Annotated in this window: 52 protein-coding genes and 1 pseudogene (2 of these 53 cut by a window edge); 25 read left to right on the plus strand and 28 right to left on the minus strand. The window is 60.3% G+C overall.

Annotation, left to right across the window (positions count from 1 at the left end):
- Positions 1-231 carry the 5' portion of a helix-hairpin-helix domain-containing protein gene (locus tag FAZ30_RS18600; RefSeq protein ID WP_124643709.1) on the minus strand. Its footprint begins 93 nt before the window's first position, so 231 of the gene's 324 nt are visible here — the first part of the coding sequence; its start codon is at positions 229-231; the stop codon falls past the left edge of the window.
- A gap of 150 nt (positions 232-381) precedes the next feature.
- Here FAZ30_RS18600 and FAZ30_RS18605 point away from each other — a divergent pair, with 150 nt between their 5' ends.
- Entirely contained in the window at positions 382-714 is a 333-nt protein-coding gene (locus FAZ30_RS18605) for a DUF2249 domain-containing protein (RefSeq protein ID WP_124643708.1), read from the plus strand.
- A gap of 281 nt (positions 715-995) precedes the next feature.
- Entirely contained in the window at positions 996-1301 is a 306-nt protein-coding gene (locus tag FAZ30_RS18610) for a glycine zipper domain-containing protein (protein ID WP_124643707.1), read from the plus strand.
- Between the two features lie 69 nt (positions 1302-1370).
- On the opposite strand, the gene FAZ30_RS18615 is transcribed toward FAZ30_RS18610, so the two are convergent.
- Positions 1371-2147 carry a sulfite exporter TauE/SafE family protein gene (locus FAZ30_RS18615; RefSeq protein ID WP_199731002.1) on the minus strand — a complete coding sequence of 259 codons (777 nt, stop codon included), beginning with the start codon at positions 2145-2147 and terminating at the stop codon, positions 1371-1373.
- A 93-nt stretch (positions 2148-2240) separates the two neighbouring features.
- On the opposite strand from FAZ30_RS18615, the gene FAZ30_RS18620 reads away from it, so the two are divergent.
- Positions 2241-3173, plus strand: a complete 933-nt coding sequence (locus FAZ30_RS18620; RefSeq protein WP_124643706.1) for a LysR family transcriptional regulator — start codon at positions 2241-2243, stop codon at positions 3171-3173.
- 50 nt (positions 3174-3223) lie between these two features.
- Here the strand turns inward: FAZ30_RS18620 and yiaY are convergent, their stop codons facing one another.
- Positions 3224-4354 (minus strand): L-threonine dehydrogenase, encoded by a 1131-nt coding sequence (gene yiaY, locus FAZ30_RS18625; RefSeq protein WP_124643705.1) that lies wholly within the window; start codon positions 4352-4354, stop codon positions 3224-3226.
- Positions 4355-4563: 209 nt separating this feature from the next.
- Here yiaY and FAZ30_RS18630 point away from each other — a divergent pair, with 209 nt between their 5' ends.
- A complete protein-coding gene (locus FAZ30_RS18630; protein WP_158613582.1) occupies positions 4564-5154 on the plus strand; it encodes a HutD/Ves family protein in 591 nt (196 codons plus the stop codon).
- Positions 5151-5798: an acyl carrier protein phosphodiesterase gene (locus FAZ30_RS18635; RefSeq protein WP_124643703.1), complete on the plus strand. Its 648-nt coding sequence runs from the start codon at positions 5151-5153 to the stop codon at positions 5796-5798. Before FAZ30_RS18630 ends, FAZ30_RS18635 begins: the two co-directional genes overlap by 4 nt.
- Here FAZ30_RS18635 and FAZ30_RS18640 read toward each other — a convergent pair.
- Both FAZ30_RS18640 and FAZ30_RS18645 read right to left on the minus strand, forming a co-directional pair.
- Complete coding sequence (locus FAZ30_RS18640; protein ID WP_233578433.1) at positions 5728-6423, minus strand: MarC family protein; 696 nt, start codon at positions 6421-6423, stop codon at positions 5728-5730. The two genes, FAZ30_RS18635 and FAZ30_RS18640, sit on opposite strands and share 71 nt — an antisense overlap.
- 195 nt (positions 6424-6618) lie before the next feature.
- Entirely contained in the window at positions 6619-8142 is a 1524-nt protein-coding gene (locus FAZ30_RS18645) for an amino acid permease (protein ID WP_124643701.1), read from the minus strand.
- 732 nt (positions 8143-8874) lie between these two features.
- Between FAZ30_RS18645 and infA the strand changes: the two genes are divergently transcribed.
- Together infA and FAZ30_RS18655 are read left to right on the plus strand one after the other, a co-directional pair.
- Entirely contained in the window at positions 8875-9138 is a 264-nt protein-coding gene (gene infA / locus FAZ30_RS18650; RefSeq protein WP_059286936.1) for a translation initiation factor IF-1, read from the plus strand.
- 370 nt (positions 9139-9508) lie between these two features.
- Positions 9509-10708 (plus strand): EAL domain-containing response regulator, encoded by a 1200-nt coding sequence (locus FAZ30_RS18655; RefSeq protein ID WP_124643700.1) that lies wholly within the window; start codon positions 9509-9511, stop codon positions 10706-10708.
- 21 nt (positions 10709-10729) lie between these two features.
- Here the strand turns inward: FAZ30_RS18655 and arfB are convergent, their stop codons facing one another.
- The 4 genes from arfB to FAZ30_RS18675 form a co-directional block, all read right to left on the minus strand.
- On the minus strand, positions 10730-11137 hold the full coding sequence (arfB, locus tag FAZ30_RS18660; RefSeq protein ID WP_124643699.1) for an alternative ribosome rescue aminoacyl-tRNA hydrolase ArfB: 408 nt from the start codon (positions 11135-11137) through the stop codon (positions 10730-10732).
- Positions 11138-11141: 4 nt separating this feature from the next.
- A complete protein-coding gene (locus FAZ30_RS18665; RefSeq protein WP_137010013.1) occupies positions 11142-11717 on the minus strand; it encodes a hydrolase in 576 nt (191 codons plus the stop codon).
- 137 nt (positions 11718-11854) lie between these two features.
- Positions 11855-13099 (minus strand): nitronate monooxygenase, encoded by a 1245-nt coding sequence (locus FAZ30_RS18670; RefSeq protein ID WP_124643697.1) that lies wholly within the window; start codon positions 13097-13099, stop codon positions 11855-11857.
- A 165-nt stretch (positions 13100-13264) separates the two neighbouring features.
- Entirely contained in the window at positions 13265-13735 is a 471-nt protein-coding gene (locus FAZ30_RS18675; protein WP_124643696.1) for an Lrp/AsnC family transcriptional regulator, read from the minus strand.
- 132 nt (positions 13736-13867) lie between these two features.
- Here FAZ30_RS18675 and kynB point away from each other — a divergent pair, with 132 nt between their 5' ends.
- From kynB to FAZ30_RS18690, 3 genes are all read left to right on the plus strand, one after another.
- The gene (kynB, locus tag FAZ30_RS18680) at positions 13868-14506 is read left to right on the plus strand and encodes an arylformamidase (protein WP_124643695.1); all 639 of its coding nucleotides are present in this window, start codon (positions 13868-13870) and stop codon (positions 14504-14506) included.
- Between the two features lie 28 nt (positions 14507-14534).
- Complete coding sequence (kynU, locus tag FAZ30_RS18685) at positions 14535-15785, plus strand: kynureninase (protein WP_124643694.1); 1251 nt, start codon at positions 14535-14537, stop codon at positions 15783-15785.
- A 131-nt stretch (positions 15786-15916) separates the two neighbouring features.
- Entirely contained in the window at positions 15917-17293 is a 1377-nt protein-coding gene (locus tag FAZ30_RS18690) for an amino acid permease (RefSeq protein WP_124643693.1), read from the plus strand.
- A 148-nt stretch (positions 17294-17441) separates the two neighbouring features.
- Here FAZ30_RS18690 and gltX read toward each other — a convergent pair whose 3' ends face one another.
- Together gltX and FAZ30_RS18700 are read right to left on the minus strand one after the other, a co-directional pair.
- Positions 17442-18827 carry a glutamate--tRNA ligase gene (gene gltX, locus FAZ30_RS18695; protein ID WP_124643692.1) on the minus strand — a complete coding sequence of 462 codons (1386 nt, stop codon included), beginning with the start codon at positions 18825-18827 and terminating at the stop codon, positions 17442-17444.
- Between the two features lie 109 nt (positions 18828-18936).
- The gene (locus tag FAZ30_RS18700) at positions 18937-19569 is read right to left on the minus strand and encodes a LysE family translocator (RefSeq protein ID WP_124643691.1); all 633 of its coding nucleotides are present in this window, start codon (positions 19567-19569) and stop codon (positions 18937-18939) included.
- A gap of 241 nt (positions 19570-19810) precedes the next feature.
- Here FAZ30_RS18700 and FAZ30_RS18705 point away from each other — a divergent pair, with 241 nt between their 5' ends.
- Positions 19811-21256 (plus strand): aminotransferase-like domain-containing protein, encoded by a 1446-nt coding sequence (locus FAZ30_RS18705; RefSeq protein ID WP_124643690.1) that lies wholly within the window; start codon positions 19811-19813, stop codon positions 21254-21256.
- Here FAZ30_RS18705 and pgaD read toward each other — a convergent pair.
- The 4 genes from pgaD to pgaA all read right to left on the minus strand — a co-directional run bounded on the left by pgaD (position 21230) and on the right by pgaA (position 27488).
- Positions 21230-21775, minus strand: coding sequence for a poly-beta-1,6-N-acetyl-D-glucosamine biosynthesis protein PgaD (pgaD, locus tag FAZ30_RS18710; RefSeq protein WP_124643689.1), 546 nt, complete (start codon positions 21773-21775; stop codon positions 21230-21232). The two genes, FAZ30_RS18705 and pgaD, sit on opposite strands and share 27 nt — an antisense overlap.
- Positions 21772-23019: a poly-beta-1,6-N-acetyl-D-glucosamine synthase gene (gene pgaC / locus FAZ30_RS18715; protein ID WP_137010014.1), complete on the minus strand. Its 1248-nt coding sequence runs from the start codon at positions 23017-23019 to the stop codon at positions 21772-21774. The genes pgaD and pgaC overlap by 4 nt, the downstream gene beginning before the upstream one ends.
- 90 nt (positions 23020-23109) lie before the next feature.
- Positions 23110-25071, minus strand: coding sequence for a poly-beta-1,6-N-acetyl-D-glucosamine N-deacetylase PgaB (pgaB, locus tag FAZ30_RS18720; RefSeq protein WP_137010015.1), 1962 nt, complete (start codon positions 25069-25071; stop codon positions 23110-23112).
- A complete protein-coding gene (pgaA, locus tag FAZ30_RS18725; protein WP_168190881.1) occupies positions 25071-27488 on the minus strand; it encodes a poly-beta-1,6 N-acetyl-D-glucosamine export porin PgaA in 2418 nt (805 codons plus the stop codon). Before pgaA ends, pgaB begins: the two co-directional genes overlap by 1 nt.
- Positions 27489-27744: 256 nt before the next feature.
- Here pgaA and FAZ30_RS18730 point away from each other — a divergent pair.
- The 3 genes and pseudogenes from FAZ30_RS18730 to FAZ30_RS18740 form a co-directional block, all read left to right on the plus strand.
- Positions 27745-28497: pseudogene (locus tag FAZ30_RS18730) on the plus strand (class II glutamine amidotransferase); the annotation flags it as partial.
- A 178-nt stretch (positions 28498-28675) separates the two neighbouring features.
- Positions 28676-30481 carry a putative nucleotidyltransferase substrate binding domain-containing protein gene (locus tag FAZ30_RS18735; protein ID WP_137010018.1) on the plus strand — a complete coding sequence of 602 codons (1806 nt, stop codon included), beginning with the start codon at positions 28676-28678 and terminating at the stop codon, positions 30479-30481.
- Positions 30481-31089: a 3'-5' exonuclease gene (locus FAZ30_RS18740; protein ID WP_124643683.1), complete on the plus strand. Its 609-nt coding sequence runs from the start codon at positions 30481-30483 to the stop codon at positions 31087-31089. The genes FAZ30_RS18735 and FAZ30_RS18740 overlap by 1 nt, the downstream gene beginning before the upstream one ends.
- Positions 31090-31278: 189 nt before the next feature.
- Here FAZ30_RS18740 and FAZ30_RS18745 read toward each other — a convergent pair whose 3' ends face one another.
- The 3 genes from FAZ30_RS18745 to radC all read right to left on the minus strand — a co-directional run bounded on the left by FAZ30_RS18745 (position 31279) and on the right by radC (position 32906).
- Entirely contained in the window at positions 31279-31653 is a 375-nt protein-coding gene (locus FAZ30_RS18745) for a Gfo/Idh/MocA family oxidoreductase (protein WP_124643682.1), read from the minus strand.
- Between the two features lie 208 nt (positions 31654-31861).
- The gene (locus FAZ30_RS18750) at positions 31862-32113 is read right to left on the minus strand and encodes a hypothetical protein (RefSeq protein ID WP_103526209.1); all 252 of its coding nucleotides are present in this window, start codon (positions 32111-32113) and stop codon (positions 31862-31864) included.
- Between the two features lie 118 nt (positions 32114-32231).
- Positions 32232-32906 carry a RadC family protein gene (gene radC / locus FAZ30_RS18755; RefSeq protein WP_124643681.1) on the minus strand — a complete coding sequence of 225 codons (675 nt, stop codon included), beginning with the start codon at positions 32904-32906 and terminating at the stop codon, positions 32232-32234.
- Positions 32907-33078: 172 nt separating this feature from the next.
- Here radC and coaBC point away from each other — a divergent pair, with 172 nt between their 5' ends.
- From coaBC to FAZ30_RS18770, 3 genes are all read left to right on the plus strand, one after another.
- Positions 33079-34257: a bifunctional phosphopantothenoylcysteine decarboxylase/phosphopantothenate--cysteine ligase CoaBC gene (gene coaBC, locus FAZ30_RS18760; RefSeq protein WP_137010019.1), complete on the plus strand. Its 1179-nt coding sequence runs from the start codon at positions 33079-33081 to the stop codon at positions 34255-34257.
- 80 nt (positions 34258-34337) lie between these two features.
- Positions 34338-34790 carry a dUTP diphosphatase gene (gene dut / locus FAZ30_RS18765; RefSeq protein ID WP_059286425.1) on the plus strand — a complete coding sequence of 151 codons (453 nt, stop codon included), beginning with the start codon at positions 34338-34340 and terminating at the stop codon, positions 34788-34790.
- Positions 34791-34880: 90 nt separating this feature from the next.
- Complete coding sequence (locus FAZ30_RS18770; RefSeq protein WP_137010020.1) at positions 34881-35927, plus strand: GGDEF domain-containing protein; 1047 nt, start codon at positions 34881-34883, stop codon at positions 35925-35927.
- Positions 35928-35942: 15 nt separating this feature from the next.
- On the opposite strand, the gene FAZ30_RS18775 is transcribed toward FAZ30_RS18770, so the two are convergent.
- Positions 35943-37247 (minus strand): ferredoxin reductase family protein, encoded by a 1305-nt coding sequence (locus FAZ30_RS18775; RefSeq protein WP_124643678.1) that lies wholly within the window; start codon positions 37245-37247, stop codon positions 35943-35945.
- A 253-nt stretch (positions 37248-37500) separates the two neighbouring features.
- On the opposite strand from FAZ30_RS18775, the gene FAZ30_RS18780 reads away from it, so the two are divergent.
- Together FAZ30_RS18780 and FAZ30_RS18785 are read left to right on the plus strand one after the other, a co-directional pair.
- Complete coding sequence (locus FAZ30_RS18780) at positions 37501-38235, plus strand: peptidylprolyl isomerase (protein ID WP_124643677.1); 735 nt, start codon at positions 37501-37503, stop codon at positions 38233-38235.
- 168 nt (positions 38236-38403) lie between these two features.
- Positions 38404-38649 (plus strand): GlsB/YeaQ/YmgE family stress response membrane protein, encoded by a 246-nt coding sequence (locus FAZ30_RS18785; RefSeq protein ID WP_124643676.1) that lies wholly within the window; start codon positions 38404-38406, stop codon positions 38647-38649.
- A 105-nt stretch (positions 38650-38754) separates the two neighbouring features.
- Here FAZ30_RS18785 and FAZ30_RS18790 read toward each other — a convergent pair whose 3' ends face one another.
- From FAZ30_RS18790 to FAZ30_RS18805, 4 genes are all read right to left on the minus strand, one after another.
- The gene (locus tag FAZ30_RS18790; RefSeq protein WP_124643675.1) at positions 38755-39435 is read right to left on the minus strand and encodes a hypothetical protein; all 681 of its coding nucleotides are present in this window, start codon (positions 39433-39435) and stop codon (positions 38755-38757) included.
- 95 nt (positions 39436-39530) lie between these two features.
- Positions 39531-40235, minus strand: coding sequence for a glutathione S-transferase N-terminal domain-containing protein (locus FAZ30_RS18795; RefSeq protein ID WP_124643674.1), 705 nt, complete (start codon positions 40233-40235; stop codon positions 39531-39533).
- 1034 nt (positions 40236-41269) lie between these two features.
- A complete protein-coding gene (locus FAZ30_RS18800) occupies positions 41270-42772 on the minus strand; it encodes a reverse transcriptase domain-containing protein (RefSeq protein ID WP_137010021.1) in 1503 nt (500 codons plus the stop codon).
- Positions 42773-43005: 233 nt separating this feature from the next.
- Positions 43006-45837: a valine--tRNA ligase gene (locus tag FAZ30_RS18805; RefSeq protein WP_137010022.1), complete on the minus strand. Its 2832-nt coding sequence runs from the start codon at positions 45835-45837 to the stop codon at positions 43006-43008.
- Positions 45838-46012: 175 nt separating this feature from the next.
- Between FAZ30_RS18805 and FAZ30_RS18810 the strand changes: the two genes are divergently transcribed.
- A complete protein-coding gene (locus FAZ30_RS18810) occupies positions 46013-47284 on the plus strand; it encodes a diguanylate cyclase (protein WP_137010023.1) in 1272 nt (423 codons plus the stop codon).
- A gap of 70 nt (positions 47285-47354) precedes the next feature.
- Here FAZ30_RS18810 and FAZ30_RS18815 read toward each other — a convergent pair whose 3' ends face one another.
- A complete protein-coding gene (locus tag FAZ30_RS18815; RefSeq protein ID WP_124643670.1) occupies positions 47355-47690 on the minus strand; it encodes a DMT family transporter in 336 nt (111 codons plus the stop codon).
- Positions 47691-47692: 2 nt separating this feature from the next.
- On the minus strand, positions 47693-48163 hold the full coding sequence (locus FAZ30_RS18820; protein WP_124643669.1) for a multidrug/biocide efflux PACE transporter: 471 nt from the start codon (positions 48161-48163) through the stop codon (positions 47693-47695).
- 100 nt (positions 48164-48263) lie between these two features.
- On the opposite strand from FAZ30_RS18820, the gene FAZ30_RS18825 reads away from it, so the two are divergent.
- Positions 48264-49130, plus strand: coding sequence for a LysR family transcriptional regulator (locus FAZ30_RS18825; RefSeq protein WP_124643668.1), 867 nt, complete (start codon positions 48264-48266; stop codon positions 49128-49130).
- A gap of 165 nt (positions 49131-49295) precedes the next feature.
- Here the strand turns inward: FAZ30_RS18825 and FAZ30_RS18830 are convergent, their stop codons facing one another.
- Together FAZ30_RS18830 and FAZ30_RS18835 are read right to left on the minus strand one after the other, a co-directional pair.
- Entirely contained in the window at positions 49296-49760 is a 465-nt protein-coding gene (locus FAZ30_RS18830; RefSeq protein WP_124643667.1) for a DUF2846 domain-containing protein, read from the minus strand.
- A gap of 352 nt (positions 49761-50112) precedes the next feature.
- Positions 50113-50946 carry an SDR family oxidoreductase gene (locus tag FAZ30_RS18835; protein ID WP_124643666.1) on the minus strand — a complete coding sequence of 278 codons (834 nt, stop codon included), beginning with the start codon at positions 50944-50946 and terminating at the stop codon, positions 50113-50115.
- Positions 50947-51109: 163 nt separating this feature from the next.
- Between FAZ30_RS18835 and FAZ30_RS18840 the strand changes: the two genes are divergently transcribed.
- The 4 genes from FAZ30_RS18840 to FAZ30_RS18855 all read left to right on the plus strand — a co-directional run bounded on the left by FAZ30_RS18840 (position 51110) and on the right by FAZ30_RS18855 (position 55529).
- Positions 51110-51343, plus strand: a complete 234-nt coding sequence (locus FAZ30_RS18840; protein ID WP_059284794.1) for an exodeoxyribonuclease VII small subunit — start codon at positions 51110-51112, stop codon at positions 51341-51343.
- Positions 51333-52229: a polyprenyl synthetase family protein gene (locus tag FAZ30_RS18845; RefSeq protein ID WP_124643665.1), complete on the plus strand. Its 897-nt coding sequence runs from the start codon at positions 51333-51335 to the stop codon at positions 52227-52229. The genes FAZ30_RS18840 and FAZ30_RS18845 overlap by 11 nt, the downstream gene beginning before the upstream one ends.
- Positions 52230-52245: 16 nt before the next feature.
- Entirely contained in the window at positions 52246-54096 is a 1851-nt protein-coding gene (dxs, locus tag FAZ30_RS18850; protein ID WP_124643664.1) for a 1-deoxy-D-xylulose-5-phosphate synthase, read from the plus strand.
- 140 nt (positions 54097-54236) lie between these two features.
- Positions 54237-55529 (plus strand): MgtC/SapB family protein, encoded by a 1293-nt coding sequence (locus FAZ30_RS18855; protein WP_124643663.1) that lies wholly within the window; start codon positions 54237-54239, stop codon positions 55527-55529.
- Here FAZ30_RS18855 and FAZ30_RS18860 read toward each other — a convergent pair.
- Positions 55526-55719 carry the 3' portion of a class I SAM-dependent methyltransferase gene (locus tag FAZ30_RS18860; RefSeq protein ID WP_124643662.1) on the minus strand. Its footprint extends 472 nt past the window's final position, so the window shows 194 of its 666 coding nt (coding positions 473-666); the start codon falls outside the window, past its right edge; it ends in the stop codon at positions 55526-55528. The genes FAZ30_RS18855 and FAZ30_RS18860 overlap by 4 nt on opposite strands.

Here is a 55719-nt window from a genome sequence, read left to right on the forward strand (position 1 = left end):
CTGCTGCAGGTAATGGGTGACCGCGATGAAAACATCCAGCACGCAAGGATCATGCCGCTTACCGCTTTGCTGGCACAGGGCCTGGTAAAGCAAATAGGGGTCTGCCTGACGCAACGACTGCGGGTTGTCGTGCCCCAGCAAGTGAAAATCCGCTGCCATGGCTGGTCCGACATTCGGCAGCTGCAACAAATCAACGGCCTCGCTGGCTGGCGGGCAGCGTGCAGGGTGCATGTCGGTTCTCCTCGCGCAATGCTTTCATCTTAAATCGACAGCGGCGGGGCGTGGGCCTTGCCGAGTGGAATTTCTTATCCTGCCTCAAGGAGCGCCCCCCTTGAGCTGCGACAAAATCCTGGCTTCACCCCCTCAAGCAGGAAGATCACCATGACTACGCTCTCCCCCCAACTGAATACCAGCTATCTGTTTGATGCGCGCGGTATTGCCAAACGCTTTCGCCACGCCGCCATTTTTGCGGCACTGGAATCCTTGCACGATGGCGAAACCATGCGTTTCGTCAACGATCACGACCCGCTGCCGCTGCTGGAGCAGGTTAGCCAGCGCTATGGTCAGCAGATCAGCTATCGCTATGTAGACCGCTTGCCGGAGATGATTGTGATCGAATTCCAGATCCGCCTGGGCCAGCAGCAGGAAGCCGCTCCAGCCAGCGCGGGTGGCTGCGGTGGCGGCGGCGGTGGTTGCGGCTGCTCCGGTCAGTAACACCGCTGCCGGCAAGCTGTGTCCAGGCAGCATGACAATGGCTGTTGCAGGGTTTGCGCATTTACCCGGGCCGACTCTGTAACAGATTGTTATAAAACCACCCTCGCAATGTGGGATATAAAACACATTAGAAACAGATAATTAGCGAAATTTCTGCGCACAGAAATACCATGATCATTATCAGTCAAACGCTTTTCAATACTTGCTAACATTTCACTGCTTGTCCGTTTTACCCCGCCCTTACTAGACTGCCACCACTTACTCAGTGAAAGCAGCAAATCATGCAAATGAACAAGTGGATTTCGATTATTGCCATCACGCTGGCGGCTGGTGCAGCCCAGGCTGGCTCGACAACAGATGCGATTCTTGGTGGTGCAGTAGGTGGTGCGGCCGGTGCGGCAGTGGGTAATGCGGTAGGTGGCCGCAATGGTGCCATCATCGGCAGCGCAGTTGGCGGTGCGACAGGCGTGGCCATCACCACCAAGGATCAGCGCGAAGACAGACCGGCACGCGATGAAGGACGTCGCCACCACCGTCATCACCACCACGACAATGGTCGTCACCGCGGCTGGGACAAGCACGACTGAGCTTGCCCACCAACAAAAAAGACCACGCGATTATGCGTGGTCTTTTTTCATTCAGCCGGCACGCCTGGCTCAGCCTTGCAACCAGGGCTGCAGCATGTCCCAGGCCAGCTTGCCAATCAGCACCGTGGTCAGCAGCAGGAACAACATCCGCACAAAGCCAGCCCCCTTTTTCATCGCCACCCAGGAGCCCGTCATCGCCCCCAGTACATTAAAACCGGCCATGGGAATGGCGTACTGGAACAGCACATTACCGGTGGGAATGAAAAACGCCAGCGCCGCCACATTGGTGGTGAGATTGACCACCTTGGCTGCAGCCGAGGCATGCAGGAAATCAAAGGCAAAAAAGCGGATGAACAGGAAAATCAGGAAGCTGCCGGTGCCAGGACCGAACAAGCCATCATAAAAACCGATGGCCCCACCAATGGCCATGCCCACCATCATTTCGCGCCGCCCTATCGTCACCGGCTTGTGCAATTTGCCGAAGTCCTTTTTCCACAAGGTGTACATCGCCATCAGCACCAGCAGTACCAGCACCAGCGGCCGGATGACCGACTTGGGTATGGCATTCACCGTGGCGGCACCGGCAAAGGACATGACAAAGGCGGTGATCGCCGCAGGAATCACCAGCTTCCACGGCAGGCGCACCCGCTGCAGATAGGAACGGGTGGCCGACAGCGTCCCCACTGCCGATGACATCTTGTTGGTGCCAAACAGCGTGGCTGCCGAGTATTGCGGCAAGAAGTTGAACAGCGCCGGCGTCTGGATCAGCCCGCCGCCGCCAACCGCCGCGTCAATCAAACCCGCCATGAAAGAAAAGAAACACAAGAACCCCAAAGTCAACAACATGGCCGCCTCCTGATGATGTCGCCATTGTAGGGCTTGCCCTTGCCGCATGCTTGCAATACCGTATTGCAGTTTCTGCAATCAAGGCCAGCATCAATGAAACTGTTATGGGAGTTGCAGGTGTTCTGCACCGTGGTGGAGCGCAAGAGCTTCGTCTCGGCCGCCCGTCAGCTGGGCACCTCGCCCAGCACGGCCACCCGGGCCATTCAGGCGCTGGAAGAAAACCTGGGCACCAGCCTGCTGGCGCGCTCGCAAAAGCAGGTCAGCCTGACCATGGCCGGCGAAGCCTATTACGATACCGCGCGCCAGATGCTGCAATTGCAGCAGGAGGTTGAGGATGATCTGGCCATGCTGGCCAGCTCGCCACGCGGCTGGCTGCGTTTTTCTGCACCAGAGGTGATGGCCAGCCACTTTTTGCCGCCGCTGCTGCAAGAGCTGACCAGCCTCCACCCGCAGCTGCGCTTCGACATCCTGTACAGCGACACTATTCTGGAGCCCATCCGCGAGAAGCTGGATTTCAGCATCCGTGGCGCTTACCCCACCTCCAGCGAGCTGATCGGCTTTCCGCTATGGCCTTATCAACGCCGGCTGTATGCCAGCCCGGCCTATGTCGCCAGCCATGGTCTGCCGCTGCAGCCGGAAGAACTGACCGAACACGCCATTCTCATCCATGCTGCCCCGCGTATCCTGAAAGCCTGGAATTTTGTCTCGGACAGTCATCAGGTCAGCCTCAACCTGAATGCCAGCCACCGGGTGAGTTCCGGCAATGCGGTATTGCAAGCCGCCCTGGCCGGCTGGGGCGTGGCGCGCATGGGCGACTGGCTGGCCGAACCACTGGTGGCCAGTGGCCGGCTGCTGCGGCTGTGTCCGGACTACCGCATCGTGTCCAGCCGTGGCGAAGATGCGCAAATGCATGCGGTGTTTGCCAGCCGGCGCATTCCGCGCAAGGCCAGGCTGGTGCTCGACGCCATCCGCAGCGCGGCCCAGGCTGCCGGCTTTGGCAGCAGCCACCAACCTCATAAACCATGACAAAGGGCCGGCATAGCCGGCCCTGTTCACTGCATCAGACTACACCCTGCTTACATGGCTGCGCGGTAGATGGCACAGATTTCTTCGTGACTGGCCTGCAGCGGATTGGTAAAGCCACAGGCGTCTTTCAGCGCGTTGGTGGCCAGCACCGGAATATCTTCGTCCTTCACGCCCAGCAGCTTCAGACCGGCCGGAATACCCACGGTGGCAGCCAGCTGACGAATGGCTTCAATCGCCGCTTCGGCCGTGGCTTTCACCCCCAGCGCCTGGCCCACATCAGCCAGACGGGTGGCAGCCACCTTGCTGTTGAACACCTGCACATGCGGCAACAACACCGCATTGCACACGCCGTGCGGCAAGTCGTAGAAGCCACCCAGCTGGTGCGCCATGGCGTGGACATAGCCCAGCGAAGCATTGTTGAAGGCCATGCCAGCCAAAAACTGCGCATAGGCCATCTGTTCGCGTGCTTCCATGTCCTGGCCGTTTTCCACGGCGCGCGGCAGGAAGGCCACGATCAGGCTGATGGCCTTGAGCGCGCAGGCATCGGTAATCGGCGTGGCGATGGTGGAGACATAGGCCTCGATGGCATGGGTCAAGGCATCCATGCCGGTGGCGGCCGTCAGCGAAGGCGGCATGCCGGCCATGGTTTCCGGGTCGTTGACCGACAGAATCGGCGTGGTGTGCTTGTCGACGATGGCCATTTTGATATGGCGCGACTCATCAGTGATGATGCAGAAGCGGGTCATTTCACTGGCGGTGCCAGCCGTCGTATTGATGGCCACCAGCGGCAGCTGCGGCTTGGCCGACTTGTCCACGCCCTCGTAGTCCTGGATCTTGCCGCCATTCACCGCCACCAGCGCAATGCCCTTGGCGCAGTCGTGCGGCGAACCGCCGCCCAGCGAAATGACTAGGTCGCAGTGTTTTTCCTGCAGCAGGGCCAGGCCGGCATTGACGTTGGCGCAGGTCGGATTGGGATGCACCCCGTCAAATACCACGGACTGGATATCTGCACTCGCCAGCAGCGCGCTGACTTTGTCCGCCAGACCGGTCTTGACCAGGCCGGCATCGGTCACGATAAGGGCGCGTTTGAAACCCTGAGCCTGCATGCTGTCGACTGCCTGTTGCAGACAGCCGGCTCCCATCAGATTGACGGAAGGAATGAAGAATGCGCTGATGGCCATGATGATCTCCTCGTGGTGGGTTCAAGCTTTGTCTTTATCTTGGCACGACAGTGGAATGGCATATTGCGACAGATCAAGCGCCCCAACTTGTAGTTTCGCCACTACAAATTCGCAGCATAACAAGGGCTTGCCGGCCCGATGCCGCAGTGAAGATGCACGCTGGCGACCATCGGTGGATAATCGCTTTTTTTACCCCGCCCGAGCTTGCCATGCAGATCCTGCCCGCCCGCGACTACCCTGCCACGCCCTGGAAAAACGGCGGCGGCATTACCCGCCAGGTATTGATTTCACCGCCGGATGCCACGCTGGACAACTTCGATTACCGCATCAGCATCGCCAGTGTGGCCAGTGACGGTGATTTCTCCCGCTTCCCCGGCATCGACCGCCAGCTATTGCTGCTGCAGGGAGCTGCCTTGCTGTTGCAACGCGAAGACGGTAGCGAAGTGCGGCTGGATGCCTTCAGCCTGCCGCTGGCCTTTGCCGGCGAGGAGAATATCAGCAGCCGGCTGACGGAAGGCCCGGTGACCGATTTCAATGTGATGACCCGGCGTGGCCGCTATCTGCAGCAAGTGGAAGACTTCACCCTGAACGGTGAACGCCAGCTGCAAAGCGATGATGAAATCTTGCTGGTCTTGCTGGCTGCCGGCACCGAGCTGGAAATCAGCCGCGAAGATGGCCGCAGCTGTCGCCTGCAGCCACAGGACGCGCTGCTGCAACAACTGGCCATCGGCCTGACCCTGCGTAGCAGCACGGCGGTACGGGTGATTGTGGTGAGACTGAACCGGCTGTCGGCCGGATGAATTACCTGGCACATCTGCACCTGGCCCCGGACGATGCCAGCGCCCGCGTCGGCAACCTGCTGGGTGATTTCATCAAGCCGGCACATGCCGGCCATCTGCCGCTGGTGCTGCAACAAGGCATGGCCCTGCACCGCTGGATCGACAGCTATACCGACAGTCACCCGCTGGTATTACAAAGCAAGGCACGCATTGCCGCAGCACGGCGACGCTATGCCGGCATCCTGGTGGATATTTTTTACGATCATTTTCTGGCGCGGCACTGGCAGCAATTTTCTGCCATGCCGCTGGCCACATTTACCCGCCGCAGTTATGCCGAGCTACAGCAACACCGCCAATGGCTGCCGCCACGCCTGCTCGAGATACTGCCGCGCATGCAGGCCGAAGACTGGCTGCTGTCCTATGCCAGCCACAGCGGCATTGCGGCGGTGCTGGATGGTTTCTCCCGCCACCGCATTCAGCGTGCCAATCCGGTCGCGGCCGGCATCGAGGACCTACAGCAGCACCATGCAGCGCTGGAGCAGGACTTCCTCGCCTTCTACCCGCAATTGCAGCAGGCACTGCGCGACATGCAGGCTAGCGATGCAGCAGATTGGCATTACTCTGAATCAGCTCGACAAACAGCTGCTCCACCCCTTCCCACATGATCTGCACCCCCAGACACATCAGGATGAAGGCTGACAGGCGCAGGAACACCACCGAGCCGGTCTGCCCCAGATAGCCCAGCAGCTTGTCGGCATGGCGGTAGCACATATACACCAGCACCGACAGCGACAGCACGGCCGCCAGGCTGGCCATGGGCACCAGCATGTACTTGATCATCGGCTTGCCGGTTACCGTCAGCGATGCGCCCACGGTGATCGAGACCGAAATCGAACCCGGCCCCACCGTCAGCGGAAAGGTCAGCGGGTAAAACGCCCGCTGCTTGAGTTCATCGCGGTTTTCCTGCCGCACCGGCTCGCTGGAGGGCTGGGTACTCTCGGCCGGGTTGTCATTCAGCATGCGCCACGCCGCCAGCGAAATCAGCAGGCCGCCGGACAACTGCACCACCGGCAACGACACCCCGAAAAATTCCAGCACAAAACTGCCCACATACATGCTGCCCAGCAGCAACAGGAAGCAGTACATGGCAATACGCCGCGCCAGGAAGGCACGCTGCTGCTTGCTGTTGCGCGCCGTCATGGAAATGAAAATGGGCACCAGTCCGGGGGGATTGATGATGGGCAGCAAGGCTGCCAGCACAAATAGATACTTGCTGAAAAAAAGCGACATCAAGGCCATATTATTGTTCTCCGGGTATGCACCCGCAATGCGGTGGTGGGGTCTGCCAACGTCGGCTGAGTGCGGCGATTGTAGCCTGCCGGCGGCACAGATACACCATTGCTGAACAGCACGTGATCGCGCTGTCAGCACACACGACAACGGCCCGGTCAAACCGGGCCGTTGCATGGCAGTTCAGACGAGCAATCAGCCGGTGGTTTGCTGCGCCAGTTGGCCGTCAGCCAGCTCATCGCGCTTGAGCTGGGCGTGCGCCTCGGCCAGTGCGATCTTGTCCAGCGCAATCAGCTTGCTGCCGTGCTTCCATTTGTAGCCCAGCCACAGCAACAGGAACAGCGGAATGCCAATATAGGTGGCAATGATGCCGTTCCAGTCCACCTTGGCACTGGTGAAGGCGGCATAGTTCTGACCCAGCATGATCAGCATGCACAGCGCGAAGGCAAACAGCGGCCCCAGCGGGAACCAGCGCGCCTTGTAGGGCAGATCGGCCAGATCATATCCCTGCTTCACATAGGCACGGCGGAAGCGGTAATGGCAGATGGCAATCCCCAGCCAGGCGATGAAACCGGTCATGCCGGAAGAATTCAGCAGCCACAGATAGACGGCATTGCTCTCGAACAGCGAAGTCAGGAAGCACAGCGCGGCAATCACCGTGGTGGCATACAGTGCATTGCGCGGTACGCCACTGCTCGACAGCTGGCCGAACCAGGCCGGTGCCATCTTGTTCTTGGCCATCACATACAGCATGCGGGTAGAGGCATACATGCCGGAATTACCGGCCGACAGGATGGCCGACAGGATAACCGCGTTCATCAGGCTGGCCGACAGCGCCAGACCGGCGCGACTGAACACCAGGGTGAAGGGACTGGCCCCCACATCCTGCACGTCGTTCTTCAGCAGCATCGGATCGTTATACGGCAGGATGAAGCCGATGATCAGGATGGACAGCATGTAGAACATCAGGATGCGCCAGAAAATCTGCTTCACCGCGCGCGGAATGGTCTTGGCCGGATGACTGGACTCGCCTGCCGCCACACCGATCAGCTCAGTGCCCTGGAAAGAGAAACCGACAATCATCGACACGCTGACAAAGGCCGCCATACCGCCGACAAAGGGGCCGTCACCATGCGTGAATACGCTCAAGCCCGGCGCATAACGACTGTTGTCCGGATGGAACATGATGCCCCAGATCATCATGAAACCGATGATGATGAAGGCGATGATGGTGATGACCTTGAGCATGGAACACCAGAACTCCGCCTCGCCAAAACCCTTCACCGAGAAATAATTGAGGGCAAAGATGATGGCCAGGAACACAGCACTCCACACCACGCCAGGCACATGCGGAAACCAGTAATGCATCACGATGGAGGCTGCCGCCAGTTCCACGGCAATGGTTACCGCCCAGTTATACCAATAGTTCCAGCCCTGGGCGAAACCAAAGGAGTGATCAACGAAACGCGAACCATATACCTGAAAAGAACCGGACACCGGCATGAAAGCCGCCATCTCGCCCAGGCTGGTCATCAGGAAATACACCATCAGCCCGATCAGGGCATAGGACAGCAAGGCACCGCCCGGTCCGGAAGTGGCTACCGTGGCCCCCGAGGCCAGAAACAAGCCGGTGCCGATGGAGCCGCCAATGGCGATCATGGACAGGTGACGCGCCTGCAGGCTGCGCCGTAGTCCTTCGCCTTCTCTATTATTTTCCATAGTCTGTCCCACTGCAGAGTTTCCAACTGTTACCCCCCTTGCCGGTAATAAACATCAGCAAAGGGTAATGATCGAAACCGTACAGGATGTCAGCAGGCCACGGAATAATCCAGCCAAATTTTGTATTGAATTGTAAGAATATGAATGATGAATTTTCTTTTAATGACAAAAATCAAGCAATTGTCACTTGTGGCCCGCGCCACAGGGCGGCGCACAAGGCAAATGGGCCATGCCGGCACCCACACCCAGCTCATCACCAAGAGCCCGAACACTGCCCCCCCGCCTGACTTGCCGATGACTCAGGCCGCAGCACCCGGAGTAGCCGGCACGCGCAAGCGAGCATCCACCACGGCCGGCACGGGCAATCCAGCGCCAATCGCGTGCCGGACTGCGCGTCTTGCAACAGATGGCACCTTCGCTAAGCTGCGGATGCATAAGTGTTTTTAGCCATTGCAACAGCACGGCAAGGGACCAAGCCAATTCCGCCTACATTTCTACTGACAAATCAGCCATTTAGCCGTATAATGCGCCCTGCCTCCTTCCGGACCGTTCCCCAGCACGGGGTTCAATCCGTCTGCCTTGCCTTGGTAACGGCACATTTTTACTGTGTGCTACCTGTCTTACCTGCTTGGTTATCGATAGAAGCAATCTGTTATCACAGATCGTGCGGCGCTCCGTGAGGGACTGCCGCATGGGCTATTGGCCCACCCGTTACACTGAAAGGAATCGTTAATGTCCAAAGAAGACATGATCGAGCTGCAAGGCGTTGTCATTGAAATGCTGCCGGAATCGCGCTTCCGCGTGCGTCTGGACAACAACGTGGAAATCCTGGCCTATGGCTCGGGCAAGATGAAGATGCACCGCATCCGCGTCCTGGTTGGCGACCGCGTTACCGTGGAAATGTCTCCCTACGACCTGACCAAGGGTCGCATCAACTTCCGTCACCCGACCGCACCGGTTGGCGGCGGCGCACCGCACCACTTCAAGCGTCGTTGATAAGCTGAGTCCCCTCGCGGCCACTCAGCCCACCTGTGGGTCGCGTAGTCAGTTCCTGCCTTGCCCGCCGGCTATTCTGCCCGGCATCATATCGCAGCACACTGCCCCGGAAGTGATGACCATATGGTCCATCGCTTTGCGGCAGGTGACCGCTTGACGGCTGCCCGGCCGCCGGACCCTAGTCCCGGCCTTCAGCCGCCTGCTTTTGCCCTTGCGCCATTCTGCCGTCGAATCGCAATCTCTTCACCGTGAAATCCGGTAAAATTTCTAGCAAAAATTTACAAATCACTGATTTATCGATTTTTCTACTGGCAAGAAGGCATGACACCTGCTTAGATTGAGACATACTCTTCTGAACAGTGCGTCAGCCATGACCAGCCAGATTCCAAGACAGATCCTGCTCGCTGAAGACAGCAGCAGTCAGCGCAGCCTGCTCAAGGCGCTCTGCCTGCAAATACCCAATACCGTGGTGCACGAAGCTGCCGACGGCAGCTGGGCGTTTCAGCTCAGTCGCAAGATTCCCAAACTGGACCTGGTCATCACCGATCTGAACATGCCCGGCATGGATGGTATCGAGCTGGTGGAGCAGCTGTCGCGCCAGCCGCATATTCCCTCGCTGCTGCTGATCAGCGGCCACTCGCCGGAACTGCTGTCCAACAGCGTGCGCGCCGCCCAGGAGCTGGGTTTTACCGGCATCGGTCATCTGGCCAAACCAATCGATGATGACCTGTTTCTGACCGAAATCACCCGCCTGCTCGATGTGCATCAGGACATCAGCGACAGCAAGAGCAGCCTGCCGCTGATCGACATCATTACCGGGCTGGCACACAACCAGTTTTGCGCCTTCTATCAGCCGATTTACGATTTGTGCCAGGGCCGCGCCGTGCAGATCGAGGCGCTGGCGCGCTGGCGGCATCCGCAGCAAGGCATACTGGGGCCCAACCAGTTCATCGGCATGCTGGAGCACGAAGGCTTTATCTCGCTGCTGACCAACCGCATCGTGCAAACCAGCCTGGACATGCTGATCCGCGAGCCGAACATGCAACAGCTGCGGCTGTCGATCAATCTGTCGCGCCGCCTGCTGGATGACCGCGAGTTTCTCGACTGGCTGGTCGAACAGGTGGCATCACGCGGACTGGCGTTTGACCGCATCGTGCTGGAAATCACCGAAACCATGGCCTTCACCAATTTCGGCCACACCCTGGCTACCCTGCTGCGGCTGCGCATGCGTGGCTTCGAATTGTCGCTGGATGATTTTGGCACTGGCCATACCACGCTGGAACACATCAAGAACCTGCCGCTGACCGAGCTGAAGTTCGACCGCATCCTGATCAAGGACATCCACCGCGATGCCCGCAGCCAGAGCATCATTTCCGGCATGGCCAATATTGCCCGCGAACTGGGCCTGCGCATGGTGGCAGAAGGCATAGACAACACCGATGATCTGGACTACCTGTGCACACAGCATCCGGACATCGAGCTACAAGGCTTTCTGCTATGCCGGCCCGTACCGGCCGAAGAACTGGGCAAGCACATCTTCCCCAGCTGTCAGTTCAGCCGGCGCGCCTGAGCGCCCCACCGCCCCGCCGCATCAATCTGGGATCTTGCCGCGCAAGGCCTTGATGCCGCTGCGCCGCGACTTGCCCTCCAGCCTGCGCTGTTTCGAGCCATAAGTAGGCCGGGTGGCATGCCTGGCCTTGGGCACATGCGCTGCCGCATCCACCATGGCCTGCAGCCGCGCCAGTGCATCGGCCCGGTTCAGCTCCTGCGTGCGGTGTTGCTGCGCCTTGATGATGATGACGCCCTCCTTGCTCAGGCGGGCATCCCCCAGGGCCAATAGCCGCAGTTTGACGCGCTCGGGCAGGCTGGAAGCCATGACATCGAAACGCAAGTGAATGGCAGACGAGACCTTGTTGACGTTCTGGCCACCCGCGCCCTGGGCGCGGATGGCCGTCAGCTCTACCTGTTGCGGGTCGATGCGGCAATCTTCGCGAGCCATGCGGCTAGACGGCCAGTGCCTGCAGCACCTCGGCGGTACTGCGCACCCGACCCAGCCGCGGAAAGATATGCTGCACGGAAAACTGGTGACACTCCAGCTGCGGGCAGCTCATGGCATCTTCTGCCAGCACCACGGCATAGCCACGCTCCCAGGCGGCACGCGCCGTCGAATCCACCCCGATATGGGTGGAGATGCCCGCCAGCACCACGGTGCGCACACCGCGCCGGCGCAGTTGCAAATCCAGCTCGGTGCCATAAAAGGCATTCCACTGTCGCTTGATGATCTGGATGTCGCTGGCCGCCACCTCCAGCTCTGCTGGCTGTTGCAGCCAGTTGTCCGGCACCTGCGTGGCTGGCGGCTGCAGGTCGGTGGGCAGCTTCAGTGCATCCCCTCCATCGGCCGACCAGCCCACTCGCACCAGCACCACCGGCGCACCAGCTGCGCGAAACGCCCGCGCCAGCGTGGCCGAGCGTTCCAGCACCTGTTCGGTGTCATAGGGTTGTTTGGCAAAACCGAGAATGCCCTGCTGCAGATCGACCAGGATCAGGGCGGTGGTGGCGGGATCAAAACGGTCCGGCATGGCAGTCCTCAAACAGTGACAAGACAGGCTCCGACGATACTACTGCCAGCGCCGCTTCAACAAGAAAAATGGCGAAACGCCGCAGCGTTTCGCCATGTTCCACTACCGGTCCAGCCAGACCAGGTGCGGGTACGACATCAATCCGGCAGGGCGACCTTGCCATCCTTGCTGAACTGGTAGTCCTTGAACACGTGTTCGGCGCTGAGGATCTGGTAGCTGCCATCCTCGTTGCGACGGGTGGTGTCCTTCAGACGATAGGTGTATTGACCGCAGGTCCAGCAATCGAAGTTGCGCATATGCGTACACAGACAGGTCTTGTCCATCACCTTGATGCGGCGCTCGCCCGGATGGGCGGCCACTTCGCGGTTATAGGCCTGGATGTAGGCACAGCCGCCGCTGGCGTCCAGCAGATAGCCGTAAGCCTCGCAATTGGGGCGAATGCCGTCGCCAATGGCCGGGCAGGACTTGATCATGCGCATCGGGTAGCCGGTCGGCGACAGCTGGTTGACTTCGATATCGTCTTCCGTCGCCTTGAAATACTCCTGCTGCACCTTTTCCGGCAGGCCGCATTCGCGGGTGACAGTAAAGCGGGTGGCCACCTGCACAGCACCAGCACCGTTTTCCAGAAAGGCCGTGGCATCGCTGCCGGTAAAGATGCCGCCAGCCGGAATCAGCGGAATATCCAGCTGCTCGGCCTGCATCCAGGCGTGAATCTCGGCCACGATGGTCGCCAGATCATACTGCGCCCAGTCCATGCCGAAACCCAGGTGACCGCCAGCCAGCGGGCCTTCCACCACCACGTAGTCCGGCAGACGGCCGGTACGGGCGGATTTTTTCAGGAACAGCTGCAAGGCGCGCAAGGACGAAACAATGATGCCCAGCTTCACATCACGAAAACGCGGATGGTCTTCGATCAGTGCAAACGAGCCCAGATGCAGGCCCGCAGCCAGGGTGATGCCGTCGATGCCGGCATCCATGGCGGTTTGCATGCGTACGCGCAAGGTTTCCTTGGGCGCATTCATGGTGAGCTTTTCCATACAGTTGATGAAAATCAGCCCGTCGCCCTTTTTGGCTTCCATGGCGGAGCCAACGTGCATTCTGGTGGCTTCGGCCAGAATATCCAGGTCAAACTTGACCACGGATTTATCGGCGTTTTCCACGTTGAATTTGTACTGTTTGAGCTTGTCCTTGACGAACTTGGTATTGAAGCGGCGGTCGGTTACCGTCGGCACCATGGCATCGGAAATATGACCGATGCCGCCCAGACGGGCCGCCTCCAGCGACAGGGCAACGGTGGAGATGTCCACACCCATGCCACCGACCATGATGGGAACCAGCTCTTGCTTGCCCAGACGCAGGCGGAAATCGTCAACACACTTCATTTTGATGAACCTCAGTTTGGCTGGGCGGCATTATCCCCCATCCCTTTACACAAAATCCATTTTTTTAGAGTTTTTGCTCGCAGCCAAGATAAGTCAGGCGGACCAGCGGGTGCCAGCGGCCTCCACTCAAGCATACAAGGCCTTTGTTACCGTGGTGCGCCAGGCTCAGCGCATGGCCAGGGGCAGCCGGTCTCGGGTGTCCTTCACGGTTTTCAGCACGATGAAGGAACTGAAATCACGCATGCCGGGCACCTTGTTCAGCTTCTCGACGATGAAATCGGAAAACGCCGGCAAGCTGCGACAGCGTACATGCAGAATGTAATTGCAGGGCCCGGTCACCACATAGGCTGCGGTCACCTCCTCGAAAGCCTCCATCTGCTGCAAGAACTCGCCATGCCAGTCATCCCGGCTGCGATCCAGCGTGACCTGCACGATGGCCTCCAGCTCGAAGCCCAGCGCCACCGCGTCCAGTTCGGCGTGGTAGCCACGAATCAGCCCCCCCTCCTCCAGCGTGCGTACCCGACGCAAACAGGCAGATGGCGACAGCGCCACCTGGTCGGCCAGATCCTGATTGCTGAGCCGGCCGTTGTGCTGCAATGCAGAAAGAATCCGCACATCAATGGCATCCAGCTGCATTTGCAACTTCCTTTCTTCCTCAATGAAATTTGTTGAATATTCTGCGAAATATCAACACTCCACAAGTTGAACTTGCAATTTTTCAAAACAATCACGGTGCTAACATGAATTGTCCAATCCATGGAGAGCACCATGCTGTATGACATCAGCCCACCGCTCTATGCCGGCATGCCAGTGTGGCCGGGAGATACCGCGCTACAGGAAAGCCCGGCCTGGCAGCTGGATGCACATTGCCCGGTCAATGTCGCCCGGCTGACCTTGTCGCCGCACAGTGGCGCGCATGCCGATGCCCCGCTGCATTACCAGGCGGACGGCCTGCCCATCGGCCTGGTCGATCTGGATGCCTATCTTGGCCCCTGTCGCGTGGTGCACAGCCTGGACGCCGCACCGCTACTCACCCTGCCCCGGCTGCAGCAGGCACTGGCAGGCCAGCCGGACCCGCTGCCACCACGGCTGCTGATCCGCTGCTATCGGCAGTTTCCGCAGCAATGGGATGCCGACTTCTGCGCCATGGACCCGGCACTCATCCACTGGCTGGGCCAGCAAGGCGTGCGGCTGATCGGCGTGGATACCGCCTCGCTGGATGCGGCAGACAGCAAGACGCTGGACGCCCACCACGCCGTCGCCCACCACGGCATGGCGATTCTGGAAAACCTGTGGCTGGACGAGATTCCACCCGGTGACTACGAGCTGATCGCCCTGCCACTGAAACTGATCAATCTGGATGCCAGTCCGGTCCGCGCCGTACTGCGCAGCCCCCTGCCCCGATAACAAACACAGCACCACAAAGGAGAAACTGATGCTGACTCGTGAACACTGCCTGGCCGCCGACCGCCAGGATCAACTGGCCGGCCTGCGCCAGCAATTCGACCTGCCGCCGGGTGTGCTCTATCTGGATGGCAATTCATTGGGCGTACTGCCCAACAGCGCCGAGGCACGCAGCCTGGAAGTATTGCGCCAGGAATGGGGCGTGGGCCTGATCCGCAGCTGGAATACTGCCGGCTGGTTCGAACTGCCGCGCCGGCTGGGCAACAAGCTGGCCGGGCTGATCGGTGCCGGCACGGATGAAGTGGTGATTACCGACACCACCTCGCTCAATATCTTCAAGGCACTGGCCGCCGCCATCCGCATCCAGCAGCACGCCGCACCGGCGCGCAAGGTGATCGTGTCCGAGCGCGACAACTTCCCCACCGACCTGTACATGATCCAGGGCATGATCGACCTGCTGCAGCAGGGCTACGAGATGCGACTGATCGACGACACCCTGTCGCTGGAACAGGCACTGGACGAAGACGTGGCCGTGTTGCTGCTGTCGCACGTCAATTACCGTACCGGTGCCATGTATGACATGGCCGCCGTCACCGCACAGGCCCATCAGCAAGGTGCGCTCACTATCTGGGACCTGGCCCATGCCGCCGGGGCAGTACCGGTGGACCTCAATGGCAGCAAGGCCGACTTTGCCGTCGGCTGCACCTACAAATACCTCAATGGCGGCCCCGGCTCACCCGCCTTCATCTGGGTAGCGGCCCGCCATCAGGATGGTTTCTGGCAACCCTTGTCCGGTTGGTGGGGCCACTCGCGCCCGTTTGACATGGCTGTGGATTACCAGCCGGCCCAGGGCATCCGCCGCTTTCTGTGCGGCACCCAGCCCATCCTGTCGATGTCGCTGGTGGAGTGCGGGCTGGACGCCACCCTGCAAACCAGCATGGCGGCACTGCGCGAGAAATCGCTGGCCTTGACCGACCTGTTCATCCAACTAGTGGAGGAGCGCTGCAGCCACCATCCGCTAACGCTGATCACCCCGCGCGAACATGGCCGCCGTGGCAGCCATGTCAGCTATCGCCATCCCGAGGGCTATGCCGTGATGCAGGCGCTGATCGACCGTGGCGTCATCGGTGATTACCGCGAGCCGGAAGTGCTGCGCTTTGGCATTACCCCGCTCTATCTGAGCCATACCGACATCTGGGATGCCGTGGAAATCCTGCGCGACATTCTGGACAGCGCCAGCTGGGACCAGCCGCGCTTCAAGCAGCGTCACGCCGTGACCTGAGCCACACCCCGCCAGCCGCCCGGCTGGCGGTTGTCACCCGGTAACACACCATCACGGGAGCCGAGCGCATCCAGGCCGCGCCATGGCCAAGAGAAATGCGCAGCTCCACCAAGGAAGGTAAAGGAGAAGACATGAGTTTTGACCAAATCCAGCAGCGCGAAAGCGGACTGCAACGCCGGCTGAGCGGCCGGCAGATGAGCATGATCGCCATCGGCGGTGCCATTGGCACCGGCCTGTTTCTGGGCAGCAAGTTTGCCATCGGCTTTGCCGGCCCCAGCGTCTTGCTCAGCTATGCCATCGGCGGGCTGATCACCCTGCTGCTGATGGGCTGCCTGGCGGAAATGACCATCGCCCACGCCACATCCGGTTCGTTTGGTGCTTTTGCCGAGCATTACATCAGCCCGCTGGCGGGCTTTCTGGTGCGCTACAGCTACTGGACCTGCATTGTCATGGCGGTGGGTACCGAAGTCACCGCAGTGGCCGAATACATGCAGTACTGGTTCCCCCACGCACCATCGTGGATCTGGATCGTACTGTTCTCCGGCGTGCTGATCGGCGTCAATGCCATGAGTGTCAAAGCCTTTGGCACGGTGGAATACTGGTTTTCCGCCATCAAGATTTTTGCCATCGTCGGCTTCATCCTGCTGGGTGGCTATGTGGTGTGGGGCAGCGGCAACCCGGCCTATGGCACGCAGAACTTCACCAACCATGGCGGCTTTTTCCCGCACGGCTGGTGGGGAATGTGGGTGGCGGTGGTGATCTCCATCTTCAGCTATCTGAGCGTGGAAATGATCGCGGTGGCAGCGGGTGAAGCAGAACACCCGGAACAGGCGGTGCGCCACGCCTTTCGCGCCACCATCGTGCGCCTGCTGGTGTTTTACGTCTTGTCGCTGACCCTGATTCTGGCCATCGTGCCCTGGGATGGTCTGGGCAAGGGCAGCAGCCCCTTTGTCACCGTGATGCAGGTGCTGGGCATTCCCTACGCGGCCGGCATCCTCAACTTCGTCGTCATCATCGCGGCGCTGTCGGCCATGAACAGCCAGCTCTACATCACCACCCGCATGATGTTCAGCCTGTCGCGCGCCGGCGATGCCCCGGCCAGCCTGGGCAAGCTCAACCACAACGGCATTCCGCTCAACGCCCTGCTGCTGTCCACCAGCGGCATTGCGCTGGCTACCCTGCTGTTTGTGCTGTTCCCCGGCCAGGCCTTCACGCTGATGATGTCGCTGTCGATGTTTGGCGCGCTGTTTACCTGGATGATGATCTTCCTCACCCACTGGTATTTCCGCCGTCATCACCAGCGCCACGGCACCAAACCGCTGGCTTTCCGCCTGCCCTTTTTCCCCGTTTCCACCCTGCTGGGCCTGGGGCTGATGCTGGCCATCCTGCTGACCACGGCGCTGACCGATGTCTTCCGTCTGACGCTGGCCTTCGGCCTGCCCTTCCTGCTGCTGCTGATTGTGCTGTACCGCTTTGTCCGGCCGCGCAGACCAGCCAGCCCGTCATAAGAGCCGCTAAGCAAAACCCTGCTGCGGCGTAGCGCCTTGCCCCAGCGACGCTACGCCATCTTGTCGGCCGGGCTAAATCGCAAGGCCGCCACAGCAGAATGCAAAAAGCCACCCCGCGGGGTGGCTTTGTCTGGTCAGACAGGCAAAATCAGCCGCGCAGGCGGCGCAGCACTTCTTCCTTGCCGATCACGGCCAGGACCGCGTCTACCGACGGGGTCTGGGTGGTGCCGCACACCAGCACGCGCAGCGGCATGCCCAGCTGGCCCATCTTGATGCCTTCTTCGGCGCAGAAGGGCTTGAACAGCTCATGGATGCTTTCTGCGGTCCAGCTGTCCAGTGCGGCCAGCTTGTCGGCAAAGCGGCCCATGCGGGCGACGGCGTCGCCAGCCAGGTGCTTTTCCACGTCGGCAGCGGCGGCTTCACGTTTCTTGTAGAAGTAATCCACTTCCACCGCCAGCGCGTTCAGGTCTTGCACACGCTCCTTGACCAGGGCAATCACGTCTTCGATGGCCGGACCGGTGCTGGCATCCACTCCGGCAGTCGCCAGACGCGGCGCAATCAGCGCAGCCAGGCGGCTGTTGTCGGCGGCCTTGATGTGCTGGGCGTTCAGCCACAGGAATTTTTCCTGGTTGAAACGGCTGGCCGAGGCGCTGACCGCTTCCAGGCTGAACCATTCGACAAACTGCTTCATGTCGAAGAATTCGTCATCTCCATGGCCCCAGCCCAGACGGGCCAGATAGTTGAGCAGCGCTTCCGGCAGAATGCCCTTGTCGGCGTAGTCCACCACGCTCACCGCATCGCGGCGCTTGGACATTTTCTGGCCGTCTTCATTCAGGATCATCGGCAGGTGGCCGTACACCGGCAACGGTGCGTTCAGCGCCTGCAGGATGTTGATCTGGCGCGGGGTATTGTTGACATGGTCGTCACCGCGAATCACATGGGTGATCTGCATGTCCCAGTCGTCCACCACCACGCAGAAGTTGTAGGTGGGGCTGCCGTCCGGGCGGGCGATGATCAGGTCGTCCAGCTCGGTGTTGGAGAATTCGATACGGCCCTTGACCGCGTCGTCCCAGGCCACCGTGCCGTCCAGCGGGGTGCGGAAGCGGATCACCGGCTCCACGTTGGCCGGAATGGCCGGCAGGGTCTTGCCCTCTTCCGGACGCCAGCGGCGGTCGTAGCGCGGCTTTTCGCCATTGGCTTCCTGCTCGGCACGCATGGCTTCCAGCTCGTCCTTGCTGCAGTAGCAGCGATAGGCATGGCCGGACTCCAGCAGTTGCTGGATCACTTCCTTGTAGCGGTCGAAACGCTGGGTCTGATAGAAGGGGCCTTCGTCATAATCCAGACCTACCCAGTGCATGCCGTCCATGATGGCCTTGACCGACTCCGGCGTGGAGCGCTCAAGGTCGGTGTCTTCGATACGCAGCACGAAAACGCCATTGTTCTTGCGGGCATAGGCCCAGGAAAAGAGAGCGGTGCGCACGCCACCGATATGCAGATAGCCGGTGGGGCTGGGGGCAAAACGGGTACGGATCATGATGGGATGGGTCCAGCCGGATGAAGAAAGGCGCTATTGTACGCCGCCAACAAAACAGCCCGCAAATGCGGGCCTGGTACGCCTCATCCACCAGCAGAATTATCTTGGCTCAAATCAGCCCGCCAACGGCTGGCAGCACATCAGCCGGCAACATCTGCGCCAGCAGCCAGAACGCCGTGCCGGCCAGCATGGCCGCCATGCCGCAGTTGAAGGCACGCAGCCGGCGCGGCGAGGCCAGCCAGCGGCGGATGGCCACGCCACTGCCCGCCCACAGGGCAATGCAGGGCAGGCCAACCACAAAGGTAATGGCGGCAAACAGCAGGCCGGCAGTCAGCGGCGGCATGTGCTGCGGCAGGAACACCACGGCAATATTGAAGCCCATCAGCCACACCTTGGGGTTAAGCCAGTTGAACAGCAGGCCGCCGACAAAGCCCATGGGCTGGCCTTGATCGGCCTGCTCACCGGCAGCACCGGCGCGGGCCATGCCCCAGGACAGCCACAGCAGATAGCTGCAGCCGGCCAGCGCCAGATACAGCTGCACGCTGCTGATCAGCCCCACCAGATTACCCAGAAACACCGTCAGCACCCCCACCTGCACCGCCAGCCCCAGCGCCATGCCCATCATCGCCGGCATGGTGCGGCTAAAGCCGTAATTGACGCCGGACGAGGCCAGCACCAGATTATTGGGACCGGGGGTGATGGACATCACCAACAGATAGGTGACCAGTGCAACAAGATTCATGACAACTCCAGGGTAGGGCTGAGGCGGCAGCACCTGCAGCGACCGGCTTGTGGCCAGCCGGACAGACGCGGCAGCACTATCGGTTTTTGATGTGCTCATGGTACGCAAAGGGGCTGGACAATAACAGATTCAGAAAAATACAATTGAGACCGTAACAGTTGGCAATATACAAAACTGTTATGGTCTGATCCAGGCGAAATTGTGCCGGGCGGGCCATCCAACTGCCTGCAGGAGACGTGCAATGAGCCAGGAGCCGCTGTATCAACAGCTGGTCAACGAGTGGATCACCCTGATCCAGAACGGTGTGGTGCGTGCTGGCGAACGCCTGCCCTCGGTGCGCAAGGCCTGCACCATGCACAAGGTCAGCCCCTCCACCATCCTGCTGACTTATCGCACGCTGGAAGACCGTGGTTTTATCGAGGCCCGGCCGCAATCCGGCTTCTATGTAAAAGCCGCCGCCAGCCTGCCGCTGCCGCGCATGCGGCGCCAGAGCGAAGCCGCACCCACCGGCGAGGTGGTGGACCATATCGAAACGGTGATGCGGGTGCAGACCGCCGCCGATTTCATCGACCTGTCGCTGGCCAGCCCGCGCGGCAGCGATTTCTACCCCACCACCCGTTTCAAGCACATCATGGGCCGGCTGCTGCGCCAGCATCCCGAGCTGACCACCGACTACCCCTTCCCGCCCGGTTCCGAGCGACTACGCCGGCAGATTGCCCAGCGCGCCGTCAGCTGGGGCTGTGTGCTGGCCATGGACGATATCGTCATCACCAATGGCTGCTCCGAAGCACTGCAGCTGGCCTTGCGTGCCGTATGCAAGCCGGGTGACACGGTAGGGCTGGAATCGCCGACTTATTTCTACCTGCTGCCGCTGCTGAAAAGCCTGGGCTTGTCGGTGATCGAAATCCCCACCCACCCCAATAGCGGGCTGTCGCTGGATGCGCTGGAACTGCTGCTGTCGGAAAAACGGCTGCAAGCCATCGTGGCCATGCCCACGGTGCACAATCCGCTGGGCAGCACCATGCCGCCCGAGGCCAAGCGCAGGCTGGCACAGCTGGTCAACGACTACCGCATCCCGCTGATTGAGGACGCCCCGCATGCCGACCTGCACTACGGCGTGCAAACGCCGGATGCGGTCAAGGCCTTCGACCGCGATGGCTGGGTGCTGCTGTGCTCCAGCTACAGCAAGACGTTGGCGCCGGGATTCCGTATAGGCTGGATTGCCGCCGGCCGCTTTGCCCGCGAAGTATTGCAACTGAAGTGTGCCAGCTCGCTGGGCCAACCCCGGCTGCTGGAGGAAACCCTGGCCGAGTATCTGGAAAGCGGCGGCTACGACCACCACCTGCGGCTGATCCGCCGCCATTTCATGAGCCAGATGGAGCGGCTGCGCGGCACGGTGGCCAGCCGTTTTCCGCAGGGCACCCGTGCCACCCTGCCCTCTGGCGGCTGCCTGCTGTGGGTGGAGCTGCCTTCCGGCGTGGACACGCTGGAGCTGTTTCACGCCGCCCTGGCCGAGCGCATCACCGTGGTACCGGGGGTGATGTACTCGGCGCGTGGCCGTTATCGCAACTGCCTGCGACTGTCCTGCTGTTACCCCTGGAACGAGGCCTACGAGCGGGCGCTGGTGCGGGTGGGCGAGCTGGCCTCGGGCATGGGTGACTCAGGTCTTGCCGGGCTGACCGACTGACAGCGGCAAGCTCGCCGGCATGGCCACGGCAGGCTCAGTCAGAGCCACCGTGCTGGCCGGCAAGGGCAGCAGGATATCCAGATGATGAATTCCGCCTTCCGGATTGTGATGCACCACCACCACCTTGCCGGCCTGGCCTGCGCGCAGCAGCTGTGGTGCCAGCCCCAGATCGGCCGCCATCTCTTCCAGCGTGACATTGTCGATTTCGCCGCGCTGCTCCTCACCGGAAAAACGCCAGTAGTTGATGCGCGACCACAGCAGCAGCCCGCCACCAAACAGGCAGACCAGCAAGGCATAGCGCCCCAGCACCGCCAGGTGATCGGGCAGTTGGTCGATCCGTACCGTCACCGGCAGCAGCTGTTCGCCCCAGATCAGCAGGCAGGCAAAGGCCAGCGCCGGCAGCCACAGATACACCCACAACAGCCACCACAGCACGGTCAGCAAGCGTGACACCAGCCGCTGCAGCCAGCTCATATTGTGGGCGGCACGGATGATCAGGACATCAGCCAGTTTTTTCATGCGCGTACTCCCCGGTCCGGACTGACCCAGCGCGCCCGCTTGCCCTTGCGCCGCAGCACGCCCTGTGGAAAGGCCACCACGGTGGTGCCGATATTCAGCAGCCAGTAGGCCAGCGGATACCAGATCATCCAGAAATAGTTCTTGCCCAGATCAACGTCATACTGACTGTCCATCAGCTTGCTGGTGGCAAACTGCAGCATGCAGGTCACGCCCAGTACCACGCCGTGCCAGCCGGGCAGGAAGGGCGACTCCATCGGCGGCACGATGCCAGGCAACAACAGGCTGAGCAGCCAGCTGACGATGATGAAGGCCATCACGTACGACCACACCACGCTGAGGAAATACTCGGCATATACCGGCCACATGCGGCGGTGCTTCCAGTGGCCGACAATCCAGGCATTGCGCATCAGCGCCTGGGTGCCGCCCTTGGCCCAGCGCAGCCGCTGCTTCCACAGGCCGCGCAGGGTTTCCGGCATCAGTATCCATACCAGCGCCCGCGGCTCGAAGCGCACATCCCAGTGCTGCAGCTGGATTTTCCAGCTGATGTCGATGTCTTCGGTCAGCATGTCGTCGCTCCAGTAGCCAGCCTGCACCACTGCGGTCTTGCGAAAGGCGGTAATCACCCCGGACACGGTAAACAGCCGGCCATAAGTGCGCTGGGCGCGCTTGATCAGCCCGATGATGGCGGTGAACTCGCCCACCTGCAGCCGCCCCAGCAAGGTGGTGCGGTTGCGGATGCGCGGATTGCCGGTAACCGCCCCCACCCGGGGCGAGCCATGAAAGTGGCGCATCAGCCATTTGGCCGAATAGGGATCGAGCAGCGCATCGCCATCTATGCACAGCAGGTATTCGTGGCGGGCCATGGTCAGCGCCGTGTTCAGCCCCACCGCCTTGCCCTGGTTGCTGGCCTGATGCAGCACGCGCAGCCGCGGATGCACGGCGGCCAGCTCATCCAGGATGGCGGCAGTGGCGTCCTTGCTGCCATCGTTGACGGCAATCACCTCGTATTCCGGGTAGTCCAGCGACAGCGCGTAGTGCAGGGTTTCGCGCACATTGTCTTCTTCGTTGTAACAGGGCACCACCACGCTGATGGGCGGGTAGGCCAGCGACGGGGGCTGGTCCAGCGGCGGGTCTTTGCGTTCGTAATGAAAATAGTAATGCACGGCCCCCACCATCCATAAATACGCCATGAACAGCGGGTAGAAAAAAGCATAGCCCAATAGCAGTGCCAGAGCGGTGGTCATGATCTGACTCCTTGCATGAGTGCAGCGACGGCGGCGCATACAGCCGCCGGGCTGGGGACAGGTAGCCGGCGTGCGGCCGGTAGCACTTAATTACTGTTCGGGGCGGCTGCGCATGGAAAAGGCCGCCTTGAAATCGGCCAGCCGTGGCTGATCCTGGAACAGGTCGTCCGGGTAGTAGGCGATATGGCGCGCACCGCGGGTATGCAGTTCATCCACCACTTCAGCCATTTCCCGGGTGGGAATCGGCTTGCCGTTGCGCCAGTCCCGCGCCTGTAGTTCGAACACCGTGCGATCCAGCGCACCCGGCACGGCCTTTACCTTGTCAAACAGCTGGCGCAGCCATTGCCGTGGCTGCGCGGCGTTCTCCATATAGGGCATGGCCATGATGGCCACCCGGTCGTAGTGCTGCAGTGCCGTGACATAGGACTGGGCAAACCAGCTTTCCGTCGCCGGATTCATCACCACGCCGGCATAGAGATTGCGGGCGGTTTTCAACGTGGGCTGCCAGGTACGCACCACTTGCGCCAGCTCGAGGGTGAAGTCGTCCAGCAGCTTGGTCTTGCTGTCGTTCCAGCGCTGCAGGGCTGCCTCGTCCTGTTGCAAGGCCGGCAGCGAATCCGGCAGGCCCATGGCGCGGTTGGCCGCCATGGCGGCACCACTGATGTCTTCCACATCCGACAGGGTGGCGTCGTCATGGAATAGCAGGCCGTCGAACTGCACCGTGCGCGCCAGGTCCTGGTAAATCTCGCGGATGGTCTGGCGCGCCTCGGCCGAATACGGCGTCAGCCGGATATAGCCCTGCTGCTCCGGCAGCCCCTGCCGCCCCAGTGCCAGCACTCTTTGCTGACGCAGCGGGTTTTCACGCGGCAAGTCGAAAGCCAGCAGCGGCATCCAGGCGTAGACGCGCACGCCGGCGCGGGTGCGCAATTGCCAGACGGCGCGGTTGAACAGATCGGCCCGCATCGGCAGGTGGCGGTTGGGGAAATACAGTGAGCGCGCCACGCCATCGCCCTCGGGATTGGCAAAGGCTTGCAGATAGACCGTGCTGGCCCCCATGGCCTTGACCCGGTCCAGCAGACGGCCCAGGTTTTCCTCCTGCCGCGCCGGATCGGGGTCGTAGATATAGTCGAGGTCGACATGCATGATGCGGCTGGGCTCCGGCCGTATGCCGTCCGGCCAGGTTTCCAGTTGCTGGAACTGCCAGGCCAGATCAGGCAGGCTCATATTGGCGTCCAGCAGCAGCCGGCGCAGCCCTGCCAGGGGGGTCTGGCGCGTGTTGATGCCCTCGTCCAGGCTCATGGCCAGCGGCATGCCCAGCTCGCCGGCAATGGCCGCCGTTTCGCGGGTATAGCTGCCATAGGGCCAGACCATCACACGCGGGGCCTGTCCCAGCCTGGCCTTGAGCAGTTCGCTGTTGCGCAGCAAATCGGCACGGACACGCGCCCGGTAGGCTTCCGGGGTTTCATAGCTGCCGGACTTCCAGGCCAGCGAGGTGAAGGCCGGTTCGCTATTGCCCTGCGGATTGGCAAGCTGGCCAAAATGCTCGGCATAGCTATGGCTGGCCACTTCTACCAGGCCGCTGGCCTGCATTTCGCGGATTTGCTCCCAGCTCAGAAAGGTGCTGCGCGGAACCAGGCCGTCGCCATAACGCACCTGGCCGTTATCCGGCTGCTCCAGCCAACTGCCCACCAGCGCGATCAGCGCCGGCGCATGCAAGCTGCGCAGTACCGGGTAGACCTGGGTGTAGACGCTGCGGTAGCCATCATCAAAGGTCAGCAGCACGGCCTTGTCCGGCAGCGGCTTCTTGCCGGCGCGGTCGGCCAGCACATCCTCCACGCTGACAAACTGATAGCCCTGCCCGCGCATCCACTCCATCTGCCGCACCAGGCTGCGGGCATCCACGGCAAAGGGGTCGTTGCTGCGCGCATCCGGCTGCCCCACTTCGTGGTAGCACAGGATGATCAGCCCGGAACCGGCCTGCACCGGTGCGGCCAGCGCAAACAGTGTGCACAGGGCCAGCCACACGACCAAAAACCATTGTTTCGTTTTCATCAGAACCGCCAATCGATATTCAGATAGACCTTGCTGCCAAAATCAGCCTTGCCGTCATAAGGGTGACGCACCCGGCTATAGCCATAGCGCAGGCTGGCACGCTCACCCCAGCGCCACTCCTGCTCCAGCATCAGCCCCCACACTCCACCGCTGCCATAGCCTTGCTGCTGGTATGTGCCAACCGTCAGCCCCAGCCGCTGATGCAGGCTGTTGTCGTAACGACCCCACAAGCGCCAGTCCTGGGTGATGGTGAGATCGGCTTCGCTATCGCTCTGCGGATTGAAATACAGTGCGGAAGGGGTATCGCGATTGTGGCTGGCAGCCAGCCACAGCGTGCTGTCCAGCTTGTAGAGCGGGCCGCTATACCAGCGTTCGGTCCAGCCGCCGCCCAGCGACTGGCGCAGATTGCCGTCGGACAACGACAGTTGGCTCAGTTGCAGGGAAAACTGGCGGTAGTCGTCCACCCGGTAGCCGGCATGCAGCTCGGCCTTGTTGCCACGGATCTGGCTCAGCCGCGCCTTGAGCGGGGTGTCGGCACTGTTCTGCTCGTAGCGCGCACCCAGACTCCACCGGTCATCCGGCGTCCAGTTGTAGCCAGCAAACGCGCCAGCCTGACTCTGGCCATCCAGACCGGCCAGCACGCCAAACTCACCACTGCCCTGCACGCTGCGGTATTGCAGCCCCAAGCCGCCACTTTCATAACGGGCCGGTTCAGGCTGATCCACATAACTGGCACGCTGCAGCTGATGCTGGGCAAACAGCCGCCAGTGGCCGACAGCTGCGGAATAGAGCCGGGACAGCGTATCCCAGGCATTTTGCTCACTGCTGCCCTGGCCACCGGACAAGTCACGCCCGGCCTCCACGGTCAGCTCCGGCCGTTGCGACCAGTCGTAGCTGCGCTGCAACCTGTCCAGCTCTTTCCAGTCCGGTCGCTGTTGCCGCAGTTCGCCCAGCAGGGCTGCTGCCTGCGGATATTCCCAAGTATCCAGCGCCACACTGGCCAGCCCGGCCCGGGCCTCGAGCGAGGCCGGATCGTCCACCTGCAAGCGGCGGTAAATGTCACCGGCACGACGCGGCCAGCCGCGCAGCAAGGCCAGCGCAGCCTGGTTCTGGCGTAGTTCGGCATTGAAGGGGGCATCGCGCAGCAGCTGTTCCACTTGCAGCCAGGCGGCACGGGTCTGGTCTTGATAGGCCGCCAGCATGGCATCCAGCAACATCACGCGCTGATAGTCCGGATTAAAGCTGCGCTGGCCGGCGGCATTGCTGCGCACACGCGGCGTGGCCGCGCGCATGGCGGCCAGCTCGGCGCGGACGCCGGCAAAGTCATTACTCTCCAGCAAGGCGTACACCAGCCCGCTGCGCCAATCCAGCGCTTCATCCGCTGCCGGCTTCGCCTGCAGCGCCGCACGATACAAAGCAGCGGCCAACTCAGGCTGGCGCTGTGCCAGATAGGCATCGGCCACGGCGGCACGGGCATAGGGAGACCAGGGCAGCCCGGGATGCGCCTGGTAGAGCTGCAGCGTGTCGGCAAAGCGGCCGCGCTGGGTCAGCATCTGCAAGCGGTCATCCAGTGCCAGTGTGGTAAAGCGGGTTTCCGTGGCGGGCAGCGCATCCAGCCATTGTTGGTTCTGCGCCAGAGCAGCATCGGTTTGCGCATGCCGCTCCATGCCGTTTTGCAAACTCTCCTGCACCCGGCCCCAGCGGCTCAGGGTGGCGATACGGTCAAACTCGGCCTGCCGCAGCAAAACAGCATCTGCCGCACCGCCGCGCCGCGCCGTGGCCAGCGCTTGCTGTGGCATGCTCAGCCGCAGTTGCACCTCCACCAGCAGGCTTTGCAGCGGCACATCGTCCGGATACTCGGCTTGCCGGCGCTGCAGATAAGCTAGCGCCTCGGTCAGCTGGCCGGCCTGAATCAGTACATAGCCCCGCGCCCGCAGCAGTTCGCGCACGTCGCCGGCCGGCGCGGTCAGCTCAGCCTGGTCCAGCGTATGGCGCGCATCAGCCAGCTGCCCGGCCTCGGCCTGGGCCATGGCCAAGCCGGCGGTCCAGTCGGCACGGGCCTCACGCTGCAACAGCGTCTGGTAAAGCTCGACCGCCAGTGGATAGTGCTTGGTGTCGCGGGCAGCACGGGCCAGCAAGGCCAGGGTGTCGCTGCGCAAGCCAGCACGCGCCGATGGCAGGCTGGCCAAGGCATCATCCGGCCGGCCACTCCAGCACAACAGGGTCAGGTAATCGTCGAGCAGGCTGCCTTGCAGGGGAGCGCGGGCGCGCTGGCTTTCCAGCATCGCCAGCGCCGGGGCCGGTTCGCCAGCACGGGCCTTGAGAATGGCAGCCGCATAGTCAGCTTGCTGCCACAGGGGAGTTTCCGCCATCAGGCTGCTGCTGGCCACGCACAGGCCAAGCAGCAGGCTGGACATGCAGTATCGCTTCATTGTCGCCACGCTCTATATTAAATAATTTATTTAAATAGTATTTAGTAAAATCGTATATCCCGATCACCGCATAATCAAGTTTTAAATTGTGAATTAATATTTTCTATCAAATATGCACGCATTGATTTCGCGCCCGCCAATTGTCGCACCTGCCCGAATCGACTATGCTCGGATCAGGCCAGATGGCGCGCCCAGACTGGCTGTCACACCCGATACACCCCTATTTGCGAGCAATGACCTCATGTGCCAGCTACTAGGCATGAACTGCAATACCCCGACCGACATCCTGTTTTCCTTCGAAGGCTTTCACCGCCGTGGCGGCCTGACCGATCACCACGCCGATGGCTGGGGCATCGCCTTTTTCGAGGGCAAGGGCTGCCGCATCTTTCTGGACGACAAGCCTTCGGTTGAGTCGGCGGTCGCCCATCTGGTGCGCAACTACCCGATCAAGTCGCAAAACGTCATCGCCCACATCCGCAAAGCCACCCAGGGCGAGGTCAATCTGGCCAATACCCACCCCTTCATGCGCGAGATGTGGGGCCAGTACTGGATTTTTGCCCACAACGGCGATCTGAAAACCTTCCAGCCCGAAGCCGGCTGCCACTTCAATCCGGTAGGCAGCACCGATTCGGAACGCGCCTTCTGCTACCTGCTGGAACAGCTGCGCCGCAAATGGTGCAGCGCACCGCAGCTGGACGAGCTGTTTGCCGAGGTCGACCGTCTGGCTGCCGAGATCCACCAGCATGGCGTGTTCAACTTCATGCTGAGCAATGGCGAGGTGCTGTTTGCCCATTGCGCCACCCATCTGCACTACATCATTCGCCAGGCACCGTTCAACAAGGCCCACCTGGTGGACGACGATGTCACGGTGGATTTCTCCACCGTCACCACACCCCACGACCGCGTGGCCGTGGTGGCCACCCAGCCGTTGACCGACAATGAAAGCTGGACCCAGCTGGAAGCCGGCCAGTTGCTGCTGTTCCGCGACGGTGCGCCTTTGCTGGTCAGCTCCGGCAACAGCTGAGCCAGGCCCGCAACCACGCGCCACACCGTCATCGCCGTTTCTCAGCAGAAACGGCTTTTTCACATTTGCGCCCCGCCACTTCCGCGTTATGCTGCTGGCAAAGCCCCTCTCGCAGCCATGGATAACAATAGCGCCACAGGAAGACCACATGAGCCGATTCGATTTCAGCCATCCGCCATTCGACACCCTCAGCCCCAGCGAGCAGCAAACGCTGGAAAAAAACGCCGACATCCAGTTTTTTGCTGACGAAGAATGCCTACTCAGCCCCAGCGAACGGGTGGAAGCGCTCTATGTGGTGCTCAAAGGCAGCGTGCGTGAAATGGCCGGCGACGAAGTCATCACCTTGTACCGCGAGCGCGATACCTTCGACGCCCGCGCCATGGTGGCCGGCCAGACCCCACACCGCTTCGTGGTACACGAGGAAGCACTGGTCTACACCCTGCTGCGCGATGTGGTACTGGCACTGACCGAGCAGAACCCGCGCTTTGGGGCGTATTTTTATGCCAGCGTGTCGGAAAAATTCGGCAGCATGGCGCAGCGTGCCGGCAACCGCGAGCTGCAAACCCTGCTCACCGCCACCGTGCGCGACGTGGGCAGCCGCACCCCGGTGTTTGTCGATGGCCACACCAGCGTGCGTGAAGCCGCGCGCGTGATGAAGGAAAAAAAGGTCAAATCGGTGCTGGTGCGCCACGACGGCAAGCTGGGCATTTTCACCACCACCGATTTTCGCGACATCGTGCTCAACGAAGTACCAGGCAGCACGGCGCTGTCCACGCTGTGCCGCTTCGAACTCCTAACCGTGGATGTGGGCGACTTCCTGTTCAACGCCCTGCTGATCATGACCCGGCGCAATATCCGCCGCCTGGTGGTGACCGAGAACGGCGAGGCCATCGGCATACTGTCGCAGGTGGACATCCTGTCCTACTTCTCCAACCACTCCCACCTGATTGCCCAACGCCTGGAACGGGCCGACACCCTGGACGAACTGGCCGACATCGCCGGCCAGATCACCCGGCTGGTACAAATCCTGTCCAGCCACGGCGTCAAGGCCCCGCAACTGGGCCGGCTGGTGCAAACCCTCAACGCGCGGCTGTTCGCCCGCACCTGGCAATTGCTGGCTCCGCCCGCGCTGCAACAGAACAGCTGCCTGCTGGTCATGGGCTCAGAAGGCCGTGGCGAGCAGATACTGAAAACCGATCAGGACAACGCCCTCATCCTGCGCAACGGTTTCAACCACCCCGAATTGCCCGCCATCTGCGAGGCCTTTTCCGCCGCCCTGGCCCGCTTCGGCTACCCGCCCTGCCAGGGGCAGATCATGGTCAACAATGCCGCCTGGCGCCTGACTGAAAGCCAGCTGCAGCAACAGATTCACCAATGGGTCTATCAACCGGATGGCCATGCGCTGATGAATCTGGCCATTTACGTGGATGCCGAGGCCGTGGCCGGCGACAGCAGCCTGCTGCAGAGCAGCCACGACTACCTCATGCGCCAGTTGCGTGACGATGCCAGCTTCTTTTCCCGCTTCGCCCGCGCCATCGAACAGTTCGACACCCCGCTGGGGCTGTTCTCCCACCTGCTCACCAAGGAGCGCAATGGCAAGGCCGTGCTCGACCTGAAAAAAGGCGGCATTTTCCCGCTGGTCCATGGCGTGCGTTCGCTGGCGCTGGAACATGGCCTGACCCAGTGCAATACCTTCGACCGCCTGCACGCGCTGGCCGAAGCCGGTCATCTGGACAAGGAACTGGCCAACGAAATTGCCGAATCGCTGTCCTTCCTGCTCACCCTCAAGCTCAGCCAGGGCCTGCAGCAATTGTCACTGGGCAAGCTGCCGGGCAACCAGATAGAACCGGACCAGCTCTCCACGCTGGAGCGTGACTTGCTGAAAGATGCACTGGGGGTAGTGAAGAAATTCCGCGCCCAGCTACGCCATCACTTCCGCCTGGGGAGCTTCTGATGCTGGCCCGGTTAAAGCGGCAATGGCAGCAGCGCCAGTTGAAAGACCCGCGCTATGCAGCGCTGTTCGAAGAGCTGGATGAAGAAGTAGTCAGTGTGGACTGTGAAACCACCAGCCTGAAAGTGCAGGAGGCGGAACTGCTCTCCATCGGCGCGGTGCGGCTGCGTGGCAACCGCATCCTGTCCAGCCAGGCCTTTTATGTGCTGGTGAAACCCACGCGCAAGCTGGAAAGCCGCAATATCAGCATCCATGGCCTGCGACCGATGGACGTGTCCGAGGGCCTGGATGCCGACGAGGCCGTGCGGCAACTGCTGGACTTCATCGGCGGGCGGCCACTGGTCGGTTATTACCTGGAATACGATGTCGCGGTGCTCAACAAATACGTGCGCGCCATCACCGGTATTGGCCTGCCCAATCGCCAGATCGAAATCTCCGGCCGCTATTACGATTACAAGTTCAAGCAGAACCCCGGCGCCTACATCGACCTGCGGCTGTCAGTGCTGAACGAAGACCTGCACATCCCCGCCCTGCCGCGCCATGATGCACTCAACGATGCCATCACCGCCGGCATGCTGTACCTGAGCCTGCAACAGCGCGGGTTCGGCTGAGGCCGTAGCTGGTCATGCCATGCAAAAACCCGGCCGCGGCCGGGTTTTCGGTTTACTGCACACTGCAGCTGGACACAAAGCCGCTAACAAAATATCGCAGAGGTCCCGGGCCAAGGCGCGCCGACACAAGCAGTACAAGGCGTACGGCAAGGAGGCAGCACGCAGGCGCGGGGCTTTTGTTAGCGAGTCTTAGTAGCCCAATTCCTCGTGCTGGGTCTCCACCTGCGCCCCCGCCCCCAGCGACATCATCAGCAAGGCGATGCGCTCATGCACGATCACAGTGTGGCTGTTGCCGGAAAACTGCATGAAACGGCGCAGGTCTTCGCGCACCTTGCGCGAGCCGGTCACGTCGATGATGATGTCGACCTGGTCGCCCTGCTCGGCGATCTCGATGAAGTTGCTGGTCACCGGCACACCGCGTTCGCGGGCCAGTTCGATGCCGGGCAGACGCAAATCCAGATCAGCCACCCCAACCATCTCGACAAACGGGGCATCCAGCAGTTGCCGGAGCAGCGGGGCACCAGTTACACCCGCGCCTATCATGCCGATCCTGAATTTTTCCATGTCACCCTCGATGCGGCAGATTATGCCTTTAGAATAAGAGCCGACACTCTAACAGCCACCAGCCTGCGCAGATTTGAGACAAATCAAACTGCATGCAGCCAGCACCCGGCCCAGGGCAAAATACCGCAGCCAAACCGGGCGGCAGGCAACAAAAAACCCGGAACAGTCCGGGTTGAAATGGCAGGCAGCCATGGCTGACCGGCTGGCTTCAGTGCAGGCTCTGACGCGACAGAAAGCGCAGATAGCCCACCCCCTCCAGCCAGAAGCCGCCATCGGCCAGCGGCGTGGCGTCTTCCAGATCGCCCAGCGTCAGCACCAGATCCTGACCATCGACATGGGCCTCCAGCACGACATCGTCCTCATCGGCGAATTCTTCCGAGGCACCGTGCTGGTCCGGCTTGATAAACTGGTTGTTGACCTGAATGTAATCCGACTCATTCAGCAAGCGCAGGATGTTCATGGCAAGCTCCTTGTGATGCAGTTGAGAGACAAGATCACAGCCGACAGTCATCCACCCGATGCGCCCGTCAGTTACCGCAGCACTGTCAGGCCGCCGCAACACCGATCCGCATTCTCCTTCACAACCAGCCCAGTTCGGCAAACGATACCGCCTGGCTGCCCGTCACCACAAAATGATCCAGCAGGCGGCAATCCACCAGCGCCAGCGTCGCCCGCAGGCTGTCGGTGAGACTGCGATCCGCCGCCGACGGCTCTGCCACGCCCGAGGGGTGGTTGTGTGCCACGATCACCCCGGCGGCATTGTGCTGCAAACAGCGCCGCGCCACTTCCCGTGGATAGACCCTGGTTTCGGTCAGGGTGCCGCTGAATACCTCTTCCACCGTAATCACCCGGTGCTGTGCGGTCAGGAACAGCACCACGAACACCTCGACATCGCGCCGCCCAATCACCCAGCGCAGGTAATCCTTTACCGCCGCCGGGTTTTGCAGCGCGTCGCTGAGATTCATCTCCTCGGCCAGAGCGCGCCGCGCCAGCTCCTTGCATGCCATCAGCTGGGCGTATTTCGCCGCACCCAGCCCCGGACAGCGTTCGAAATCATCCAGCCGACACCCCAGCAGCGCCGCCAGCGAACCAAACTGCCCCAGTAACTGCCGCGCCATATCCACCGCCGTCATGCCACGGATGCCAGTACGCAGGAAAATGGCCAGCAACTCGGCATCTGACAGGGCGGCAGCACCCTGTGCCAACAGTTTTTCGCGTGGCCGCTCGGCCAGCGGCCAATCATTGATGGACATGAATGTGTCACCCTTACTCTGGCTATAGCCTGTTTGCAGGCAGTCGGCAATCATCATATCCACCGCCCTGTGCACCACCCGCCTTGCCAAGGGCCAGTTGCAAGCCGCAGCACGACGCTGGACAAAATCCGGTACACTTTCGCCTTTACTGCACAGCACGTTGAGAAGCCCCATGACAGCCAGACGCATCCTGCTTGGCGTGAGCGGTGGCATTGCCGCCTACAAGGCCGCCGAACTGACCCGCCTGCTGGTCAAGGCCGGCCATCAGGTCGAGGTGGTGATGACCGAGGCAGCCACCCGTTTCGTTACCCCGCTTACCTTTCAGGCCCTGTCCGGCCATGCCGTCTACAGCGATTTGTGGGACCCGCGCCCGGACAACGCCATGGCGCACATCGAACTGTCGCGCCGCGCCGATGTGTTTCTGATCGCCCCGGCCAGTACCAATCTGCTCTACAAGCTGGCGCATGGCGTCAGCGACGACCTCATCTCCACCCTGGCTGCCGCCCGTACCTGTCCGCTGATCGTGGCCCCGGCCATGAACCGCCAGATGTGGCAGAACCCGCCCACCCAGCGCAATGTCGCCCAACTGCGGGCCGACGGGGTGGCAGTTTGGGGGCCGGCCTCCGGCGAACAGGCCTGTGGTGAAGTGGGTGAAGGCCGCATGCTGGAGCCGGAAGACCTCACCGAAATGCTGGAAGGTTTCTTCGCGGCCAAAAACCTGGCCGGCAAAAAAGTGGTGCTGACCGCCGGCCCCACTTATGAAGCCATCGATACCGTACGCGGCATCACCAATATCAGCTCCGGCAAGATGGGCTATGCCCTGGCGCGTGCCTGTCGTGATGCCGGTGCCGAAGTCACGCTGATTTCCGGCCCGACCGGCATGCCAGCCCCCATCGGCATGACGCGCATCAATGTTGACAGCGCACGCCAGATGCACGATAGCGTGATGCTGGAAGTGGGCCGGGCCGATATCTTCATCGCGGTGGCCGCCGTGGCGGACTACCGGGTGAAAAACCGCTCCGCGCACAAGATCAAGAAAGAAGCCGGCCTGCCGGTGATCGAACTGGAAGAAAACCCGGACATCCTGGCCAGCGTCGCCAGCCTGCCGGCAGCGCCCTTCTGTGTCGGTTTTGCCGCCGAAAGCCAGAATCTGCTGGAGTTTGCCGAGCGCAAACGCAAGAAAAAACGGCTGCCGCTGCTGGTGGCCAATCTGGCGCAACACGCCATGGGTGCGGATAGCAACCAGGTGGTATTGCTGGACGATGCCGGTGAGCACGCGCTACCGGAAATGCCCAAGCCCGCCGTGGCCAAGGCCATCGTTGAGCACCTGGCCGCCATGCTCAACCGCTGAGTCGCAACCTCCAGACGACATGCCTAGACAAGGCAGGCCAGCGCGCCTGCCTGCCCACTCCTTATTGCAGGAAAACCATCATGAAACCTGTTGTAGACGTCAAAGTGCTGGACCCGCGCCTGCACGACAACCTTCCCGACTACGCCACGCCCGGCTCTGCCGGCCTGGACCTGCGCGCCGCCATCGACAAGGACCTGCTGATTGCCCCGGGTGAAACCCAGCTGGTCCCCACCGGCATGGCCATCCACATTGCCGACCCCAAACTGGCCGCCATGATCCTGCCGCGCTCCGGCCTGGGTCACAAGCATGGCATCGTGCTGGGCAATCTGGTGGGGCTGATCGATTCCGACTACCAGGGACAGCTGTTCGTTTCGGTGTGGAACCGTGGCCATACCGCCTTCCGGCTGGCGCCGCTGGAACGCATCGCCCAGATGATCATCGTGCCGGTGGTACAGGTGCAGTTCAATCTGGTCGATGATTTCAGTCAGTCAGAACGTGGCGAAGGCGGCTTCGGCAGCACCGGCCGCAGTTGAAGCAAACCTGGACGGCCAGGCTGAAAGCCTGGTCCGTCCCGACGTGGAAAAACCCATCCGTGCTGCATATACTGCATTCATCACCTTGTCATGAATTCAGCATTCGCGCTGGACATCACCACCATGGAAATAAGCAGGACCACCCCGGATACCATGCCCCCAGACTATCCTCTCCCGGAAATACTGGACAGCCTGGTCGAGCTGACTGCCCAGCGCGAACGCAAGACACTGGAAATCAGTCTGCTGACCACGCTACGCGAATTGATGCCCAACTGCACCGTGGCGCTATACAACTGCCGCTGGATCGATGGCCATCCCTGGTGGCGCATCCAGCTTGATCATCCCGACCAAGAACCACTCCCGAACCAGCCCTGGACATTACCCAACAGCAAAATACTGCGCATTCTGCAGCAGCAGGATGAGCGCCAGCCGGTTTACCAAACCGAAACCGGCCTGTGCGTACCGCTCTATCAGATCAACCAGGTGGTGGCGGTGCTGATGGTGACGCCGAACCACGATACCGACATCGACCACACCCTGCTGCTGGCACTGGCACGCATTCACGAAAACTTCCTCAACCTGCTGCACGCCTCGGATAGTGACACCCTCACCGGGCTTAACAACCGCCGCAAGTTCGACTCCCAGCTCTATACCCTGGTCGCCAGCCAGCATCCTGAATTACCCAGGTTGCCCTTTCTCGCCCTGCTGGATATCGATCATTTCAAACGGGTCAACGATAACTACGGCCACATCATCGGCGACGAGGTACTGCTGATGCTGGCTCAGCGCATGCAGCAGTTTTTTGGTGAAGAAGACGGCCTGTACCGCTATGGTGGCGAGGAGTTCGCCATCCTGTTCCGTGCGGTCAGCGCAGAAAAGGCCCAGGCCATCCTGGAGGGCTTTTGTGAACGCATCTCCAATCAGCCCTTCCCGCAGGTAGGTCAGGTCACGGTCAGCATAGGCTTTACCCGGCTCGACCAGAGTTTTGTGCCCTCCCAGGTCATCGACCGGGCCGACAAGGCGCTGTACCACTCGAAAACCAATGGCCGCAATCAGGTCAACCAGTTTGAAGCCCTGCAACAGCAAGGCTTCGTCAACGAGGTAGCAGTCGCCAGCGGCGATATCGACCTGTTCTAGCCGCTACCACCACGCTTAGCGCAGCGAGAAAGCCTCGTGGTGAAAACGCGGCGGCTGCGAGCGACTGGCCAACTGGCGCTGCAGGCTCTGCCCCAATCCCTCCGGCCCGCAAAACCACACATCCGCAGCAGTCGACGGCAAGGCCTGTGCAGTCAGCCGCTGGCCATGATCACTCTCCAGCAGATGCAGCCTTACCCCCAGACGCTCACACGCATGGCGTAACTCATCCAGCCTGACCGCCTCACCGGCATGGCGCACGCAATAAAAGAAATCCACCGGCGCACGCAGTGGCTGCCACTGCGCCTGCAGCCAGGCAAGAAAGGGCGTCACGCCCACCCCACCAGCCACCCATACTTGTGAGCCTTGCGGAGCCAGCCCTTCCTGCCCACCGGTAAAACCGCCATACGGCCCCTCGACGACCACCTCGCCTCCCGGCTGCAGGCGGCCGGGCAAGCTGCGGGTGTAATCGCCCAGTGCCTTGATGACAAAACGTAACTCACCCTGCCCCTGCCAGGCTGATGCAATGGTAAAGGGATGTGCGCCTTCCGCTGCATCAAGTCGCAGCAAGGCAAACTGGCCAGCCAGGTGACCGGGCCAGCGCGGCACGTCACAACGCAACTCCAGCATATTGCCCGGCAAGGCCTCAACGGCAGTAATGGTGCCAACATGCCGCTGCAGGCTGCCCACCTTGCGCCGCAGGGAAACCATCGCGGCATAGCTACCCGCCAGCAGCAGCAGCGCCAGCAGCCAGCCCAGTGGCGTCCACCAGAAAGCAGACGGAGTCAGAATGACGCTATGAAAGGCCCCCATCAGGTAAACCGGGGCAAACAGCTTGTGCAGCTTGCGCCAGAAGCCATATGGCACCATGCGCAGCAAGGCGATGATGACCAGGCCCAGCACAGCCCAGGCCGCCCACTCGCCCACCTGCTTTGCCAGGCTCGTCCAGGAAAACAGATGCGGGCCGCCATGGCGTACCTTGGGGGCAATCAGCCCCAGCTGGATCAGCCAGCGCGGCGACAGGTCCAGCAGCCAGTGTGCCGACAGCATCAGCCCGGCGGCAATGCCCAGGCGGCGATGCAATCCGTAGAGCTTGTCCAGCCCGCCCCACAGTTTTTCCAGCCACAGCGGGCGCATGCCCAGCAGCATGCCCAGCGACATCAGCATGATCAGCTCGACACCACTGAGCAGCATCAGCTCGTGCCGCCAGGCGAAGTAATTGTCCGGCCAGGCAATATACAAGCCGTGACAAAACAGAAAGGCCAGCGCCATCAGCAGCATGGCAGAGGCAACAGGATGGGTTTTCCAACTGAATGTTTTCATGCCCGGTATCCTTCTTTTTATTGATACCCGACATTGAAACGCCCGCAGATGAACCGCTGCTTAAGCCAGCAGGGCTAAATGTGTTTTTGTAATAAGCCGGCGGCAACATTAACAATGATTAGCAATTTGCGGTAAACGCAGCCGGAATCACGAGCCACTATTGACATCCGCCCCTGCAGCCCCATTTAATGCCCTACTTCACTACGCCGTACATTTTGCAGCGTCTCACTTACCCTCCACACAGGAAAATCACATGGCCATTATCGTAAACGGCGTCGAAATCACCGAAGCCATGGTGCAGGCTGAACAGGAAAACCACGCAGACGCGCCCAATCCGCGCGATGCCACCGTACAAGAACTGATCCTGCGCGAACTGCTGCTGCAAAAAGCCAAGGCCGAAGGCCTGGATGGTGCCAATCCGAACGCTGCCATCGGTGCGCTGCTGGAAAAAGAAATCCAGGTTGAGCCGGTGGACGAAGCCACCTGCCGCGCCTTCTACGACGAGTTCCCGGAACGCTTTGCCAGCGGCGAATCCGCCGTGGCCAGCCACATCCTGTTCCCGCTGGGCGCTGGCGACGAGCTGGGCAATATGCTGGCCAAATCCAAGGCCGAAGGCGTGCTGGCCGAAGTGCAAGCCAACCCGGCCCGCTTTGCCGACCTGGCCCGCGAGCACTCCACCTGCCCGTCCGGCCAGCAAGGCGGCAGCCTCGGCCAGTTTGGCCGTGGCCAGATGGTGCCGGAATTCGAACAAGCCGTATTCAGCACCGAAGCCGGCCAGATCACCCCCAGCCTGGTGCAAACCCAGTTTGGCTTCCACATCATCCAGGTCAACGAACGGACCCAGGGCGGCCAGATCGGCTTTGACGACATCAAGGAACGCCTGCAGCAGTACCTGACCCAGATGGCCGGCAACAAGGCCATGCACGAGTATCTGGCCGGGCTGGTACAAGCCGCCAAGATCGAAGGCTATAGCATGCCGGCACTGTAAGCTGTTAGCGCATAGCTGCGGCCATGAGAAACCGGGTTTACCCGGTTTTTTTACATTCCGACATTAAACAAATAACATTAACTGTTTTCAAACATTGCCACTAAACCAGCAGCCTGCTAGGCTGATGCCGTCGGGTCACACTGGCCCAAACACACAGGGAGAACAACAATGCATCTCATCTGGTTTCTACTGGTCGGCATCGTCGCCGGCTGGCTGGGCAGCTTGCTGGTAAAAGGCGAAGGGCTTGGCCTGCTCGGTGACATGGTGGTCGGCATCATTGGTGCCTATCTGGGAGGATTTTTGTTCCGCAGCCTGGGGATCGGTGCTGGCGACGGCATGGTAGGCAGCATCATCGTGGCGACTATCGGTGCGGTGGTGCTGCTGCTGATGGTAAGGCTGGTCAAGCGCAGCTAGCTTCCCGCTACGTATCAAATGGAAATGGCCCTCTCGGGCCATTTTCGTTTTGTACATGAAGCAAGGCGAGAGCCTGTCCAGTCGCAATCCGGCAAGCGCCGGGATTCAGCGCGAATACACCAGCCCGCCGTCCTCGCTCTGCAATGTGCCCACCACCGGCAGCAGCGTCATGCGCTGGAATGGCTGCGGTGCAATCTGGCTGATGTCATCGATGGCGAATGCCGCCAGCCTGGCCTCGGCCCGGGCGGGCGGAATGACAAACCACTGCCATTCACCGTTATCCCCCTGTCGCCGCAAACCCGCACGCGCCCAGGCTTCACTCGCCGGCACCTGGACGATGGCATCGCCATTACGATCGCTCACGGCCTGCCACTGCTTGCCGCTGGCGCTTTCAAACATCACAGCCATCCCCGCCGCCGGGCCAACCCGTGGCATGCCGACAATCGCCACCCAGCTGCCAGCCTCTGCCGGCTTGCGGATATTCAGCTCGTCCTCCTCAAACAGCCGGAAGCGCGGCGAGCCCTGCGGAGACGCCGCCTGCAACAGCACTTTGCCCCCCTCCACCCGCCACTTGCCCTGGGCAAACTGATCGACCGCGCCATAAGTCAGCGACCATTCAAAGCTGGCATCCGGCCGCAACAGCAACTCGCCGCCCACCTCTCGCATATTTTTCAGCCAGTAATGGCCAGCCAGCGTGGCCTCATCCAGCTCTGCCGCCCCCGCAGTGGACAAGCAAGCCCAAGCCAGCACCACGCTGGCCAGCAGGCGGGATAGCAAGTGTTTCATCGATCACTCCCGGCAAATTGAACAAAAGCAGACAATAAGCTGCCCGACCAGAAATGACAATGCAATAGTGCAAGCAATAAACCCTGAGTCAGAACTCAGCCCCGCTGCGGCACCAGCAGCCCGCGCCCAACTGCCGGACGGGCAACAAAAGCCGCCAGCACACGCTGCACTTCGGCAAAATCGTCATAGCCCACCAGATCACCCGCGCCATAGAAGCCAACCAGATTACGTACCCAGGGCAGGATGGCGATGTCGGCAATGGTGTAATCATCACCCATCACCCAATTGCGTCCCTGCAAGCGCGCATCCAGCACGCCCAGCAAGCGGCGCGACTCAGCCACGTAACGGTCGCGCGGACGCTTGTCCTCATAGTCCTTGCCGGCAAATTTGTGGAAAAAGCCCAGCTGGCCAAACATCGGGCCAATCCCGCCCATCTGGAACATCAGCCACTGGATGGTTTCATAACACCCTGCCGGATCAGCCGGCAGGAACTGCCCGGTCTTCTCGGCCAGATACAGCAGGATGGCACCGGACTCGAACAAGGCCAGCGGCTGACCACCCGGACCATTCGGGTCAAGGATGGCTGGAATCTTGTTATTGGGATTGAGTGACAGGAATTCCGGGCTGAACTGGTCCTGACTGTCGAAGCTGACCAGATGCGCCTCGTAAGGCAGGCCGCACTCCTCCAGCATGATGGATACTTTCACGCCATTGGGGGTGGGCAGCGAATACAGTTGCAGCCGCTCCGGGTGGCGGGCTGGCCATTTGCGGGTAATCGGATAGGCGGAAAGGTCGGTCATGGCGAGGCCTTTGCTAATGGGCTGCCGGGCTACTGCGCCGGCAGTGGTCGGGATGTGATCTGGAGAGTGATAGTAGCGGGAATGCTGCCGGCGTGGGGGGCGGCTTGCTGAACGCTGTGTTCGGGAATGTGTGGGGGGTGGGTCTGTGGTGATTAGTGGGTTGGAATCCGCTGCGCGGAAAATGGTTTGCCTGCCGCTTCCGCGCGGCGGACGGGAAAGGGATCTTTGCTTGACCAACGATTCCCACACTTGAATAGCTGGCCGCATTGAATGGCCTGCGGCGGCCCGCCGGGACCCGACCGGGGCGAGACCCGCGAAGTAGCTTTTGCTGTTGCTTTAAACTGGTGAACACCAAGTGGGAATCCGCTACGCGGATGATGTTTTTCACGCCGCTGCCGCGCGGCAAACGGGAAGGAGGGATTGTGTGGCCAATCCCTCCTTCACCTCCCAGGCCACCCCGGGCAAGCATGGCCTGCGGCTCCCCTCCGGGTCCCGTCACTGCTGCGGCACGGCTGGAACTCGCGATTGGCTAACGTCCAATCGCTCAAACAGCCAGCCGCTTAAACCCGCAGCAGCGCCACCCCTCGGCATGCTTGACGGGGGATGGGGTGGCGTCGGTGCGGTGGGGAGTTTGTGGTGGATAGCTGCAATGACGCCCGACTGTGCTGCACCCAGCCCAGTCCTCTCCCAGCAGACGCTATAGAAGCAGCCCCATTTATTCCGTAGGCCAAAACAAAACCAACTAGACCGGGCCCCGTCAGCGCAAGCCGACACGGACGTGCCGCTCAGGATGTTAAGCGGTCGGCTGTCCGCAGCGACACGGTTAGCGCGCCGCAAGTTCCGGCCGCGCCCTGGGCAGCATGGCAGGGGCGGGAATTCGACGCGCTGCGGGTTGCCTTTTCTTTGGCTTCTGTCTTTTGGCAAAAAAAGAAAGAAGCTCGACGGCGGGGCGAGACCCGCGAAGTTAAACCATGTAGCGTGCAAGAGATGTAACATTACACTTTGACAATGACATTGGGAAGTTTAGAAACATATTATGATGAATAGTCATAATCCAATGATCTTGGATGCATTACTTTTTCAATGCCAATTTCAGTCACTCCCCTTTTTATTACTTTATATATTAATGTAAAACTAGGTATCTCCAATAGTGTTAGCCCCATAATTCGTTTTCTTCTCATCCGGATGGCGAAACGATTTTTGGGTATGCCGCGCGGGAAACACGAGTACGTTACCAATGTCTTTGATGCTACGAGCTTTGCCCTACACTCAATTACCCTATAAACTGTTGAAACAAGCCAGCCATCAAGCTCCTTTAATTGTTTCTCATCATCAATCAGCGGGTAAAAACTCATAATGCCCTTGAAATATATTCTCCCACTTCCTCCATTTAAAAAATCAATTAAATCTTGAGTACTGAGCCCACCGTACATGTATCGTCTAATTTGCGCCAACGCAATTAGCAATGCCTTATCCCCATGAGGTTTTGGTAATAATCTAGCATTTACTGGTGTTTGCTTTAGTGGTTGAATTAAATTCTTGTAAAGAAGGTATGATATCTGTTTTTTAATTTTATTGACCGAGTTGGGTTTTATCGACACTTTGTCGACCGCAATTGAATAGCCAAGAAAATTAAATGCGCTTTTTGAGTGAATTTCGGCCGGCATATCTCCCTTAATAAGCAGACTTATGCCATCGGACTTCTTAGTATTGACCTTTACTCCGGCCTCATTCGAAAAATCAGAAATTAATTCAAACGATCTGCAAATGCTTGAATAACTATCGCTCCAGACAATAGTATCGTCAGCGTATCTGGCAAATTTCAAACCAGCCTTTTCAAAACTTCTATCCAATTTCCAGCAAACCATATTTGCTAAAAATAGCGAGATGGAAGTGCCTTGCGGTATTCCACGCTCTCGCGTTTCCAAAAATGCATTGATTACATACTTATCCTCTTCACCAATAAGAAATCCATTTTTATCGTACTGATCATGCAAGTATTGATGAGAAATTGACCCGAAAAAATCAGAAAAATCAAACTCTGAAATAAATGCTCTTGAATTTTCTTTTAGCGATACCGATACGTCTTGAATTGCAAAATGTACATTTCTATCATTTCTGTAGGCGTATGAGAACGAACTAAATCGATGCTTATTTTTTTGAAGCAATCTATTGTAAAATAATTTCGACACAACAGAATCTGGAATGGTGTAAATAGATACTTCTCGGCAACCACCGTCAGATTTTTGAATCTTCCTTACAAAGGGAGGATGGGGCTTGTATATCCTAGTTTCAATCGCTTTTGCTATGGATTTTGCTATGCTTTTTGATTTTCTTTTTACATAAAATGGATTAAATTTACTATCAATATTCCAATAATCAGGTTTGTGAATGATTTTATCAGAATTTATGATAAGTCGTTCTTCATTCCTTTTGTGCTCAAGATGCAAGTAGTTGTGATATTGATGATAGCGTCTAATTAATTTCTTACATTCTTCTTGTATTAATAGTTCTAGCCTATACTCCAATTTGAACATATTGCTCTCCAGTTTTTTAAACAAAAAGCCCAAGCGATTAGCTTGGGCTTTCCACGGGTCCAACCTGTCAAAAATAAGTTACCACTTGGTTAAGTTGGTTTTGATGCCAAAGTCCCATCTGGCACATGACTACACTCAAAAGTGGAGACACATCCCATCAAAAAGGGGACCCGTTCTTTCCATAAGAAAGTTGAGAAAATTTAGCAAGTAATTTAATAAAAATCAACTTCTAATCAAGCCAGCTTCGCCAACTGCCCCTTCACCTTCTCCATCTTGTCATTCAGCTCCGCCAGTTGCGCCTTGTCGCGCTCCACCAGATGCGCCGGGGCCTTGTCTACATAGCCCGGTTTTTCCAGCTTGGCGGTCAGCTTGGCCAGCTCGGCTTCCAGCTTGCCCAGCTCCTTGGTCAGGCGAGCGGTTTCGGCGGCCTTGTCCACTTCCACCTTCAACATCAGGCGGGCGTTGCCGGACATGGCAACCGGGGCGTCGTCTGCCGGCAGGGTGGCAACGATGCTGCCCTCGGTCAGGCGGGCCAGCAGCTTCAGGTAGGGAATGAAGTCCGCTACCGAGGCATCGCTGGTTTCAATGAACAGCGGGGCCTTGACGGCCGGGCCGATGCCCATTTCGCCACGCAGGTTGCGCACGGCGTTGACCATGTCCTTGAAGGCATCCATGCGGGCGTTGGCCTCGGCATTGATCTTCTCCGGCACCGCCACCGGCCATTGCGCCAGCATGATGGAGTCGGTGTGCTTGGCGTTGGCCAGCGGGGCAACGGTTTGCCACAGCTCTTCGGTGATGAAGGGCATCAGCGGGTGGGTCAGGCGCAGGGCCACTTCCAGCACGCGCACGATGGTGCGACGGGTGGCGCGTTGCTGGGCTTCGTTGCCGTTTTGCAGCTGTACCTTGGCCAGTTCCACATACCAGTCGCAGTACTCGTTCCAGATGAATTCGTAAATGATCTGGGCGGCCAGGTCGAAGCGGTAGGTTTCCAGCGCATTGGTGACGTCGGCTTCGGCCTGCTGCAGACGGCCGATGATCCACTGGTCGACAAAGCTGAATTCCAGCGGCAGGCTTTCGTCCTGGCCGCAGTCCTTGCCTTCCACGTTCATCATCACGAAGCGGGTGGCGTTCCACAGTTTGTTGCAGAAGTTGCGGTAGCCTTCGGCGCGCTTGAAGTCGAAGTTGACGCTGCGGCCCAGGGTGGCGTAGCTGGCCATGGTGAAACGCAGGGCGTCGGTGCCGTAGGCCGGGATGCCTTCCGGGAACAGCTTTTCGGTAGCCTTGGCAATCTGCGGGGCTTTTTCCGGGCGGCGCAGGCCGGTGGTGCGTTTTTCTACCAGCGGTTCCAGCGCGATGCCGTCGATCAGGTCCACCGGGTCAATCACATTGCCCTCGGACTTGGACATCTTCTTGCCTTCGTGGTCGCGCACCATGCCGTGGATGTAGACGTCACGGAACGGTACCTTGCCGGTGAAGTGCTTGGTCATCATGATCATCCGGGCAACCCAGAAGAAGATGATTTCGTAACCGGTCACCAGCACATTGGAGGTGACAAAGGCGTTCAGTTCCGGGGTTTCTTCCGGCCAGCCCAGGGTGGAGAACGGCACCAGGGCGGAGGAGAACCAGGTGTCCAGCACGTCCTGTTCGCGGCGCAGGGTCTTGCCCGGGGCTTGTGCCTGGGCTTCGGCTTCGCTGCGGGCGACGATGATGTTGCCGTCTTCGTCGTACCAGGCCGGGATCTGGTGGCCCCACCACAGCTGGCGGCTGATGCACCAGTCCTGGATGTTGTTCATCCACTGGTTGTAGGTGTTGACCCAGTTTTCCGGGATGAAGCGTACTTCGCCGGACTGTACCGCGTCGATGGCCTTGGCGGCGATGGACTGGCCGGTGGGGTCGGGCTGGCCGTCTTTATCTACGGCGACCTTGTCCATGGCGACAAACCACTGGTCGGTCAGCAAGGGTTCGATGACGGAGCCGGTACGGTCGCCACGCGGCACCATCAGCTTGTGCGGCTTGGTTTCCAGCAGCAGGCCCTGCGCTTCCAGATCGGCCAGCATGGCTTTACGGGCGGCGCTGGTGCTGAGGCCGGCATAGGCGGCCGGCAGGTCGATGGTGCCTTGTACCGAGCCGTCAAAGCCGAACACCTGGGCGCGCGCCAGCATGGTGGCTTCCAGGCTCATCACGTTGATCAGCTGGGTGCTGTGACGCTTGCCCACCTGATAGTCGTTGAAGTCGTGCGCCGGGGTGATCTTGACGAAGCCGGTGCCAAAGGCGGCATCCACGTAGTCGTCGGCAATCACCGGGATGGTGCGGCCGGTCAGCGGCAGTTGCAGCTGTTGGCCCAGCAGGTGCTGGTAGCGTTCGTCAGTGGGGTTGATGGCCACGGCCACGTCGCCCAGCAGGGTTTCCGGGCGGGTGGTGGCAACGGTGACAAACTCGTTACTCCCAACTACCGGGTATTTGATGTGCCACATGTGGCCGTCTTCTTCCTCGGAAACCACTTCGAGGTCAGAGATGGCGGTGCCCAGTTTCGGGTCCCAGTTGGACAGGCGCTTGCCACGGTAGATCAGGCCTTGCTCAAACAGTCGGACGAACACTTCGGTCACCACTTCGGCGCGGGTGTCGTCCATGGTGAAGTATTCACGGCTCCAGTCCACCGAACAGCCGACGCGGCGCATCTGGCTGGTGATGGTGCCACCGGATTTTTCCTTCCACTCCCACACCTTGGCGGTGAAGGCTTCGCGGCCCATGTCATGGCGGTTGATGCCCTGCTCGGCCAGCTGGCGCTCCACCACGATCTGGGTGGCGATGCCGGCGTGGTCCGTGCCGGGAATCCACACCGTGTTGTCGCCCTTCATGCGGTAGTAGCGGGTCAGGCCATCCATGATGGTCTGGTTGAAGGCGTGGCCCATGTGCAGGGTGCCGGTGACATTGGGCGGCGGCAGCTGAATGGCGAAGGACGGCTTGGTGGTGTCCATGCTCGGCTTGAAGTAGCCGGCCTGTTCCCATTGTTGGTACCAGCGACGTTCGATATCGCCCGGTTCAAAGCTCTTGGCAAGTTCCATGGTGGTGAATGGTGTGTCTTATGCTGAAAAAATGGGTCGATTATACCCTTTTTTACGGTGTTCTCCGAGCCGGCAGCCCGTCGTCGCAGTGGCATTTGTCATACAAGGTTTACTGACAGATAGGCCGGTTTCGACAATAATGGGCACACTTCTCTTGACCGACAGCAAAATATCCATGAGCACGGCCGCCCCGCGCATTCTCGTGATCGAAGACAGCCTGATGCTGATCCGCCCGCTCTGCCGGATGGTCAACAAGCAAAGCTTTGTCGCGGTTCCCGTCACCAGCATGGCCGAAGTACAGCAGGCGCTGGCCGACGACCCACGCTTCATGGCTGCCGTGGCTGATTACTGCCTGCCGGACGCCCCCAGTGGCGAGGTACTGCCGCTTTTGCTGGAAAACCGCATTCCCACCGTGGTGCTGACCGCACATAACGATATGCAGACGCGCGAACGCGTGCTGTCCATGCCGGTGGTGGACTACATCCCCAAGGAAAGCCCGTCCGCCTTTGAGTACGTAATGAAGATGCTGCGCCGCATCCGCATCAATCCCGGCATCAAGGTGCTGGTGGTGGACGACTCCCAGGCGGTGCGCCAGTTCTTGCGCATGCAGCTGGAACGCCATCTGTATCAGGTACTGGAAGCTGCCGACGCCGAAGAGGCGCTGGGCATCCTGCGGCGCGAAACCGGCATCAAGCTGGTGCTGACCGATCACGACATGCCGGGCATGGACGGGGTACGCATGACCAGCACCGTGCGCCGCTTCCTCGACCACACCCGCCTGGCCATCATCGGCATTTCCGGCAGCCAGGACCCCACCATGACCGCGCGCTTCATCAAGGCCGGGGCGGATGACTATCTGCAAAAGCCCTTCAATTACGAAGAATTTTTCTGCCGCGTCACCCGCAACGTGGAATTTGTGGAAAACCTGCAGGCACTGCAGGAGTCCGCCAACAAGGACCCGCTATCCGGCCTGTCCAACCGCCGCCACTTCTTTGCGCAGGTTGCCGGCTTGCGCCACAACTACAGCGTGGCCGTACTGGACATCGACCTGTTCAAGCGCATCAACGACGGCTATGGCCACGACATCGGCGACCAGGTGATCTGCCAGACCGCGCGCCTGCTGGAGTCATTTTTCCCGGACGACATCATCGCCCGCTTTGGCGGCGAGGAGTTTGTCATCCTGGCGCAGCCGATGGACGCTCCCGGCATGCTGCGTCAGCTGGACAAACTGCGCCGGGCGCTGGCGAACCTCATCATCAGCACACCGCTGGGCGACTTGCGCTTTACCGTGAGCATCGGCATGGCCGCTGCGGTAGAAGCCGACATCAGCCCCCTGCTGAAACAGGCCGACAACTATCTGTATCAAGCCAAGCACAACGGCCGCAATCAGGTATGCGGCGGCATGACCGACCAGCCCAGCGACGAAGCGTCTGTCGCATCGGCATGAAAAAAGGGGGAAGCCCCCCTTTTTTTGTAAGTATCAGCATGGCGGACTCACCCGCCACGCCGCACATCGTTCAATGACTGGCCGATTTGGAAAACAGGTTCAACACCAGCACGCCGGACATGATCATGCCAATGCCTATCATGGCTGGCACATCCAGCTTTTGCCCGTAGAGCTGCCAGGCCACCAGCGACACCAGCACGATGCCCACGCCAGACCAAATGGCATACACCACCCCCACCGGCACATGGCGCAAAGTCAGCGACAGCATGTAAAAGGAAATCATGTAGCCGATGGCCGTCACCAGCGACGGCCCCAGCCGGGTAAAGCCCTCGGTCAGCTTCATCGACGAGGTGGCCACCACCTCGGACAGAATGGCTACCGACAGGAAAATCCAGGCATTATTCATATTCACTCTCCTGCAGCGCCCTCGGCGCGAAGCCGGGCAGTATGCCTGCGCTGTATGACACGCAGGCGAATCCGGTCGTAAGCCAGATTGAACACATAGGTATAAGGCAGGAAGAAGGCAAAAAAGCCCAGATCGAGCAAAAATGCCTGCCAAAACGATACCGCCAGCCACCACGCCGCCAACGGCACCAGCATCACCACCAGCCCTCCTTCAAACAGCAAGGCATGCGCGCTGCGGACCCACACCGTGCGTGTCAGCCCCCAGCGCCTTTCCGCTCGCTCGAACAGCGCGTTGAACAGCATGTTCCACAACATGGCCACACTGGACATCATCAGCGCCAGCAAGCCCATATGCCCCAGCCCGGTGTCCATCACCAGCGAAGCCAGCGGCACCAGCAGGATCATGGCGCACAGCTCGTACAGCACGGCATGAAAAATCCGTTCGCTGATAGGCTTGTCGTGTTGCGTCTGCATGGTGTTTCCTCCGGCTAATGCTGCTGACTGGTTCTGATCGGGTGACATTGTGATTGGTTTGACGGATAGTTAAAAAATAAAACCCATCGGAAAGTCCGATATGTCACTGTCGCTAGACGCCATCGCCGCCTTCAGCACCGCCGCCGAGCTGGGCTCCTTTTCCGCTGCCGCCCGTCGGCTGGGCAAGAGCCAGTCCACCATCAGCGAAGCCATTGCCAATCTGGAAATCGACCTGGGCGTCAGCCTGTTCGAGCGCAGCGGCCGCCAGCCCGTGCTCACCCCTGCCGGCCAGCAATTGCTCAGCCATGCCCGCCAACTGCTGGATGCCAGCGACACGCTGGGCCGGGTGGCCGGCCTGTTGGGTGGCGGGCTGGAGCCACGGCTGACCATCGTGCTATCCGACACCTTCCAGTCGCAGGCGCTGGAACAGATGCTGCGCCGTTTCGAGCAGCAGTTTCCCGCGCTGGAACTGGAAACGCTGGTGGCAGAAAAAGAAGACGTGATCGATCTGGTGGAAAGCGGCCGTGCCCAGCTGGGTTTTGTCTCGGGCCTGGCGCGCTATCCGGCCGACATCGGCCATTACCCCATGGCGGATGCCAGCCAGAGCAATCTGTATGTCGCCAGTGGCCACCCGCTGGCGACACTGCCGGAAGTCAGCCGCGAACAGCTGGCCGCCGAGCGCGAGTTGCGGCTGAACACCTATTACGGCCCGCCCAGTGCCACCCTGAGCGCACGCTGCTGGTCCGCCCCCAGCTATCTGCTGCTACTGGAAATGACACGGCTGGGTTTTGGCTGGGCCGAACTGCCCTGCTGGCTGGCGGTCAACTTTGGCGGCGATGAACTGCAGGCACTGAATGTGGCCGGCTGGCCCAAGTCAGTCAGGGTGGATCTGGTGTGGTCGCAAGCCCGCCAGCCCGGGCGGGCAGCGGCATGGGTGCTGGCGCAGCTGATGGGGACGGGGGGATAGCAGGCCGGCTTCATCCCAGCCGGAATCAACTAACAAGTCGCCAAGGCGTATGCAATCAGCTTTGCGTTGCCAGCGCCCAGCCTACTTCCCAGTAGGACGCCTCGCCACGTGACAACAACGGCCCGCCCCACACCATCCCCCACAACCACAAATGAATATCCAATATTATTTGGACGAACTGCAATTTCCTGGTGTAGCCATATCCAGATCCGCAATATCAGCTTTTCCCTTTTCTTCAGAAACTTGCTCCAAGCCAGCACCACCCACAAACATACCTAGCTTGATATATTGACGAATAAAATAATTCTTACCTGCATCAAACATTACATCAATTGAATTTGCCGAAAACTCTGATTCGGTATCAATTTTATGAACCTTACCGCCAGAAACTTCAGTATGAAAAAAAACGTCCGGGGCGCTCTCACCCACACACTTGCCGTCAATAAACAAGTCTTTCCTAAGTGCCTTACCGACAAAGCTATTACGATAGATATAAACACCAGCATTACCAGCACTGGGGGGATTGAACTCCTTGGCTTTGGCTGAAGCTTCCTTAGGTGCCATGTTTACTGATGCACAGCCGGTAAACAGTAGGGATATAGTCATAGCAATAGCAAGCGAGGCTTTCATCGATCAGTCCATATTTTTAATCATAGAGCTCGACACTCTACAGTAAAAAAACAATGGCATAAAGCATAATTCACCTAGGAAAATACACATAAATCACAACAAATTCTTACAACTATTTTTTTGAAAAGTTACTTAAATGCAATGAAAAACCCATGCAGTGCATAACCAATCAGAACAAAAATAATTAAGAACAGTAGGCACCGACCCATTTAGTGCAATACGGGCGAAGCAAAAGAAAGAAGCTCAACAGCAGGGCGAGACCCGCGAAGTTAAACGCAGCGATGCACCATCGTTTGTCGCACAGCAAGGATCAAACCGTTTAAACATCGGGTATCCGCTATGCCGACACCTACTACACCGCCTTGCGTAGCGCCCAGTCAAAAGCCCGCGTCGACAACACCCGGCGCAAAAACCAGAACACCTTGGTCGGCGTGGTCACGCGGTAACGCGCGGCAGGGCGCGGCACGGTAATGGCACGCCACACCTCTTCGGCTACCGCCGTGGCCGGCAGAGTGAACGGCGCGGCGTGGCCTTCTTTTTTCAGCCGCACCAGCTGGCCTTCGTACTCCTCGCGGTGCACGCTGCCCGCCACATCGACATTTTTCAGGAAACGTTGCAGGGCATTGGGGCGGAAGCGGCTTTCAATCGGCCCCGGCTCCACCAGTGACACAAAGATGCCGCTGCCGTGCAGCTCCTGGCGCAGGGTGTCGCACAGGCCTTCCATGGCGAACTTGCTGGCGTTGTAAGCACCGCGCCAGCGCATGGCGGCAAAGCCCAGAATGGAGCTGTTATAGATGATGCGGCCATGACCCTGGGCACGCATGACCGGCAGCACGGCATTGGTCAGCTCCCACGGCCCGAACAGATTGGTCTCGAACTGTTCGCGCATGGCCTGGCGGCTGATGTCTTCCACCGCACCCGGCTGGCCAAAGCCGGCATTGTTGAACAGGGCATCCAGCCGGCCACCGGTCTGGCCCAGCAGCTGCTGCAACGCGGCATGAATGGAGGCGCTGTCGGTCACATCCAGTTGCAGGCTTTCCAGCCCTTCCGCCTGTAGCCGGGCCACATCGTCGGCACTGCGGCAGCTGGCAAACACGCGCCAGCCACGCTGCTGCAACAGCTTTGCCGTGTGGTAACCAATACCGCTGGAGCAGCCGGTAATCAGAATGCAGGGGGAGTGGGACACGGGACAACCTCGTCGAAATCACGGAAACAGGCGGAACCCTACACCATCCACCCGGCATTGCTAAAGCGCTTTCACCGCCGCGCCCGTTGCCGACAAAGTTATCGTATCGCCGGAGAAATGGAATAAAATGGCCGACTACCGATTTTGCAACAAGGAAAACGCCATGGCGAAATCCGCCAAAGCCCCGGCCAGCTTTGAAACCGCGCTGGCCCAGCTGGAGGACATCATCCAGGCGATGGAAGGCGGCGACCTGCCGCTGGAGTCTGCGCTCACCTCGTACAAGCAAGGCATCGAGCTGATCAAGTTCTGCCAGGGCAAATTGTCCGACGCCGAGCAGCAACTGAAAATTCTGGAAAACGACGAACTCAAACCGCTGGACCTCAGCAATGGCCAATGAATCCTTCATCGGCTGGATGACGCAGATCCAGCAAACCATGGAAACCGCGCTGGAGCGTTTTCTGCCCTCCGCCGACAGCCTGCCGCAACGCCTGCATGAAGCCATGCGCTATGTCACGCTGCAGGGCGGCAAGCGGGTGCGCCCGCTGCTGGTATTTGCCGCTGGCGAACTGAGTGGTGCCAGTACCGAGAACCTGGCCCGCGCCGCTGCGGCGGTAGAAATGATCCACGCCTATTCGCTGGTGCACGACGACCTGCCCTGCATGGACGACGATGTGCTGCGCCGTGGCAAGCCCACCTGTCATGTGGCATTTGACGAAGCCACCGCCCTGCTGGTGGGTGATGCGCTGCAGACGCTGGCTTTCGAACTGATCGCCACCCCGATGGAAGGTGTTCGCCCGGCGACCCAGCTCAGCCTGTGCCAGACGCTGGCACGTGCGTCCGGTCATGCCGGCATGGCTGGTGGCCAGGCCATCGATCTGGCCAGCGTTGGCCATAGCCTGAACCTGCCAGAGCTGGAGTTCATGCACATGCTGAAAACCGGCGCGCTGATCCGCGCGGCGGTGATGCTGGGTGCGCAAGCCGGCCAGCCGCTGTCTGCAGTCCAGATCGAACAGCTGGACATCTTCGCCAAACGCATTGGCCTGGCTTTTCAGGTGGTGGACGACGTGCTGGATTGCGAAGCCGATACCGCCACGCTGGGCAAGACCGCTGGCAAGGATGCCGCCAATGACAAGCCGACCTATGTCAGCCTGATGGGACTGGCCGAAGCCAAGCAGTTCGCCCAGGAACTGTGTGCCGAAGCTTTTGCCGCACTGGAAGGCTTTGGCCCGGATGCCGACCGACTGAAACAACTGGCCGACTATATCGTAGCCCGCTCGTTTTAACCGCAGAAGAACAACAATGACCCCGCTGCTCGACACCATCCACCTGCCCTCCGACTTGCGCGCCCTCAGCCGCCAGCAATTGCCGCAACTGGCCACGGAGCTGCGCGAATTCCTGGTCGACACGGTCAGCAAGACCGGTGGCCACTTTGCCTCCAACCTGGGCAGCATCGAGCTGACCATCGCCCTGCACTATGTGTTCAACACCCCGGACGACCGGCTGGTGTGGGACGTGGGCCACCAGACCTATCCGCACAAGATCCTCACCGGCCGCCGCGAACGCATGGGCAGCATGCGTCAGCAAGGCGGACTGGCCGGTTTCCCCAAGCGCGAGGAATCGCCCTACGACACCTTTGGCGTCGGCCATTCCTCCACCTCCATCGGTGCGGCACTCGGCATGGCGGTGGCCTCCAAGCTGCAGGGGCTGGAACGCAAGTGCGTGGCCATCATCGGCGACGGGGCCATGACTGCCGGTCAGGCTTTCGAGGCGCTCAACAACGCCGGCGCAATGGATACCGACCTGCTGGTGGTGCTGAACGACAACGATATGTCGATCTCGCCCAATGTCGGCGCACTGAACAATTATCTGGCCAAGCTGATGTCCGGCCGCTTTTATGCGGCCATGCGCGAAGGCTCCAGCAAGGTGCTGGGCATTGCCCCGCCGCTGAAGGAAATTGCCAGCAAGGTGGAAGAGCACGTCAAGGGCTTCTTCACCCCCGGCACGTTGTTCGAGGAATTCGGCTTCAACTATATCGGCCCCATCGACGGCCACGATATCGATGTACTGGTGGACACCCTCAAGAACATCCGCAGCCTGAAAGGGCCGCAGTTCCTGCACATCGTCACCAAGAAGGGCCACGGCTACAAGCTGGCCGAGAACGACCCGGTAAAATACCACGGTGTCACCAAGTTCGACCCGGCCAACGGCCTGGCCGGCAGCAAGAGTGGCGGCAAGCCGCAATACACCCAGGTGTTTGGCGACTGGATTTGCGACATGGCCAAGCTGGACCAGCGTCTGGTAGGCATCACCCCGGCCATGCGCGAGGGTTCCGGCCTGGTGCGTTTCGAGAAGGAACACCCGGACCGCTACTTCGACGTGGCCATTGCCGAGCAGCATGCCGTGACATTTGCCGCCGGCCTTGCCTGTGACGGTGCCAAGCCGGTGGTGGCGATCTACTCCACCTTCCTGCAACGCGGCTACGATCAGCTGATTCACGATGTGGCACTGCAAAACCTGCCGGTGCTGTTTGCCATCGACCGTGCCGGCCTGGTGGGGGCGGATGGCCCCACCCACGCCGGGGCCTTCGACATTTCCTTCCTGCGCTGCATTCCCAATATGACGGTGATCACCCCGTCCGACGAAAACGAATGCCGCCAGTTGCTGTATACCGCCTTCCAACTGGACAGCCCCAGCGCCGTGCGCTACCCGCGCGGCGTTGGTCCCGGCGTGGAAATCCAGGCCGACATGGCCGCCCTGCCGCTGGGCAAGGGCGTGCTGCGCCGCAACGGCCAGGGCAAGGTGGCGATACTGGCCTTCGGCAGCATGGTGGCCCCGGCACTGGCTGCCGCCGAAGCACTGGATGCCTCGGTGGCCGACATGCGCTTCGTCAAGCCGCTGGATAGCGCGCTGATCCGCCAACTGGCCGAGCTGCACGACTATCTGGTCACCGTGGAAGAAAACGTCATCATGGGCGGTGCCGGTTCAGCCTGTGGCGAAGCGCTGCACGCCATGGGCCTGCAGCGACCTATACTGCACCTGGGCCTGCCGGACGACTACGTCGAACATGGCGACCCGGCCGTGCTGCTGGCTGACTGCGGCCTGAACGCTGCCGGCATCGAGGCCAGCATCCGCAACTGGTTGCCTCAATAGTAGCCAGAGCGGCTAAGAAAAATAGCGTAGCGCCCCTGGGGCAAGGCGCGCCGACGCAGACAGTACAAGCTGTACGGCAAGGAGGCGCAACGCTGCAACAGGGTTTTTCTTAGCCGCGCCAAACAGAACAAGGGGAAGTCATGGGTGGTTTTGATCTAGCAACATGGCTGAACCTGAAAGGCAGCCCGTTCGAGGCGCTGCCGCTGTTTGTCACCAGCCTGGCCATCGGCCTGCTGATGGGAGTGGAGCGCGAACGCAAGCACCGCACCCTGGCCGGCATCCGCACCTTTCCGCTGACTTCCATCCTCGGCACCTTGACCGCCATGCTGGATGCACCCAGCCACGGTGTGCTGCTGCAAACCGTAGGCCTGCTGGCGGTGGCGTCCTTCGGCTTCCTGCCCGAACGCAGCAGCGACCCCGACAAAACCGAGCCGCGCACCACCACGGTGGCCTCGCTGCTGGTGATGTATTGTCTGGGTGCACTGGTGTGGCATGGCTTTGGCGGCGTGGCCGTGGCGGTCGGCATCGTCACCACCAGCCTACTCTATCTGAAACCCGAACTGTCCGGCATCACCCACAAGCTGGAACGGCGCGACCTGCTGTCGCTGCTGCAGTTTGCCGCCCTGTCCTTCATCGTGCTGCCGCTGCTGCCCAACCGGACCTTCGGCCCCTATCAGGCAGTGAACCCCCATCAGGTATGGCTGATGGTGACGCTGATCGTCGGCATCAGCCTGTCCGGCTATCTGGCGGTAAAGCTACTGGGACAAAAAGTGGGCGGCCCACTGCTGGGCATTCTGGGCGGCCTGGTGTCTTCTACTGCCACCAGCCTGATCTACGCCCGCGAGGCGCGTGCCAATCCGCAATCCATCCAGTTGGCCACTGCCGTCATCCTGCTGGCCAATCTGGTACTGTTCGTGCGGCTGATGGTGCTGGCGGCCGTGGTGCAAACCAGCGTGTTGCCAGCGGTGGCCTGGGTGCTGCTGCCCGGCTTGCTGTGCGGGCTGGCCTGCGCCCTGCTGCAATTGAAGCGTGGCCAGAGCGAGCAGCAACAGCCCGACCTCAAGCTGAGCAATCCGTCCGAAATGAAGCTGGCGCTGGGCTTTGGTGCCATGTTTGCACTGGTGATGTTCTGCGCCGCCTGGCTGAATGCCGAATTTGGCAGCAAGGGCGTGTATGTGGTGGCACTGATTTCCGGCCTGAATGACGTCGATGCCATCACGCTAACCGCCTTCAACCTGTTCGGTGAAAACCGCCTGGATGGCCAGCAGGTGGCCACCACGCTGGTGCTGGCCATTACCGCCAACAACACCTTCAAGTTCGGCCTGATCGCCAGCCTGGGCGGTGCCACACTGGCCCGGCGCTGCCTGCCCACCCTGCTGGCCGCCAGCGCCGGCATGCTGACCGGGCTGCTGGCACTGGGTTGGGGCAGCTAGGCCGCCCTGCGCTGGCGCGACAGGCGCACGATGCACCCCTTGTAAACCTCTCCACTTTCCATCCTGCCCGGAGCCCGCTGACTGTCAAAGCCATAACCCAGCGTGGCCATTTCACGGCAGAAGCCGGCACGGTTGCCACGGTCGGGGTCAACGATGATCACCTCGGCCGCGCTGCTGGCGTGGCTGTCGA

It is taken from the genome of Aquitalea aquatilis, assembly GCF_005155025.1.
GTDB lineage: Bacteria > Pseudomonadota > Gammaproteobacteria > Burkholderiales > Chromobacteriaceae > Aquitalea > Aquitalea aquatilis.

Excerpts from the sequence above, each read along its gene's own strand:
- FAZ30_RS18605 (WP_124643708.1), top strand. The coding sequence starts at position 382 with ATGACTACGCTCTCCCCCCAACTGAATACCAGCTATCTGTTTGATGCG.
- FAZ30_RS18610 (WP_124643707.1), top strand. The coding sequence starts at position 996 with ATGCAAATGAACAAGTGGATTTCGATTATTGCCATCACGCTGGCGGCT.
- FAZ30_RS18615 (WP_199731002.1), bottom strand. The coding sequence starts at position 2,147 with ATGTTGTTGACTTTGGGGTTCTTGTGTTTCTTTTCTTTCATGGCGGGT.
- FAZ30_RS18620 (WP_124643706.1), top strand. The coding sequence starts at position 2,241 with ATGAAACTGTTATGGGAGTTGCAGGTGTTCTGCACCGTGGTGGAGCGC.
- yiaY (WP_124643705.1), bottom strand. The coding sequence starts at position 4,354 with ATGGCCATCAGCGCATTCTTCATTCCTTCCGTCAATCTGATGGGAGCC.
- FAZ30_RS18630 (WP_158613582.1), top strand. The coding sequence starts at position 4,564 with ATGCAGATCCTGCCCGCCCGCGACTACCCTGCCACGCCCTGGAAAAAC.
- FAZ30_RS18635 (WP_124643703.1), top strand. The coding sequence starts at position 5,151 with ATGAATTACCTGGCACATCTGCACCTGGCCCCGGACGATGCCAGCGCC.
- FAZ30_RS18640 (WP_233578433.1), bottom strand. The coding sequence starts at position 6,423 with ATGTCGCTTTTTTTCAGCAAGTATCTATTTGTGCTGGCAGCCTTGCTG.
- FAZ30_RS18645 (WP_124643701.1), bottom strand. The coding sequence starts at position 8,142 with ATGGAAAATAATAGAGAAGGCGAAGGACTACGGCGCAGCCTGCAGGCG.
- infA (WP_059286936.1), top strand. The coding sequence starts at position 8,875 with ATGTCCAAAGAAGACATGATCGAGCTGCAAGGCGTTGTCATTGAAATG.
- FAZ30_RS18655 (WP_124643700.1), top strand. The coding sequence starts at position 9,509 with ATGACCAGCCAGATTCCAAGACAGATCCTGCTCGCTGAAGACAGCAGC.
- arfB (WP_124643699.1), bottom strand. The coding sequence starts at position 11,137 with ATGGCTCGCGAAGATTGCCGCATCGACCCGCAACAGGTAGAGCTGACG.
- FAZ30_RS18665 (WP_137010013.1), bottom strand. The coding sequence starts at position 11,717 with ATGCCGGACCGTTTTGATCCCGCCACCACCGCCCTGATCCTGGTCGAT.
- FAZ30_RS18670 (WP_124643697.1), bottom strand. The coding sequence starts at position 13,099 with ATGAAGTGTGTTGACGATTTCCGCCTGCGTCTGGGCAAGCAAGAGCTG.
- FAZ30_RS18675 (WP_124643696.1), bottom strand. The coding sequence starts at position 13,735 with ATGCAGCTGGATGCCATTGATGTGCGGATTCTTTCTGCATTGCAGCAC.
- kynB (WP_124643695.1), top strand. The coding sequence starts at position 13,868 with ATGCTGTATGACATCAGCCCACCGCTCTATGCCGGCATGCCAGTGTGG.
- kynU (WP_124643694.1), top strand. The coding sequence starts at position 14,535 with ATGCTGACTCGTGAACACTGCCTGGCCGCCGACCGCCAGGATCAACTG.
- FAZ30_RS18690 (WP_124643693.1), top strand. The coding sequence starts at position 15,917 with ATGAGTTTTGACCAAATCCAGCAGCGCGAAAGCGGACTGCAACGCCGG.
- gltX (WP_124643692.1), bottom strand. The coding sequence starts at position 18,827 with ATGATCCGTACCCGTTTTGCCCCCAGCCCCACCGGCTATCTGCATATC.
- FAZ30_RS18700 (WP_124643691.1), bottom strand. The coding sequence starts at position 19,569 with ATGAATCTTGTTGCACTGGTCACCTATCTGTTGGTGATGTCCATCACC.
- FAZ30_RS18705 (WP_124643690.1), top strand. The coding sequence starts at position 19,811 with ATGAGCCAGGAGCCGCTGTATCAACAGCTGGTCAACGAGTGGATCACC.
- pgaD (WP_124643689.1), bottom strand. The coding sequence starts at position 21,775 with ATGAAAAAACTGGCTGATGTCCTGATCATCCGTGCCGCCCACAATATG.
- pgaC (WP_137010014.1), bottom strand. The coding sequence starts at position 23,019 with ATGACCACCGCTCTGGCACTGCTATTGGGCTATGCTTTTTTCTACCCG.
- pgaB (WP_137010015.1), bottom strand. The coding sequence starts at position 25,071 with ATGAAAACGAAACAATGGTTTTTGGTCGTGTGGCTGGCCCTGTGCACA.
- pgaA (WP_168190881.1), bottom strand. The coding sequence starts at position 27,488 with ATGTCCAGCCTGCTGCTTGGCCTGTGCGTGGCCAGCAGCAGCCTGATG.
- FAZ30_RS18735 (WP_137010018.1), top strand. The coding sequence starts at position 28,676 with ATGAGCCGATTCGATTTCAGCCATCCGCCATTCGACACCCTCAGCCCC.
- FAZ30_RS18740 (WP_124643683.1), top strand. The coding sequence starts at position 30,481 with ATGCTGGCCCGGTTAAAGCGGCAATGGCAGCAGCGCCAGTTGAAAGAC.
- FAZ30_RS18745 (WP_124643682.1), bottom strand. The coding sequence starts at position 31,653 with ATGGAAAAATTCAGGATCGGCATGATAGGCGCGGGTGTAACTGGTGCC.
- FAZ30_RS18750 (WP_103526209.1), bottom strand. The coding sequence starts at position 32,113 with ATGAACATCCTGCGCTTGCTGAATGAGTCGGATTACATTCAGGTCAAC.
- radC (WP_124643681.1), bottom strand. The coding sequence starts at position 32,906 with ATGTCCATCAATGATTGGCCGCTGGCCGAGCGGCCACGCGAAAAACTG.
- coaBC (WP_137010019.1), top strand. The coding sequence starts at position 33,079 with ATGACAGCCAGACGCATCCTGCTTGGCGTGAGCGGTGGCATTGCCGCC.
- dut (WP_059286425.1), top strand. The coding sequence starts at position 34,338 with ATGAAACCTGTTGTAGACGTCAAAGTGCTGGACCCGCGCCTGCACGAC.
- FAZ30_RS18770 (WP_137010020.1), top strand. The coding sequence starts at position 34,881 with ATGAATTCAGCATTCGCGCTGGACATCACCACCATGGAAATAAGCAGG.
- FAZ30_RS18775 (WP_124643678.1), bottom strand. The coding sequence starts at position 37,247 with ATGAAAACATTCAGTTGGAAAACCCATCCTGTTGCCTCTGCCATGCTG.
- FAZ30_RS18780 (WP_124643677.1), top strand. The coding sequence starts at position 37,501 with ATGGCCATTATCGTAAACGGCGTCGAAATCACCGAAGCCATGGTGCAG.
- FAZ30_RS18785 (WP_124643676.1), top strand. The coding sequence starts at position 38,404 with ATGCATCTCATCTGGTTTCTACTGGTCGGCATCGTCGCCGGCTGGCTG.
- FAZ30_RS18790 (WP_124643675.1), bottom strand. The coding sequence starts at position 39,435 with ATGAAACACTTGCTATCCCGCCTGCTGGCCAGCGTGGTGCTGGCTTGG.
- FAZ30_RS18795 (WP_124643674.1), bottom strand. The coding sequence starts at position 40,235 with ATGACCGACCTTTCCGCCTATCCGATTACCCGCAAATGGCCAGCCCGC.
- FAZ30_RS18800 (WP_137010021.1), bottom strand. The coding sequence starts at position 42,772 with ATGTTCAAATTGGAGTATAGGCTAGAACTATTAATACAAGAAGAATGT.
- FAZ30_RS18805 (WP_137010022.1), bottom strand. The coding sequence starts at position 45,837 with ATGGAACTTGCCAAGAGCTTTGAACCGGGCGATATCGAACGTCGCTGG.
- FAZ30_RS18810 (WP_137010023.1), top strand. The coding sequence starts at position 46,013 with ATGAGCACGGCCGCCCCGCGCATTCTCGTGATCGAAGACAGCCTGATG.
- FAZ30_RS18815 (WP_124643670.1), bottom strand. The coding sequence starts at position 47,690 with ATGAATAATGCCTGGATTTTCCTGTCGGTAGCCATTCTGTCCGAGGTG.
- FAZ30_RS18820 (WP_124643669.1), bottom strand. The coding sequence starts at position 48,163 with ATGCAGACGCAACACGACAAGCCTATCAGCGAACGGATTTTTCATGCC.
- FAZ30_RS18825 (WP_124643668.1), top strand. The coding sequence starts at position 48,264 with ATGTCACTGTCGCTAGACGCCATCGCCGCCTTCAGCACCGCCGCCGAG.
- FAZ30_RS18830 (WP_124643667.1), bottom strand. The coding sequence starts at position 49,760 with ATGAAAGCCTCGCTTGCTATTGCTATGACTATATCCCTACTGTTTACC.
- FAZ30_RS18840 (WP_059284794.1), top strand. The coding sequence starts at position 51,110 with ATGGCGAAATCCGCCAAAGCCCCGGCCAGCTTTGAAACCGCGCTGGCC.
- FAZ30_RS18845 (WP_124643665.1), top strand. The coding sequence starts at position 51,333 with ATGGCCAATGAATCCTTCATCGGCTGGATGACGCAGATCCAGCAAACC.
- dxs (WP_124643664.1), top strand. The coding sequence starts at position 52,246 with ATGACCCCGCTGCTCGACACCATCCACCTGCCCTCCGACTTGCGCGCC.
- FAZ30_RS18855 (WP_124643663.1), top strand. The coding sequence starts at position 54,237 with ATGGGTGGTTTTGATCTAGCAACATGGCTGAACCTGAAAGGCAGCCCG.